The organism is Stenotrophomonas sp. (genome assembly GCF_032056425.1).
GTDB lineage: Bacteria > Pseudomonadota > Gammaproteobacteria > Xanthomonadales > Xanthomonadaceae > Stenotrophomonas.
Window position 1 is genome coordinate 1 of sequence record NZ_DAMBCN010000004.1, and the last position, 57,671, is coordinate 57,671.

Sequence of the window (57,671 nt, forward strand, 5' to 3'; positions counted from 1 at the left end):
TCGAGCTTGCTCGACTGCTTCTGCCAACAGCAGTCGAGCAAGCTCGACTCTACGAAAGGCGAGGAGCAGTCGAGCACGGCTCGACTCTACGAAAAGCGAAAAGCAGCCAAGCATGGCTTGGCTCTACAGTTCGGCGGTGCTCCCGCGCAGTCCGCTGAACACCGATTCGGCGGCAAAGCCCACCCCACCCAGCAGCACGCCGAAGTACACCATCGTGGCCACCACGAAGGCATAGCCGGCCGCCACTGCGGCGCCATCGCGCTGGATGAAGCCGATGGCAAACGACATCAGCGCCAGCGCGGGCAGCGTATTGCTGAACGGAATCGGCCCTGCCGGGGCCATCAGCAGCAGCGTGGCCACCACCAGCGCCAGATTGTTCACGCGCATCATCTTCTTCGACCGCACCATCACCGCCAGCCGCATCGGCTGCGACAGGCGTTCCATGCGCTGCACCCACTTCAGTGCACGCCCCAGGTTGGCACGCAGCTTGTCGGTGGCCACCTCGCGCTCGGCCAGGCGCTGCGGCACCCACAGCGGCCGGTCGCGTACGCGGCTCAGGCCAATCAGCAGAATGGACGCACCAAACACCGTGCTCAGGCCGGGAATGGATACCGGAATCAGGAAAATGGCCGACAGCAGGATCACGATCAGCATCAGCCCTTCATCGCCCAGCGCCTGCAGCAGGGTGCCCACGCGGATGTGCTGGCCCGGCAGGCCGTCAATCAGGTCTTCAATCTGCTGTGCCAGCGGGGCGGTGTCGGTGGCCTCGGGGGCGCGGTAGGTCATGCGTCTGGATCTCCAGGGTAGGGCGGTCATGGGGCCGTCCTGCGGTGGGGCGCACAGGCTTGCCGAGTATGGCGGCGATTGGCGGCGCACGCCTGAACCGCGCATGAGAACGGCAGCCACCGCCGGCCTGGCCTAAAATGGAGGGCCCCGCGCTGGAAATGAAACTGATGGACATGGGCCGCAGGCAATCGACCATCCAACTGGTCGCCATCGATATGGATGGCACTCTGCTGGACCCGGCGCACAAGCTCACCGCACGTGCCAAACAGGCCATTGCGCAGGCGCGCGCGCTCGGCGTGCATATCGTGCTGACCAGCGGCCGCCCGGTGTCCGGGCTGGCACCGTTCCTGCAGGAACTGGGCATCACCGGCAACGATGATTACTGCATTGCCTGCAACGGCGGCCTGGTGCAGCGCATCGGCACGCGCGAGACGGTGGTGGAATTCCCGCTCAGCTTCGACGACTTCCTGTACTGCGAACAGGTTTCGCGGCAGTTGGGTGTGCACTTCCAGGCGCTGGACGGCCACCGCCTGTACACCACCAACCAGGACATCAGCCGCTACACCGTCATCGATTCGCACCTGTCCCACGTGCCGCTGTCGTACCGCCGCGTGCAGGACATGGACCCCTCGATGTCCTTCATCAAGCTGATGATGATCGACGAACCCGACGTACTGGATGCAGCCATCACCCGCCTGCCGGCCGAACTGACCGAACGCTTCGCCGTGTTGAAGAGCGCGCCGTTCTTCCTGGAAGTGTTCGACCACCGCGCCGGCAAGGGGCCCAGCCTGCAGCGCCTGGCCGAGCACCTGGGCATCGACCGCGCCAACGTGATGGCCATTGGCGATCAGGAAAACGATCTGACCATGCTGAAGTTCGCCGGCACCAGCGTGGCCATGGGCAACGCCATCGACGCGGTGAAGGCCGTGGCACGCTATGAAACCGCGCCGAACACCGACGAAGGCGTGGCCCGCGCGATCGAGCGCTTCGTGCTGGCTTGAACAAATTGGGGTCAGAGCCCATTGCTGCGCAATGGGATCCGACCCCAACCCAGGCCCGGGGTCAGATCCCTTCCGCAGGAAGGGCTCTGACCCCGGACACAAAAAAGCATGCCAACCAAGGTTGGCATCTACCAGATCGCGGGGCCGGCAGTAGATCCACGCCATGCGTTGATGCTTTTCACGGCCGGGGTCGACCGGGGTCAGAGCCCTTTGCTCCGCAAAGGGATCCGACCCCTTACGCGTCGCCCCCAACCACGCGGCTATCCCCGCGTATATCGCCGCTGTACCACGGCGCAATGGCAACCGCGGGCGACCGGTGCAAGAATTTCGCTCGTCGGAATCACGTCCTCGAACCCCGCCGCAGATGATCGTCCTTCACTGCTGCTGACCGGCGCGCACTACGCCGGCACCCCCAACGCAATCGCACCGCCCGCCAGGTCGTCGCCCGCTGCGCCGCACCGTGCTGGGCGTGCGCCTGCGCCATTCTCCCAACGCAGCTGGATTTGCCCATGAACACGCCACCCACGCAGCGCCTTGCGCTGGCCATTGCCCTGTCCATTGTTTCGTCGGCGCACGTCATCGAAGCCCCCGACACCGCCCACGACACCCCGGTCACCCTCAATGCCCTGCAGGTGATCGCCACGCCCCGCGGTGCCGCCGTTGCACCGACCCAGGTGGTCGGCCCCAACCGCTACCTCATCACTGCCAGCGACCTTGATGCCATGGTCACCGGCAACAACGGCCTGGCCATGCTCAAGCAGGTGCCCGGTGCCAGCTACACCGCTACCGACGGCCTGGGCCTGGATATTTCCGCTACCAGCCTGTTCGTGCGCGGCTTCCGCATGAATGAAATGGGCATCACCTTCGAAGGCGTGCCACTGAACGACAGCGGTTTCCTCTCGCTTACCGGCACCAGTGTGGTGAACGTGGGCGTGCCCGATGGCATTGGCGCCATCACCGTCAGCCCCGGTGCCGCGCCGGTGCACGTGTTTTCCAGCAGCGCCAACGGCGGCAGCCTGGAATACCGCCTGCGCGATCTGCAGGACACCCCCAGCCTGCGGCTTAAGCAGGGAGTGGGCAGCAACCGCACGTTCGTTACCACGGTTTCCGCGCAGAGCGGGCAACTGGGCGAACACGGCCCCAAAGTACTGGTAGACCTGCAGCGCGTGTCGGCCGACAAGTACCAGGGCGCCGGCACGCAGGATTTCCTGCGCGGCAATCTGAGGGCTCAGCAGGACGTGGCTTGGGGTGACGTCACCCTGTTCGTGTCTGACAGCAAGGCCAAGGTCTGGGGCTACAACAACATTTCCTTCGACATGATCCGCAAGCTGGGCTGGAAGGCCGACAGCTTCTACCCGGATTACGCCTGGGCGTACTACGTGGCCTCGCCGGAGAACGCGGGAAAATCCTGCGGTGCCTATACCTGCGGTGAACTGTCCGAACTGATTCCCTACGACACCGGCCAGATCACCCGCGATCGCATTGCGTCCATCAACCACCGTTTCCAGATCACCCCGGCACTCAGTGGCAACGTGCAGCTGTACAACGCCAACAGCCACACCCAGGCCACCCTGACCGACCCCACGGTGCCTTCGCCCAATGGCGCGCCGTTCTCCGAACAGGTGCAGACCCCGCGGGTGAACCGTCTGGGTGGCATGGCCAATGTGCAGTTCGAAGCCGGCGCACACACCTTCACTGCCGGCGTCTGGCAGGAAAAGAGCAAGGCCGCGGCCCGCACCGATTGGTACCAGCAGCCGCTGCTGGGGCAGGGCGCACCGCTGAAGGCGACTGGGCCTTTCGATGTGTACGGCCCCGCATTCCAGACCGACAACGCCTCGCGCTGGGTCACGCGCTCGCGGCAACTCTACCTGCACGATGACATCGCGCTGCGCGACAACTTGAGGCTGGGCGTGGGATTCAAGGTCGTGGATTTCCGCACCGAAGGCGGTGGCCTGGGCGATGCGCCGGACCGCCCGGTGCACGGCGCGCTGCGCGCCAAGAGCAACTTCCTGCCGCACGTCTCGCTGTTCTGGAGTCCCAGCGACTCCACCGATGCCTTCATCGACATCGCTAACACCATGAACGGCTACCGCGTGGCCCAGCGCGGCAACATCGGCTACACCGCCTCGGCGTGGACCATCAGCGAGCAGGACGAATTTGACCGCGTGGCCGGCACCTTGCGACCGGAAAAGAACTGGAACTTCACCGTGGGCGCAACGCACCGTTTCGAGCGGCTGACGCTGACTGGCGATGTGTTCTACAGCGATATCCGCAACCGGTTGCTGTCTGCGGCGGTCGGCAGCCAGTTCGCGCAGATCAACACCGTGCGGCTGATGCCGAAGATGCACGTGATCGGCGCGGACCTGGGCATTACCGCGGATCTGGGCGAGCACCTGCAGTTCTACCAGGGCGTGGCGGTGGCCCGTTCGTACTACGACAGCGATTTCGTGGTGGGCGATACCGTGTATCCCATCAAGGGCAACGCGCAGCCCGGTTACCCGCAGGTCTCGCTGGTGAGCGATCTGTCCGCGCACTTTGGTGACTGGCGCGTGGGTGCTACCAGCACCTCGTACCTGCGCCAGCCTTTCACGTACCAGAACGATATCCGCGTGCCCACGTTCTGGCAGGTGAACACCTATGCCGCCTACACGCTGGGGCAGGGCAGCGTGCTGCCCGGTCTGGAACTGCGTGTGGATATCAGCAACCCGTTCAACCGCAACAACATCGGCACCGCCACCATCGCCGGCTCGTCATTCTCGGGTGATTACCAGACCCTGCAGCGCAGCGCCCCCCGGCAGGTGATGTTCAGCACGTCCATCGCGTTCTGACCGGACGGGGTCGGATCCCTCCGCGAATGCGGAGGGATCCGACCCCACGCGCAATGTTCCCGGCACCGAAAAATCATGCCAACCAAGGTTGGCATCTACCAGATTGCGGGGCCGGCAGTAGATCCACGCCATGCGTGGATGCCCTTCGCAACCGGGGTCAGAGCCCTTTGCTCCGCAAAGGGATCTGACCCCTCACGGGGTGAGGGCGGCACCCACGCAAGGTTCCCACAATGTTGCCGGCGCATGCTGTCGCCATGGCCCAGCCCGACCCCGTGTTCCTGCCCACCCGCCCGCGCGCCCACGGACGCCCGCGCCCGGTGCCCTATGCGGCCCCGCAGGTCGATCTGCAGACCGAGTACCAGTTCTGGCAGGCCTACGAACGCCTGGTGCGGCCCTTGCCCGGCGGCGGCCTGCGCCTGGCCTGGCTGGTGTTCCAGCAGGTCTACCGCGCCCGCCAGCGCCACCCCCACGACAGCCACGCCAGCGCCCTGGGCCGCGTGCTGTTCGGCAGCAACATGACCGCCGAACGCGCCGCCGAACTGCAGGACCTGTACGGCCTGGTCAGCCGCCGCCTGGCCGCCCTCGCGACCCGGGACGCAAACCGGGGTCAGATCCCTTTTCGCAGAAAAGGGCTCTGACCCCGCGCACCCACATCCACTCCCAACCCACACCGCGCCTCATCCGGAACCACCCCCCACCGCATGCGCAGAATCCGCGCCTGCACCCACGACGGCTCGACAGCCGCCTCCACGTCGCCCGGTGCAATTCCCAGCCAGCCCTGGAAATGCGAGTGCAGTCGCTCGATATCCGGCGCGCGCGACAGCGCGTCGGCAGGCAGCCGAACCCGCATCATCGGCGGGGTGCTCTGCACATCCATCACCCCCACGCCCTTGCAGCTGACCTGAAACGACGCAGTGCCACCGTGCTGGGTATGGAAGGCGAACCCCTGCCGTGCCTTGGCCATGGCAAGGCCGCGTGCATGGCCTTCCAGCAGCGAATAATCGAAGTCCTGCAAGGTGCGGTAGGTGTGCACCTGGTCCTCGGGCTCGGGTGGATCGGGCCATTGTTGCCACACTGCGGCCGCCAGCACGCCGCACACCGCCACCACGGCAATCAGGTACGCCTTCATTGCGGCCGCACTCTGTCCTGGATGAAGCTGTTCAACGCCAGCGCGGCCATCGCCAGACCTTCCATCACGCGGTCGCCCACGTACTGGTCCGGGTTGCCATTCTGGCGTGCGCGCTCGGCCGCCAGCAGCAGTTGCTGCACCACTCGTTGCCCGGCCAAGGCGCAGTCGGCGTCGCACAGGGCGATCTGCCGGCTGCGCAACGCGTGGCGTTCCGGCCACGGCTGGCCGTCAGCGGCAGCGCCGCCGTCCACGCTGTGCAGGATGGCCAGCAGGCTGGTGGGGTCCGGGGTGGGTTCGGCCGCTTCCTGGACGGGGCGCGGGGGAGGGCAGTGCGGTGTGGTCATGGCAGGCTCCGTGCAAGCAGGCAGAAGCCGCCACCGATAAGGGTGGCGGACGGTGCGTGGCTCGAAAACCGGGCTATTTGGAAAAACCGGCGGGTACACGACCCCCACGCACCGCCCGCCATAGCCGGCAGACGGATTGCCAGCCGGCACCACGTGCGGTGATGCCGGCTGACAAGCGTAAACAACTTCCAAATAGTTCGGGTTTTCGAGGCCCGGCCACCCGTTGTCGGTGGCGCTACCAGAGTTGCCTGATGCCCATGGGAATGCCAAGGGCTGCGGGGCAAACCCGCCAATGCCAGAGACGTTTTCAGAATTGTTGCATAGTGTGATCACGCGGTGAGGCGTTTGGGGCGCAAGGCTTTCGGCGATTCAGCGGCAGACTGATGCGCTTCACGGATTGAAGGTCGCGAGGATGGCAATTGCGACAGCCCATCTCGGGGAACTACAGGCGTCCAGTTCTATAGCGTCGGCGCCTTCTGCGCTCTCGAGCGTACGGAATGAGCAGGAATGGCTGCGGTACACCCACACAAAGGGCGTAGGCACCGAGGGCGTCTGCAAGCCCGTCGACAACTGCGTAGAGTGCCGCAGGAAACAGCGCGAAGAGCGCTATTCCCAGTTCAGTCCTTATCAAGTCGCCTTTCGTCATTTGCTTTCCAAGCCGATGTCCCGCCGAGTTCCATATCCGTGCCTAAGCGAAGCTAGCACGGCGATGTGACATCTGACCGTTCATTCGACTACTGGATCTGCGCACGTCGATCGCGGCCCGCAAAGGCCGTGCTAGATTCATGCGAGAGGGAATCGCGCGGGGCGTACTTTTATGGATGCATCGGTAGAGAAGTGCAGCGCTTCATCAAAAAGAAAATCTATGGTCAACCCGCGGGCCGCATCATGTCGCTGGCTACCGCTGATCGCTCCGGCGCTATTGCTGGCAGCGTGTTCAAGCGTCCCGACATCTTCACCACCAGTTCCTTTGAATAGTCGAGCGTCCGTTGAATCATCCTCGGACGCGTTCCAGCGGGATATCGAACGCCTGGCACAAACCCGCTTCCGCGATGTGGATGCACTCGAGACGCAGCTTCAAACACGCCTGGCGCCAACAACGCGACAGGGACTGCGAAATGAGCGGACCGCGCAAAGCGGAATGTTGGGCGGGCTTGAGTTGCGCAACATCTCACTGCGAAGCGCTGCAGACGATCCCGGACATGGGAACCTGAGCTTTGAGTTTGCACCGCCAAGCATGGTGCTTCGGGAGGTTGCCTGGGAGAGAGCGGTGATGCATCCCGCCCATCCTGATGCACCGGGTTCGCGTCCCTACTGGAGCGTGCAGTTCGGCGATGCCACCGTGGTCCTGGGACTCGACTCTGATAGCGCGACGCTGGTCTACGCTTCGATCAGTCAGCGCTGAAAAGCTCGCTGCCATGGCGAACCTGGGGACACTGCGGGCTCGGATTCCGCTCCACGCCTGCAGCGGAGATGCATCACGTGACAGTCGTGCTGCAAATTCTGCACTCCCCGCTGGGTGATCGCGATGCAGGCGGATTTCGAGATCGGCAGGGAGGACGATGGAATGGCGATCACGCGCCAGTCCGGTATGCCGAAAGCACACTTCCGCTTAGGAAGAAGCTTAGCCCGGCGATGACAGTTTCTAGAGGGCGGTGCCCCGGTGCGCGAAGAGAAAACTGTGACTATTCTTTGGCGCCCTGAGCGTAAGAAACGCTTCCATCGCTCTCGAAAAACTGCAGTTCTGGGTGACCTTGATAGGTCGTCATCATTGCCGCCGCGCCGTTCTGGTGAATCAGGAATAGAGAGGCACCCGCAGCTTCATTGGCGACTACCTTGAACACCTCGTTGGCATCTCCTGCACCGTCCAGCGTGAGAAGAGCCTCATCACCGCTATCGACGGCGAGATAGCCGCCTCGCTCATTTCCATCTGGGCCATTGAGGATGATCCCAGATGCCGGAGCCGCGCGCGGCCCGCGTTCGCCGCGCACCATGGGATCGCTGACCGGGGCGCCAATCTCCACGCGTGACACACCGGAGGCATCCCGGATCACCAAACCCCGGGCTTCCAGGACGCGAGAAGAATCGCGCGAGCTGTAAGTCGTGAACAGCGATAGCGCTGAGAGGCAAAGAGCGGTGATGGAAAGAATCGTGTTGATGTTGAATCCTTTCATGCAAATTCCTCCAAGTTGACCGCAGAGCATAGCGTCATTGAGTGCTTGGATCACTGACCACCCATGCCTCAAATCAGTCTTCTCCCGGAATGAGCGCCAACGCTTGAAGGCATCATGGTCCGCTTCTGGCCGAGAGCAGACGTCGATCGCGAGCGGCGCATTACGTCTGGGGGCGAACCATCTTGATCCGGACTTGTAGAGATGGCGTAGAGCCCCTCAATGTCGATCGTTGGCTACCGCAGTAGCACCAGGCGAGCCCCTAGTAAGTTCGTGCGTGGGACTGTAACAGCTGGATTTGACCGTAACCGGTCCGCGTTACGGTCAAATACCGATGTCGCAATCGCTTGTATGAACGACTTCCACGCCGATGATCGCTACCTACACGAGCAGCTGCCCGACGTGGTCGGTGAGCTCGAACACTGGCTAGTTCCACGGCGCGCTCCCGGCCCGGCTTCATAGCCAGCCTGTTTTACCTGGCCGAGATTGATCCTGCTTGGCCCCTAGTGCTTCTGGCCAACGTCCCGACGTAGTCGGAGCGGATGCCACCTCCTCTGCTGATAGGCCAGGTGTATGGAATGGCTGAAAACGCCGACCTGAGGGTAGTTCTCGTGCTCCTAGGGGGTGGCGCCCTGCACCGGCTCCTGGCTCCTCGAGTCTGGTGTGGATTTCGTCGTGCCTGGCAGCAGCTGTTCGCTCTGAGCTTCCTGACGAGGCGTCCGCGAGAGCGATTCGTCTCCACCGGTGTCCATGTCCGCTGGGGAGCAGTTGAGCCATCCGGCACAAGCAGCTCTGGTCGCCGCTCTGCTGCGGCCGACTTGGAGGAACGCGGCATCCCAGGGATCGTCCCGTTGGCTCCGCTCGACCTAGGGCGCGACGAAGGCTGCTGGGACAAAAGGCATGTGAGGCTGACGAAACCGGGCTGGAGCCCATGAGACGATAACGAAATCCATCGTTCGATTGGTCAGGCGGTCCAAAAGCGCTGAATGACTGACGCCGGCCGAAAGGGTACGAGTATGAAACTGAGCCTTGCGCCGTTGCAAGGACCAAATCTGTGATGTATGACCAATCATGACAGATTAGAACAACTACCATTCAGTCCTCGTTCAAGATCATGAACAAGCGTTGTCATGGATAGACGTCCTGTCGGCACTTACTTTGCGCCCGCCCCGTACATTCGACAGTTGGCAGATGAGAGCACATGGGGGGCCAACAACGTGGTTGTTGCAATGCCTGCTTCCCTCACTGAACGCTCGTTCAAACCGTTTTTGCCTGACGGTAACCTCGATCCGGATCTAATAGCGATCCTTTCCCTCCTCACAGCACGCGTTAATCGTACGCACCATGGAACTCTGAACAGCGGCCTGAATCTCCAGCCGTCACAGGGCGATCCTCCTCTGCTAGGACTTAAGCCGCTTTCAATAACTATGCGTGTTGACCCAATCGCTTTTATTGAAGGCCTTGCGCGCCAAGCAGGTATACCTTGCTTCCGAATCAGGTCTAGTCAAGCGTGGGTCGGGGGGAAGTCTCCTCTTGAATCATCTCTGGCCCTACCAAATCGGCACTATATTCCCGATCTATTGTCCGACTTTATTAAGGTGCTCTTTGCACAACAGTCGAGCGGTGATCCTGAGACCATCGAAGCACTTGCGTTTCAACTTCTGACAATTCATCCGCTTGCAGATGGCAATGGTCGTTTGACGAGGACGCTGATGATCCAAATCGCCCTACGCACGGGCTCTTTGTATCCGCTGTATTTCGCATGGCGGTTAATGTTTGACCGAGTACGCACAGCCGAGTTGTGGCGGGAGCTAGCGGCCACTGGCCGTCCGCAGCCAGATGCTACACATTTTCATAAATGGTGCTCGCATGCGCGAGATTTTGGCTGGTTAGCGCAAGAATTATTGTGTGGCGGCTTGGACAGAAGGGCTCTTAACGCACTTCTGGCATACGGCATGCCTACCGAGAGCGCGATTCTGCGTGCAAATTCTCGTATATCGGCGGGCTTATCAAAAAAAATTGCGGCGACTGCGTCGAGCGGGGATGCTTCTGAACTTGGAATTAGAGCCAGGGAGGCGATATCAAAAACGATTGAAGCACTTAAAGACGTGGTAATGGAATAAATCAAACAAAAATTTGGATAATGCCAGGACGGTAAAATGAAGCTCAAACGTATTTTTGGTGAGGAGATGGCGGTGGGCGCCAACCTCAAGGAGTCAATCAAGCATGTGCTGAAGATTTCAATGATTATGTCGGGCACTTTTTTTGCGGTGCAGCCTGGCATGGCGGATACAAGCAATCTTCCCACCGTGGATGCAGTTCCGCCAATAGAGTATGAGCCGCCAGAGCAGCCCGATTTGGGGGGTTACGACCCGGGTGGCGGTGGCGGTGGCGGCACACCAGGTAGCGATCAAACGCAGACATGTGCCCTGTTAATTGCCACGCGCCCCGCGGCGTGCCCCAATCCCATTCCGCTTCCTACCAATCCGCTATATGGCGATGATAGGGTGCCGGCTGGGCAGAAATCCTCAATGCGCATGGCGCACAATTTTGTCAACGGAAAAGCATATTGGGAAGGAACTCCGATCCAGATGGATTCCAATGCGATTTGGTTCTTGCAATCAGCCCTGCAAGATCAAGTAGATGCCTTTGCTAAAGGGGCCAGCCTGGTAGATACCAACGCGCGAATGCGAATTCACCTCGGACTGACCTGCGACATGCAAATCAGCGCATCAAGTAAATACAGAGTGGGCGGGGCGCTTACGAAGCCGGAGCAGTATTGTATTCAGATGCTCAAGGCTTTTGATGCAGAAGCGAACGATAACCAGAATTTCGTTTATTGGTTTATCGAGCACCAGCGCACCATCGGGGTTCCTCTTGAGAACTACGTTCCTTATGGCTTAGTATCTCTCGTAGATACGAGGAATTCGATTGGCGAGAAGTGGCGTTCCGTAACAGAGGATGCTGCATGCTCGAAGTGGTGGACTCAGGTCCAGACTAACACGTGCGGAGTTCAGTAATGAGTTCGAAGATAATTCTGGCTTTGGTGCTTTCGGGTGCGCTGGCGGGGTGCTCGCAAGACAGCGCACCATCAGATGGTGGTAGTTCCGCTGGTGCAGCTACCGCTGGTGTCAGCGAGCCGTCTGTTGGCCCGGAGTCATCTACTGCAGTGAGGCGCGATGTAGCACGCTCGGAGGCTACGGCAGATTCAACATCCATAGCCGAGAGGATGTGTAAAGATCAGTGCCGTGATGCAGGCCCGCTGGACGCAAGGTCGCAAGAGGAGGCTGAATGGCTGATCCATCATCGCTATCCTTCGAAGGCGGAGCTAGAAAAACTGCGTGCAGATACCACTGAGTCGCTGGAGCAGAAGGTTTCATTGGGCGATTCCACTGCTGCAGTGGTTCTGGGTAAGCGGATTGCCCTTGAGAAGAACTTTATGGATGGCCAGGTAATGCTCCGCAATCAGGTTCTGGCGGGGAATACTTATGCCCTGTATGCGATCTCTGAATCTTTCCGAGAATCGAAGGTTCCGAGTGTCGTGGATGGGGCTGCTTATCTGAGGCTGGCGCATTTCATGGGTGACTACTCGGCAGCCACTGAAATTGCAAAGATGGGTCTGAGTTCGGCTGAGTTGGACGCTGCTGATAGACGAGCAACCTTGCTGTACAAGGGATTTGTTGCTGACCAGGTGCCCGATCCTAGACCCCAAGGCTAATTACCCCATTGATCGATCCAGAAGGGCGCCTATTCGGCGCCCCTCTTTCCTGTCGAGCAAAATCATTAGCATGAAAATCAGCTCTTGTCTTCCCGCGTCGGCTGGGAGCGGTAAAGCCGCGGTTGCCGCCGCGTGCCACACACCCTAAACACGGCTCTGGGTGCGCGCTGTAGATGCAAAAAATCGCATTTACGGTATCTGCGCACTCATGCCTGAGTCAGCAGCAAGCTCCTTTCCTCCGGGCACGATTGGTGCCAGTAGGCGGAGCCGGCAGTTCCTCCGTCGATCAACGTTGAGGTAGCTTGCGTCGCGGAGTCTTAAGGGTGACGTGACCTGGCAGGCCCTACTTGTCTCTTCGTTGCGACGTCCGCTTCTGGCCGGAAGCGGACATTCGGAGAGGACGGAGGCGCTGATCGCTGGTGATGTCGGCGCCCGACGGCGGTTTCAACTGCATCGAACGCATGAATCCGCCACCCGAATCGGACGTCACGGACGACGATCTGCGACATTTTGTCGGCCAACCGGGCGATTCATCGGCAGCTTCTGTGGCTTGGTCGCAACCGGGTTGCCACGCCCCCGCGCGGATGGCAGCGTGCTGCAGCCGCCACGTCGACCTGGAGCCCCGCATGACCCCCGTTGCCCTGTATCAGCCGGATCCGGCCCGCGGCTGGCTGCCCTGGGCCTGGCTGACGCCGATCCTGATGATCCTGTTCAACGCGGTACCGGTGATGGCGCTGGACGGGTGGATGCAGTCGCAGCATTGGTCGACGCCGCGCGGCGATCCGATCGGCCTCACTGGCCTGCATGCGCTTCTTTGGATCGGCTTCGCGCCGACGCTGGCCGCCGTGCTCGTCTGGGTACGCTTCGTCGAAGGGCGCCCGCTGGCGAGTGTCGGGCTGACCGGTCCGGCGCCGCTGAAAACCTTTCTTCGCGGACTGGCCGTTGGATTCGGCACGATCACGCTGGTCGTAGGCGGGATCTGGATGGCTGGCGGCATGCAGGCGGCGGGCTTTGGGCAGGCCTGGCGGTCGCCCGTCAGTCTGCTGCACATCGGTCTGCTGCTATTGAGTTTCATATTCCAGGCGAGCGTGGAGGAAATCATCTTCCGCGGCTGGATGCTGTCGGCGGTGGCGCGCAAGGCCAATGTCGCAGTGGCAGTGCTGCTGGTGTCGCTCGTTTTCTGCTTCCTGCATTTCAGTCCGCACCAGCCGCTCCGGGTCACGCTCAGCATGTTCCTGTTCTCGCTGTTCGCCTGCGCCTGGGCGCTGCGGACCGGCAATATCTGGGGTGTGATGGGCTGGCACGCAGGGTGGAACGGGTTGCTCGCGACCGGCTTCGAGCTGCCCGTCACCGGCATCGAAGCGCACTTGCCAGCGCTGCTGGTGACGCTGCGCCCGCAAGGCCTCGACGCCCTCACCGGTGGCGCGGAAGGGCCAGAAGGCAGCTACTTGTGTAGCGTTTTCTTCGTCGCCGCGATCGCGTGGATCCTGTGGCGAACGGCGCGCGGAGCTCAGAACTTCTCGCCAACCAGAAGGTAACACCACAGCGCGGGCGGCAAGGCCCCGTACGGGCCCTTGCCGATCAGATGCGGGTTTGCGCCGTACCGGCGACGGCCAGGCAATGGAGCGTCTGCCACTTAGGTAAACCCACTACGTTGCTCGGCAGCACTCTGGAGTTGCGGCCGAGGACGCGCTGCAAGGTCAGGGTGACCCAATGCCTTCTGTCACGCGCGCGACGTCTTGATTAACTGTTTCTCGCACGACCGAGCCTGGGCCCCTGTCGTTGATCTGCCGACGACAGATTGCCGCCTGCAGCACCCGCTGATAGCTCTCCCGTTGCCGGGGTAGCTTTGCGCCAGGGGGTGGGAGGCTGCAGCGATACCAATCTGGGATGGCACCAGAGGCACCATTGCAAGCGCCGTCTAGCGGATGGGTTGACAGAGTAGAACGAGCGTTCTACCTTGGTGGCATGGACAGCACGTCGACCGACACCAGGCAGAAGATCCTCGCAACGGCCGAGGCCCTGATTTACCAGAACGGGATCCATGCCACCGGCATGGACCTTCTGGTGAGGACCTCGGGTGTAGCGCGGAAGAGCATCTATCGCCACTTTGAGAACAAGGACGAAGTGGCTGCTGCTGCGTTGAGCGCGCGCGATATCCGCTGGCTGGCCTGGTTCCAGGGGGAATGTGACAAAACCGATGGCCCCGAGGCGCGTATCCTGCGCATGTTCACCGTACTCAAGGCTTGGTTCGAGACGGAGGATTACCGCGGCTGTGCGTTCATCAACACGGCGGGCGAGGTCGGTAATCCTGAGGATCCGATTCGCAGGATTGCCAGGCATCACAAGCAGAAGCTGCTCAATTACACGCTTGAACTAACCGGGCAACTGGGAGTCGAGCAGCCGGATGCGCTGGCGCGCCAGCTGCTGGTTCTGATGGAAGGCGCCATCACCGTATCGCGCGTGCTGGGTGATTACGACGCCGCAGACAATGCGAGGGATGTCGCGCAGTTGTTGCTGAAACAGGCCGTCCGTTAGCGGCCTGACCTTTCCCGCAATCTGAAACCAACGATGTATCCACTTTGATTGGAGGCTTTGCCATGTCCAACGCTCAAGCTCGCCCACCGCTTCCCCCCTTCACCCTCGAATCGGCCATTGAGAAGGTACGTCTTGCCGAAGACGGTTGGAACTCCCGCGATGCCGACAAGGTGTCGCTTGCCTACTCGCTGGACACCAAGTGGCGGAATCGAGCCGAGTTTACCCATGGCCGGGAAGAAGCCCGGCAGTTCCTGGCCCGCAAGTGGAAGAAGGAGCTTGAGTACCGATTGATTAAGGAGCTGTGGGCGTTCACCGAGAACCGTATTGCTGTGCGCTATGCCTATGAATGGCGTGACGACTCGGGCAATTGGTATCGCTCTTATGGCAACGAGAACTGGGAATTTGCTGCCGATGGTCTGATGGAACGGCGCTTCTCCTGCATCAACGATATGCCAATCAAGGAAAGCGATCGAAAGTTCCATTGGCCGTTGGGGCGGCGTCCGGATGATCACCCGGGGCTGTCTGATCTGGGTATGTGAGCGCGCCCAGATCAGAGCGGAGCCGCGCCGGAGTGCGCGCCGGGGTGCGTGTTCTCACTTCGGCGCGGGCTCTGCGCAGCGCTCGCTCATCACGTTGCCATTAATGAAACTGCCTACGGCCGAAACAAAGCAGCTTGGCGCCACCAACGGCAGTAGATGCGCACCGCGGTCGATCGTGTGGAACGTCACAGGCCCCGACCTGCGGAGCAAGGCAGCGTGTTCTTGGGCACCGGCGTAGGCGGTATTCGGATCCAGCGTCCCATGCAGGATCAGTGTCCGTGGCAGGGTGGCAGGCGTCTTTCCGAACCAGGCATCACGTGGGTAACGCGGGACACTGCCACTGACGAGCAGGCCGGGAATGGGACTGACGAACAGCGCATTCTTGGCTTCTTCGTTCACGGTCTCCAGGCTGAGCTCAGGACGTGCGTTGTTTTCCGAGGCGGCGATCAGCATCACCAGCGGCAGGGCCGGTTGGTTGTTTCCTCCCTGTCCCAGCTGCGCCAGTGCGGCATTCCAGTCCTTCACCGTGGCGGCCATCGTGCTGGTATCGCCCTCGGAAAGGTCCTCCACGATCTTCGGCATTCGATCGCGCAGCGTAGGGAAGCTGAGCAGTGCGGCGAAGAACCGGCGCAGGTCACCACCCGGCACGTCCTTCTGCCAGGCCGCATCTTTCGCCGCCAGCAGCGCCCGATACTGCTGGAGGCTGCGTTCATCCATGCTCTGCCGGCCGACCTGGTCAACGAGGGCAGTGCGCCGGCTGAGGTCCCATTTTTCAGTGGTCTCCGGCGGCACCAGTCCGTCGAGGATGAGGCCATCCACATGAAGTTCATTGACCTGGAGCGAACGCAACGCCAGCTGGGTACCGTAGGAAACGCCATACAGCAACACCTGCCCGCTGCGATCCGCCTGTGACATAAGAATGCCAAGGTCCCGCGCAGCCTCGGTAATGGAAAAGCCCGACGTGCGCTGCAGGTTGGCGTACATGCTACCGATGCAGGGGCCCCACTCGGCACCTGCCAACCCTGTGCCCTGCGGGCTTTCAGGTGCTTCCTGGATAGGGCAGATCCGCGATGACCGACCCGTGCCCCGGTGGTCGGGGATCACAAGATCAAACCCGGGGAAAGCACGCTGGTAGGTCGGGATGAGGGGATACAGGGATGCCCCTGACTCGCCCGGGCCACCAGAGATCAGCCAGACCTCGCCTCGCCTGGGTAAGTCCGCGCTGGCCGGTATGCGCCGCAGGAACAGCGCTATCTGCTCGCCTGATGGATCGGCATGGCGAAGTGGAACGTCCACCGTTGCACACTGTGATGCGCGCAGGGTGGCTGACGCGCCATCCTCGCAAGGACGCACCTTGGGTGCAGATGCACTGGCAATTACCGGTGAGAACAGAAGCATTACCGCCCACAGCGCACTGCGATGCATCGGCCATCCCTTGGCTTGAAGGAGTGCCTACGATGAGGGCTGGATGGGGGCCGGGACGACTGCCGGAAGTAACTCAAGGCCGCCGCGGCTGTCCGTCTGTGGCCGGAAGAGGACATCAATTGGGTCGTAAGGTAATGAAGTACCACGCTTCAAACGCTGCCTGGGAACTTGGATTGGCCATTGCGATGCCCTAGGATTATTGGTTTGACACTCTTATAGAGTTGGACCGAGCTCGAAAGATCCACAAGGAAAGGGGGGGGGCGGCATGGCTCGAAATACGTCTGGAGCAGCTGGGCTGGTGGTGGTCGGATTTTTCTCATTACTTGTCGCAATGTGCAATGGGGGCGGGCAGCGCGACTCACAGCGCTCCTCAGTGGATCAGGCACCGGTCGCTCCTCCGGCTCAGACGGAAACCTCTCGTCCGGAGATGACAGAGACGCAGTTCGTGTCAACCAGTACGCTCAACCAACGGTCTTCTCCCAACGGACAGATCATCGGAAGGCTCGCCGGCGGCGACTCTGTTGTGGTGTATGAACGCAAAGGAGCGTGGGCACGAATATCGGCCCAGGGCGCCCCTGCCAAATGGGTCAGCTCGAAGCTACTTTGCAGCGGAAGCGGCTGCTACCGGCGTACTAATCGGCCCGTGTCCCCCTCGCGCGAAAAGTTCCGGCCCGCACGTACCGATTATTCTGATGGGAGCTGTCCGTGCTCTGGATCACGCGTCTGTATTGGTCCTCGCGGCGGACGCTACTGCATTACGTCTGGAGGAAACAAGCGCTACGGTGTTTGACCAAGCGGGCTGCCTACGTCTGCTTCTGGCCGAAAGCGGACACTGCCGATGCATCAGTCACCCAAGCCGGTTTGAATCTGCCCTCCAGGGGGTGCCGCTTGCTCAGGAGTGGTAGCGAGGGCAAAGTTATGTGGACACGTTGGATACTTGGGGCTTCGTAGTGACCACTCCATCGGAACAGAATCGGCTTTGGTCTGCGGCAACGCAATCGGCAATGGAGGCGAAGTTGGGCCGGAAGCTCACCACTGTGGAAAGCGACAAGATCTGGAATACAGGCTCATTTCATGGGCTTGAGATGATCGATATGGCGATTCATTACTCCCACTCTGTTGATGCTCTAGAAGCGTATCTCGCGGCATTGCCGGAATGCGATCCTTTGCCCGAGCGATATACCAGACGCTTTTGATCCGAATCAGCATATGAAATACGACTACAGAAGCCTGGCGAGAAAGGCAGTCTCAGCTTCAACGTTCCTCGGCCTGCTAACCGAGAACAATGCCCCATCTTTCAGCTCGGATGACATTCAAGCAAGCTTGATTGCTCCCATTCTGGGGGAGTTTTTGGAACACCTATACTCGCGTGGACTCGACAGTTCGCGATCGCTTAATGGGAACTGCATCCAGGTCCATGTTCAGTTGCAAACTCATCTGCAGCGTCGCGGCGTGGAGTCTCACCTGACAATCGGCAGCATGCACGGACAGGGATGGGACTATTGTTCAACATCTTTGCATGAGCTCTTGGCTGAGATGGCAGATCCCGATCCCGAGCGGGAAATCCGGGCTCATACTTGGCTGACTCTCAATGACGGATCAGTGCTGGATTGGACTGGCCAGGCTTGGTATGACACCCAAGCAAATGCAAACCATCCCGCTGAATCCTGCTTGGTCTATTTCCAGCAGGGCGTCCAGGACGAGACGCACTACTACCATCCCGTCCTTGTGGGGCGAGAGTATCTGATTCGGACCGGAAGCATTCGTCGCGTGCCCACCCGCTGACCGTTCGTTCAAGCCTGCGCCGTTGGCAGGCGTGGCCTGGATCAGGAGCAGCATCAGTCCGCTCCTGGCCGAAAGCAGACATCAGCACTGCCTCGGCGCTCGGTCCGGTGCTATTCTCCGCTTTCGACCCGAGGTGGACATATTATTTCTACAGAGCAGTGAATTTTTCAGCTAACATGAACCGCTGCCGAAGATGGAGTGATTGCGCGAACAGGACGGGATATTTGCTTCTGCCGTGCAAAGGTCGCTCGAAAGTCCTCCGTCTTGTTGCTGACTGTCGGCATTGCTACTTGGATCATAGCAGATCAAAAAAATAGGTCCGATTGCTTAAACTTTTCCAAGAAGTTCTATCAAGGATGACTATCGCTTATGGATGATCTTGATTTCGATTTCGGTAGCGCTGTGCCATGGTTCTCGCACGAGCAGGAGCAGCCGTATGTGCTGGTTAGGATGACAGCCCAGCAAGTGGCGCTTTTGGAGGCGGCAATGGCGGAGCCATTGCGTCGCTGCTACATAACCGATGGAGCGCTTCACGCCGCCGCGAACCGCCACGGGCTCGCGCTATCAGAGGTCCTTGCGAGCAAGCTTCCAGACGCCGGCTCGACTATGGCGGGAGATTTCGGCGAGGTGCTTGGTTACCTCTACCAGGCCACAATGGAGCACCCTGGCTACGCTATCGGCCCGAAGAAGTGGCGGCTTAAGCAAGACAGGACAAAGCCGGCCCCAAAGTCGGATGTCATTCACTTCATCATGCCCGAACGCCCCGCAGCCAGCGCCAATGACCAAGTGCTTTGCGCTGAGGTGAAGGTCAAGTCCACTACTGCATTCTCAGACCCTATTGGCTCTGCTATCAAAGACTGCGCAAAAGATCGCACCAGCAGGCTCGCCAGCACACTAGTTTGGCTCCGTGAGCGTGCCATGACTGAGGATCTTGGGGATGTCGACATTCCGCTTCTAAACCGCTTTATCAACGCGGTTGACTATCCGCCGGCTGCTCAGCGATACAGGGCGGTCGCCGTTATCTGCGAGAGCTTTGTCACTGCCGAACTCAGCAATGCACCCTCCACGGCCAGTGATGAGTTCACGCTCGTGGTGATCTCAGTACCCAATCTGCATGCCACCTACAACTCAGCTTTTGCTGCTGCGCGGGCTACGGTAAGTTGACATGCGAGCCTCCCTCCAGACTTGGATCAACGATGCAGACATGGCCCGGCACCTGGGTCAGCTCTCCGTAGTCGCACTGCCTATTGAGCTCGCTCAAATTGGGAATCGCCTTGCCGACTTTTACATCTCGCTTGTGGGCGAGTTGTTCGACGGAATTCACTCCAGGAATACTCCAAGCGACGACTGGGCGCAGCTAGGGAATGCCTTCCTCCAATTTTCGAAGGAAATTCCGGCGGAGCAGGTTGAAGCACTGGGGATCTCGAAGGATGAAGCGGCACTATTCGCCGCAGCATCGTTCTACTTTGGTAGCTATCCCGCATCGGCCTGCCTGGCGATGCGTCAGTCGACTCGACCCACTGATCCACGCAGCCCATGGGCTGCGTGTTATGACTTCCTCGCCCGCCCAGGCAGCTTGGGATCTCGGACTGCCATCGAGGCACGGGAGTACCTGCGCAGCGGTGACCTATCCGGTCTAAACGGCAATGTAAGATTGAGCGCCAATGAGGCAAAACGCGCGTTGGCGGACGGGCCGGATACTTGGGTGGCAATGACCCTGCTCAGTCAACTGATGGCTCGTTTTGAGGTGTCGAATGTCCGGGCTGTGCTGCCTGATGGGGTGAATGAATTTTGGACTCCTCTCGTCAATTCTTTCATCGATCGCAAGCCATCAAGCTGGGAGTTCTTTCCTTCCCAGATACAGGCAATCGAGAAGGGGCTGCTCGGAAACGCCGAAAGCTACTCCTTGCAGATGCCGACGGGAGCAGGCAAGACCACGCTATGCGAGACGTTGCTGTATTGGCACCTGAAGCGCAATCCCACACACGTCGCGATCATGATCGTGCCATATCGATCGCTTGCTTCTGAGCTTCGCCATTCTCTGGTGCGTCAGCTAAACAGCCTAGGGATCGCGGCGCGTTGTGCGTATGGCGGGACAATTCCTTCCGGAGACGAGGTGCATGGCCTCGACCACATCAACGCGCTTGTCGCGACGCCTGAGTCCTTGGCTGGAATTCTAAGCGCTGATCCCGCATTCGCCCAACGGATATCGCTGGTCATTTGCGATGAGGGGCACTTGCTGGACAGCTCCGGCAGAGGTATCGGTTTGGAGCTTTTACTGGCGCGGATGAAGGCGCGCCAAATCAATCCGATCCGCTTCGTGTTCATGTCTGCCATTGTCCCTAACATCGAAGAAATCAACGCATGGCTTGGCGGGGGCCAGGACACCGTCATCAAAAGCAACTATCGACCCGCGATCGCTGAGTTTTCCGTACTTCGATCGGTCGGTAGTGGAGTTGGAAAGTCTGTTCGTCTTGATATGCACCCGCATGCGGAGCAGCGGCAATATTCGATCCACGGCTTCTTGGACCGGAACACATTCCAGTACGTGAACTCCCAAACGGGGCGTACGAAGACCTATGGATTCTCTTCAACCAAGACCCTCGCTGTTGCTGCTGCCCGGAAGGTTCTGTCGATGGGAGCCACGGCGGTATTCGCTGCAAACAAGCGCGGCGATCAGGGTGCGATAGGTTTGGCTGAGGAGCTCATTAAGCAGCTGGATTGTCCATTGCCACTACCCAAGCCCATTGATCACGCGGATGTTGAGGCGCTGCGTAAGCGCGTCGACTACCTCGAAAGTGAATTTGGTGCAGACTGGATAGGTACTAGGTCGCTGAGCAATGGCGCTGTGCTGCACCACGGTGACATCCCTCAGGAGACGCGAGAGGTTTTGGAAGAGCTCCTGCGAGATCGGCGGGTCCAGCTAGTCATCTGTACCAGCACACTCGCGGAAGGGGTGAACCTACCTATCCGCTCGCTTGTTCTGTATTCGGTGCAGCGTCGCGTTGGAAGTGGGCGGCCTGAGAACATGCTCGCTCGTGACATCAAGAACTTGGTTGGTCGTGCCGGTCGTGCTGGTGCCAATACCAAAGGCTTGGTGATCTGCGCGAATCCGGATCAGTGGTGGCAAGTTCTTCCAGTCGCCACCGCAGGGCCTGGAGAGCCTGTCACGGGCTCGCTGCGCACCCTAATTGAGGATCTCGAAAACTACCTAAGCACCCAAAGCATCGCGCTCGACAATCAGTTCTTAGAGATCCAGCCTGCCAGTCACCCGCTCATTGATGGCGTGGATGCAACGCTCATAGAATTGATCTCGGAAGAGATCGGAGATGCCGAATTTCTAAGACTGGCTGCCGAACTGTCCAATCATACGTTTGCGGCCCATCAGCTACCTGCCAGTTCCACCGCTACATTGCGTATGGTGTTTGAGTTGAGAGCCCAACGCCTGATCGCGCTCAGGGCCGTCGGCAGGATCGCTTGGCTTCAAAGCACTGGTGCCAAGGTGCGCCATCTGGAGTTCGTCGAACAGGTATTACTACCGAGCAGGGAAGATTGGGCGGCTCCTGTCGATCCCGCCTCGGACGATCTCCTTTCTGCGATCCTAGAGTGGGCATGGCTGGACGCAGAGTTCAGGTCAGATACTCGTGTGGCATTTCGACTTGACGATGGTCAGATTCCTGAGTGGGTCAAGCTCAGGCTCTTTGAGATCATTCGACAATGGGTTCGTGGCGCAACCTTTTTGGAGATTGCGCGGTCAACGCAGATGGATATTGACGAAATTCTAGGGATCCACACTCGTGTGGTCGCGTACTCACTGCAGACCCTAGTTGAGCAAGGCATTTCACTTCTAGCCAGGATCTTGATGGAGCGCGGTATTGAGGTGAACGAGGGGGTGTCTGCATTTATAGAACATCTCAAGTTTGGCGCGCCTTCGCGCTCCGGGGTAGCGTTGGCAAGTGCTGGGGTGCGACATAGGAAAGCGTATGTGGCGCTGGGAAACGCTATTCAGGATGTGCCAAATCTTAGCCAATTTAGCGGCACTAAGGCAGTGGCGCGTCAGTCTCTTGAAAGTTATTCAGATGGTTGGCGCTCCGCGCTGGGCGAGTTGATCTACTCGAACACTCTGAAGGATGTCGGTAGCGCGGAGTGGGCGGATTGAAGTGACCTATTTGGTATTCTTGCAGTCTGATTGCGATGATGAGTCAATCGGAGAAGACTTGAGAAACGGCGATGAGATGAGCTTGGGCATCTTGGGAGAGAATGATTGCTCAGCCAGTCCAGCGCACATAGGAACGGATCAATTTTGCTGGAAGTACTGTCCGCTTCTGGCCGGAAGCGGACAGCTGCGGGGCATGGGATTAGGAAGATTTATCGGGAATAGGCAGCGCAGCTGCAGACAAAAAGCGGACCTACACGGAGAGACCGTCGGGCGGTACGCGCGCTCTCCTTATCTTGGGGAAGCTGAAGTCATAGGCTAGGCAATGCGTTGTATTTGATGTATTAGTCTGCGTGGGTTCTTGGATGAAGGGGGGAGTGTGATAATTAATGAGGCGGTCGAGAAATTTAGTGCCCAGCCTGAGGGTATTGCTCTCGGCATTTCTGCGTTGCAGTCCGTGGCGTTGGATGAAATCTGGCCTCAGGATGGTCTTGCGGTTGTAGTGCCCGCTAACCTGGTGCGACTCGTTTCTTTGATTCGAGGTGGAAGTCGTGAGCATGCTGAATTCCTGTTGCGCGTGGTTCATTACTTCAACTCTTCCTTCCGCTCGAACAAGGTGCGTGCTTCTGACTCAGAAGTGGTAGGCAGGTTGGTTGCATTCCTTAGTCATCTTGAGGGAGCCGGGCGTCTCGTAGTTTTGGGTGATGAGGTCGACGATGTGGAGGTTGCTGAGGCGTTCTCAGGTCTCTACCCGAGTGGTGCGTTCGAGATCGCGATGAGCCCTCTGCGCAACTTCGTTCGCGATTACTTGGTGAGAATTTATTCTTGGTCGAAGCGGACTGGTGGCGTCATCATTGAGCGTACGAGGCGTGTTTTCAACGATATGGGGCACCAAGTTGCCACATTGCAGTTGCCGGACCGTTTGGATCGTTATGTTGATATGAAATCGAAGTATGTAAAGTATGCTTTTTCATTCCCCGGAGGTAAGGCGGCAAAGTTCTTCCTAGGCGTCGCTGTTAGTGCGGTAGGACTGGTTAGCCCTGCCGCATCTATAGCAGGTCTAGTAATTGTTTTCGCTGACCCATGAATACGGATCAGTAGAAGGTGGGCTATGCCTGCGGGGAGATCACGCATTTACAAAGCGTGTGGCTGCAGGCTGAGTGATTCCGGTTGGGTGGGCTATTAGAGGCTAAGGTGGCTTCGGAAGGTTCACGCATAGGAGGTAAGCATGAAACGCACTCTCACCGGTAGTGATGGGGAGGCGAACGTTATTCTGGATGGCTGGGCGTGCTCCAAGGCAGCGACGGGCGCATGATAGAGATACCTGCAGGGGCTCGCGCCCTTCAGGGCTCGGACGGGCGCATGGTCGCAATCCGTAAGGGCTACCGTGGCGTTCAAACAGCAGATGGCCGCATGGTAGGCATCGCCCCCGGCAAGGGGGCGGTTCAAAATGCTCGGGGCCGCATGTGTGGAAAGTAGGGCGTCATCCAACGGTTCAGTCAAACCGACACCCCTTCGCGTCCCGCTTTAGCTCAGGCGCTGAAGTCCGCTTTTGGCCGGAAGCGGTCGTCGATTGCGAGTAGCGCGTATCAACTGTCATCGAAGGGGTGCAAGGCAATGTATTGGGAGACCTACCGTTCCCGGTCGAAGCTCTTCTTGTGCTCGGGCGTTCTGCCCAACTCAGCGGATCTCTCCCATGAGCGGGTTCTTGGCATATCAAGGAGCTGCTCCAGTGAATCAGCCGAACGGATTCTGTAGCCTTGCGCTGTGCTGGCGACGGCTAGCCACTGCGCTGGGGGTTCTCCGCTTCCCATCAGCTTCCTCATTACGCTGAGCCGCCTCAGATAGGATTCGAGGACCTTTGGTGCCACGCCAAGCGGAGACGTTTGTCTATCAAGCCCAGTGCAGTTAACCAGTAGATCCACCATCGCCGTTCCTCTGGTGGCCTGACCTTTGCTCGCTTCGGGGTCCCGCAAGAATGCGGAGTAGCGCATTGCACCAATCGTTACTTCATCTTGATCCTTCGCGCCGAAGCACAAGAAATGGGCCTTCTTGGCGATATCCTGCATCTGCTTATCCTCCAGGTAGCGCTGAAGGTTGGCCGGTGGCCACTTTCCGCGTTCTGAGCGTGCGGCCGGCCAGCTGCGCTTGAACTCCAACGCCACACACCAGTCCCCCCCCGCGATGAGATCGCCGAACGTGCCGTCGAGAGGGGTCTGCTGGAACAGGTTCACAGGCAAGGGTTTTCCAGTTCTACCGCTCTCGTAACCCAATGCGTAGATGAAGGCACCCAGGAGCTGGTTCTCGTAGGCGATGCCTGAACGTGCTGCCGCTTGAACGCTGGTACTCAATTGCTTCTCCCCTGATGACACGATTCGCGCGCTCGGTTCGACTGCTCGCACGGGGGGCGCTCGCGGGATTTGATGGCTTGATCAGTCCGAAGAGGGGGCGGCCGCATCCAGGCACCGCCCCTCCGACTTAGCTCAGCGCTTCGTCTTGGTGGGATCGACCAGTCGGTAGGTTGATCCGCGGGTCGGCGTCGGTGGCAGGGGTTCCCGGCGCACCACGGTGCGCTCGGCACCTTGCCCCCCGCGTGGGCCGATGATCTGGTACTGACCCGACGTCGGGGCGGGCTGACCCGGCTTGAGTCCACTGGGCTTGCTCATACTGGCCTCCTTGGGCGATATCGGTATTGCATGAGTGTTTGTTCGGTGGGCCGAACATGGCGGAGTGTGCCGTGCATATTCGTTACTGTCAAACATCTTGTTCGGTATAGTGCAACTTGCGATTGCACTGACCTTATGCACAAACATGAACAAAGCCCTTCAGACCAAGGTCAAAGATCTTCGGAAAAAGTCCGGCCTCACACTCGACGCCTTGGCGGTTGCGACTGGCATCAGTAAGAGCTATTTGTGGGAGATAGAGAATCGCAAGGAAGCTCCCAGTCCCTCAGCTGAGAAGCTGGGTGCGATCGCTGGCGTCTTTGGCGTTACTGTCGACTTCCTGCTTCACGAGGAGACCGGGAGCCCGGAGGAGAGGCACTTGGATGAAGCCTTCTTCCGCAACTACAGCAACCTTGAGCCGGAGGACAGGGAACGTGTCAGGAAGATCGTCGACAGCTTCAGAAAAGGATAGGTCCGCGGCGCTGACCCCGTCGAAGGCCGCTTACAGGCTTACGAATCTACTAAATGCCATCTCGCAGGCCCACGGCACGCCTAGATTTCCTATAGACGTGCAGAGTCTTGCGTTGGAGGCCGCGAACATCTTCAAGTGGGATGACCCCATCACCGAAGTGCGTGGGGAGGCGATCAACAACTTTGACGGCGCTCTGTTCCCGGATGACGGGCGCAAACGCTGGCTTCTTCTGTACAACAGTGCCCTAAGGTCACTGGGTAGGATCAAATTCACTCAGGCTCACGAACTAGGGCACTATTTATTACATCGCCAGGAACGCGAGTGCTTTCAGTGCACCGATGAAGATATGGTCGATCTCGACCTGGATGAACGGGATATTGAAGCCGAGGCGGACTATTTCGCGTCGACATTGTTGATGCCGCTAGACGACTTTCGTGCGCAGATGGGCACTGAGGCTAGTCTTGATGCCATAAGCGGTTGTGCCGATAGATACGGCGTATCCCTGACTGCAGCACTACTTCGCTGGATTGGTTACACGGACCACAGCGCTGTGGTAGTTATTCACCGCGATGGATACGTCCTGAAGTCCAAAGCAAGCCAGTCCGCGTTTCGTAGCGGTGCGTTCTTCCCGTCGCGGCGCAGGGTCATCGCAGTCCCAGGCGCTGTACTTGCGTCTAGTGACGTGCCGAAGAACACGGCAGGCGTTGAGACGGACGCAAAGCTCTGGTTTCCATACGTGGCAAGCGGAACCAGTCTTCGCGAAATGAAGGTCACTGCCGACCACTATGACTTCGCCATCTCACTCCTGGTTCTGCCACGAGGGACGTCTGCTTGGAAGCCACGCTGCTAAGACAAGGCATGATTCAGTATGATTCGCGGTCAAGCTGTTGTAGATGAGACGTCTCTTTTTGGCCGGTAGCGGCCGATAGGCCGACGTGGCAGCATCCGACCCAAAGCGGGCATATATAACCCTGCTTGCTGCAATCCCCGTGCCTACCCAGGGTCTGGCTATCCGCTGGCTTGTTAGCTGGACCCCGGCAACCTAAGATCGAGCTGTATCAAGTTCATCACCACGTTTGCAGAAGGGGGCGCAATGGCAATCTATCTGTTCGCGTATGACCTTGTTAACGAGTCCAAGGGATCGTTTGACTATCAACCACTCTGGAATGAGCTCAAGCGACTCGGCGCTCATAGGACCCAGTACTCACTCTGGCTTCTGAGCGCGAACAACACAGCAAAAGAGGTCGTTGAGCACTTAGCCAAGTTTGTGGATAGAGATGATCGCCTTTGGGCAACATCTGTTCGGAGTGGCCAGCACTGGTATACCAACGCGATGAGCGGAACAAACAACTGGCTTGGGAGCAATCCTCCCATTTAGTGGGGCGTAACAGTTCATTCAAGGCGAGGCTGCCTCTCGGCTCGGCGTAATTAAGTCATTAAGCCTTTGGAGTCCACATGTCCCTAGCTAATGGTGTTCAGCAGTACGTGAAGGCGTACGACAAGGCGGTAGAGATGTTCAATGTCTACCCTGACGCCGAAGCGCCAGAGCTTCTTGCACTCCAGAAGAGTCTCAGCGAAGAGTGCCTGAAACTTGTAGAGGTGACGGGGCTGGACTGGAATCAGTGCGGAAATCTCGGCAGGCATTTGACGTTCCTCAAGTACTACCTGGATCGGAATGACAAGGATGCGTGCCAAGGCGACATCCGTGACATCGTGTTCTGGGATTTGCCAACTGCACTTCGGAACCTCCCGGAGGTCATTGACGAGTATCAGCACTATGATCAGAAGCTAAAGGATGGCGTGGTTCCTCTGATCAATGGCACGCACTATGACTCGGCAATGCGTAAGATATTTGTCATTCTCACGGACAGACTCCGTCGCGCCTTCGGCGTTGCAGAAGAAATCGACGGCGACGAGCTTGTCAATCTCGTATTCGGCAGAGGCGGAAGAATTCCAGTGGCGCTTGATGAGCCGAAAAAGCAGGCAATGCGGAACTTGATCAGCGGGTTTTATGGCGTCTACCGCAACCGGATAGCTCACAACGACGTTGAACCCGGTCTAGCTCAGACCAGAGCTATCATGGAGATGGCTAACACTATTATTCTCGATATTGAGGCTATTGCTACTGCGTCGGTGGAGCAGGCCTAGGAATTCATCCAGTCGAACCCGCTTCGCGGGTCGGTTTATCTCAAACGTTGATGGCCGCTTTTGGCCGAAAGCGGACATACACCGCCTGGAGACCATCGGGCGATGCATAACCCGAGTTCCGTTTTCGCGATCTTCGACGACGAGCGCTACGCGTTCTACGAGCACAAGATCGTAGCCCGAGCCGGTACCAAGGGGGTCACCTTCTCATCCAGTTTGAAGTGGACAGAAAGGTGCAGCAAGCTGCCTCCGTTCTCCGGTCGGCACGTCATGCTGCTGCAACAGGTCGCGCGCGGCGCAACACCCACGCAACAGCTCGCCATAGCACCAGCCGACTGGTCGCGGCGATCAGCATCGGTACGCAAGCCACAAGCGCTGGCAGCACGGGACCGAAGACGAAGGTCATCCCCATGACGAACCCGAACAGGTACTCCGCCCGGTAGACCGGCAGCAGTACAGCAGCCACGAGCAGCGCCATCATTACCTGCGTTGCCGCCGCTTCACCGCTGGCTACGAAGGCCACCGACAGCGCGATACCTCCAAGCAGCGAGCCGAGGAAGCCGACAATGGCCGGAATGAGTGTCCCCGATCGCTCGCGTGTTCGACGATCAACGACCCAGCCTGCCAATGCACCCAGCATGGGCATCACCAGCAGCGCCCAAAGATTGGAGATTGCCGGCAGACTCGCATCATTGAGCAGATGGTGGCGCAGAATGCCGCCGTGAGTGTGCTCCCAACCCAGCTGCAGCGCAGCGGTGACCGTGCCAAGGATGACGGCGCAGAGCAACAGCCAGTGAGACTTTGGAATAGTCATCATCAAATCCCTATGACGAGCGTTGTGGCTATAGGATTCACAGCATAGGAACGGCGAAGGCGGCACACAATGTGGCTGGCGACACCATGACGAATGGCTGCAACGTCTGGGAAAGGCTCGTCGTGATGCGGCGCTGTGGGCGTGACGAATGCCAGCATGTAGCGCGGCCCAGTTGCAGCGGCTGGACGTGCCCGCCTGTCCGAACGCTGGCGGCTCGCCGTGGCGGGCTCGTTTCGCCCGTACCAATGTACGCTTGGAATCCACGGCAGTCCCTTTCCGGATTGTTCACTTCTGGTTTTCAGTTCCATCATGGAGGCACCATGGGTCGTGAAGTTGTCAGGGTTCCCCCTGGGTTTGAGCATCCGCTGGATGAAGAGGGAGACTACATCGCGGGCAGCCACCACGAGTTGCTATACAACGCAGATCCTGCCTCGCGTACGGCCTTTCAGATCTATGAGAATGTCAGCGAGGGCACTCCGGTAAGTCCCGTCTTTGAGACCGCTGAAACACTTGCCCAATGGCTGCGACAGGAGGGCTGGCAACAGGACGCCATTGATTCGTTACTCGAGGCGGGGCACGCACCATCCTTCTTCGTCCGGTCCTGACTTCCGCTTGTTGCCGCTTCTCGGCCTTCTCAGGTCGAGGAGTGGGCGCCTGGGGTTCATATATCCGTCTGCTCAGCGATCTCCAGAGCGTCATCAACTTCGATGCCCCGCGCGGAACGAACAACCCCATCACCCCAACGAAGCCGACGGCGCACACCCCATCACCCGCCGATAAGCCGCCGAAAATTTGCTCGCATTCGCATACCCCACCGACTGCGCCACCCGCATCACGCTCACCCCGCGCTCCAGCTCACCACGTGCCCAATGCATGCGCCGGTGTACCAGGAACTGGTACGGCGACATCCCCGCCGCCGCCTGCAGCCCACGGCTCAGCCGCGTGTCATCCATCCCCAACGCATCGGCCATCATCGGCACGGTCAGGCGCACGTCGCGCGCCGCATCGATGTACTCGGTCAGCCGCTTCATCTGCGCCGCCGACAACACTCGCGCCCCCGCAGAAAGCGCAGCGGGCCGCTGCGCCATCTGCACCAGCCGATCCAGCACCGCGTTGCCGCACGCATGCAGCAGTTCATCGGACAACACGCCCGAACGCGATGCCGCCCATAGCGCATGCAGCAGCGCGCTGACCGTGGCGTCGCGGTGCAGCGCGCCGGTCAGCGGCGCCAGGGTCGGCAGATTGACTGCCGTTGGGCCCAGCGCGGGCCAATCGATTGCCAGCCCCAGCACTTCCACCGCCGGGCTGCTGTAGGTACCGGTCTGCCCGGGCAGCACCACGTTGAACTGGCCGATGTGCCAATGCGCGTCCAGCGCGGCACCCCGTGGGCAGATCTGCTGCAGCCGACCGCCGCCCTTGATTACCAGCGCCAGGCGCAACTGGGTGGGGTGGCCCATCGCCCCGGCGCTGGCGGGGAAGTGGTGGTGGATGAAGGCCAGGTTGCCTGCACCGTTCGACCCGAGCACCGGCGTCGTGGCGGCCAGTTGCTGGGCCACCGTCACGTTGCTGCCGGAAATGGAGCGGTGCACAGGCATACGGAGTAGCGCTGTTATGAAATTGTTACATCATAACATTGATGGCCCCTGCGGCCGCTGTCTCCGTTCAAGAGGTTCCCGTGCGTTCCCCCACTCCCTTGGCCGCTGCAATCGCGACCCTTCTGCTTGCCCCATCGTTGCCCGCGCTCGCTCAGGATGCCGCCAGCCCCACCACGCTGGACGGGGTGCGGGTCACCGGCTCCAAGCGCGATACCCCGTACCTGAAGAGTGATCTTTCGGTCACCGTGCTCAACCGCGAGGCGCTGAAAGAGGCCGGCGTGGTCGAATTCCGCGATCTGGACAAGCTGGCCCCCAACGTGAAGTTCAACGCGATGGGTCAGTTGAGCGACATGTACATCTCCATCCGCGGCATCGAATCCAATCCGTTCCTGGTCAACCGCGCGTCGGTCTATATCGATGGCATTCCGTTCAAGGAACTCAGCAACGCGGTGCTGAACCAGGTGGAATCGGTGGAGGTGCTGCGCGGCCCGCAGGGCACGCTGTACGGTGCCAACAGTGAATCGGGCCTGGTGCTGGTCAAAACCAAAGGCCCGACCGATGCCATGGAAGGCGAGGTGAACCTGCGCAGCACCTGGTTCAGCAACGGCAATGGCAACAGCCTGGATGGCTTCGTCTCCGGGCCGCTGGGCGAGCGCGGGAACCTGTCCGGTTCGGTCGCCTTCATGGCGTCGGACGAGGGCAGCTTCCTGCGCAACCTCACGCCGTTCAATGGCACCGAAGGCAAGGTGCGCGAGCAGTACCTGCAGGGCAAGCTGCGCTGGCAGCCCAGCGATTTCGTTACCGTGAACGCGTTGGCCTACCACCTGCGCACGCGCGCGCCGGGCATGTTCGAGTACGAATACCTGCCGTTGGACGTCGGCCTGTACAACCGCACCTACGGCACGCGCCTCAACGGCGGGCGCCAGGCCGGTGACTTCACCTATATCAACGATGCGCCCAAGCGCACCGAGAAGGATGAGACGGTGGCGGGCCTGAGTGCGCAGTGGCAGTTGGAAGCCGGTACGTTCGATGTGGCCGCGTCCTACCGTACCCACGAGGACGTTTCGGCGGGCTACGACTTCGACATGACCGAGAGCGCAGCGCTGGCCGGGCGCACCTACGACAAGCAGGACGCCTGGAATGCCGAGGCGCGCTTCAGCTCGCCAGATGACCAGGCGTTGACCTGGATGGCCGGTGTTTCCACCTACAGCACCGACAAGGATTCGATCCTGGGCACCTTCGTCGGGCCAATCACCCGCAGCTTGAACAGCTACAACCTGGCACCCCGGCAGACCGCCAAGGGCCAGGACTACAGCGTGTTTGCCACGGCCAGCTACACCTTCCCCGCCGTGCCGAAGCTGACCGCCAGCCTGGGCCTGCGCCACGAACAGGCGCGCCGTTCCACCGAACAGCGTGCCGGTTCGCTGGACCTGGCCGAAGGTGGGCTGGTGCTGTACCGCGACGCCGCGCTGGAACACACCTTCCATGCCACCCTGCCGCGCGTGTCACTGCGCTACGACGCCACCGACAACCTCTCGTTCTACGCCGCCTCGGCCAAGGGCTATATCCCCGGCGGTTTCAATCTGGCTGCCGCGCAGAGCGACGTAGTGAATGACAAGGTGCTGCGCTACGAATCGGAAATGATGTGGAGCCACGAACTGGGCTTCAAGATGAACGTCGGCGGCGGCCGCGGCCATATCGGCGGCGCGCTGTTCCACATCACCTCGGACAACTGGCAGGAAATCCAGGTGGCCACCGATGCCAACGGGCGCCCGATCTCGTCGGACTACGTGGGATCGGATGCATCGATCCGCTCGCGCGGTGCCGAGCTGGAAGGCGCCTATGAGCTGGCACCCGGCTTCACCCTGACCGCCAATGTGGGCTACGTAGACGCGAAGTACACCAAGCTCTGGGCCACGGTGGACGAGAACCTGGCCGGCAACCGGGTGAAGCTGACGCCGCATTACACCGGCTATCTGGCGGCGCGCTACCAGCATCCGTCCGGCGTCTTCGGGCGAGTGGAATCGGCGTTTGCCGGCTCCAGCGCGCTGGATGAGCGTAACCGTGCCTACCAGCCCGCGGTGGCCATCATCGGGCTGCAGCTGGGCTACGAAAACGGCCCGTGGACCGGCCGCCTGTTCGTGCAGAACCTGACCAACAAGCGGCGGGTGAACGGGTTGATCTTCGACAACCTGGCCTTCGGGCGCGACGGCAACTACTACGGGCCGATTGATAGCCCGCGCATTGTGGGTGCCGAAGTGAGCATGCGCTTCTAGTGTCCAGCAGAAAGGGGCGGTGCGCCGTAGAACGTGCACCGCCCCATTGCCCATCGAATCAATGTTTCAGCGCGCTGGTGGCGCGCGCCAACCGCGCGTGGCCACCGCATCGAGCACGCCGACCAGCAGCAGCGTAGCGCCCACCAAGGGGAACAGCAGCCCGCCGATGCACAGCAGCGCGAACACGACGGCCACGCTGCGGCCCTGCCGGGGCAGGGGCGGAACACCCAGGCCACCCTGCGGCCGGCGTTTCCACGACATCACCGCGCCGCTGGCACACAGCACCACGATGGCCAGGCAGGCGGCCAGCAGGAACAGGCGGTTGGCCGTGCCGTATTCCTGCCCCAGGTGCACGTTGATGCCCCATTCCAGGCTTCTTCCAAGCAGGCCGTAGTCGGCGTAGGTCATGTCCAGCAGTACCTTGCCGCTGTACTGGTCCAGGTGCACCACGCGCTGCTGGTCCAGCGCCTCGGGGTAGACCGACGCGGTATACACGCCCATGGCCCCACGCGGCAGGCTGATGCTGTAACCCGGGGCCAGACCCAGGCTGGCGAAGCTGTGCACCGCAGCATCGATACCGATGGCGCCGGCCTGCGGTGCCAGATCCCCCCGCATGCTTCCGCCATGGCCTTCATGACCTTCATGGTTGGACGCGGCAGCGTGCTGGGCGGGCGCACGTGCAGACAGCGGCAGTTGGGCCTGCTGCATCGACCAGGTGGGGGTGGTGGTGTCAGCCAGGCGCTGGTGCGACATCGGCACATCCACGCGCACGCCCGAGGGATAGCCGTAGTCGTGTCCATTGGCCCAGGCATTGACCTGGTTGCCCCAGACCACTGACCACGGCATGCCGGTCACGGCCAGGAACAGCAGCACCAGCCCCACCCAGACGCCGGTGACCGCATGCAGGTCGCGCCAGAACAGGCGCTGGCCCGGCCGCCCGCGCACCGTGGTCATGCCGCCCTTCTGGCCACGTGGCCACCACAGGTATACGCCGGTGACCACCAGCAGGATCGCCCAGCCCGCGGCAATCTCGATCAGCGCGCTGGCGTAGCGGCCCAGCAGGTCCAGGCTGTGCAGGCGCCGCACGACGCCGGAAAACGTGCCTTTTTCCGGCAGGTGGCCGAGCACCCGTGCCGTGCCGGGGTCCACGTAGTACACCTGGCGGCGCCCATCCTTTTCGATCACGCCGATTTCCACGCTGCCGTCGGCGCGCTCTGGCATGGTGTAGCGGAAGACATCGCCTGCGGTTGCGGCCTGCACGGCGGCGATGTTCGCGCTGGGTAGCATGGCGGCTGTACCGGTGGGTTCCACCACCTTCAGACCTGCATGTACCCAGCGGTCGATGGGCTTCTGATAAAGGTAGACGGCACCGGTCAATGCCAACCACGCGATGAAGGGCAGGACGAACAGCCCGGCGTAGAAATGCCATCGCCATACGGCGCGGTAGAAGCGCAGGGGCTCGACGACAGGCGCTGTGCTGCTGGATTGCATCTCAGAGCTCCCGGGTCCAGGTCAGGTAGAGCGCGCGGCCATCGCCGGGCGAATAGCCCGACGATCCGCTGTCATACCAGGCGTACAGATAGGCGCGATCGGCCGCGTTTTTCAACTGCAGCATCAGCCGGTTGCGCGGGTTCATCCGGTAGGCGGCACTCACATTGAGCAGGGCATAGCCGCCGTAGCGGCCCAGGGTGTTGGTGCGTTCCACGTAGTAGTCGCCCTGGCCATTGCCCCAGGCACTGAAGGTCCAGTCCGGCACGGGGCTGAATTCCACACCTGCGCTGGCCAGCCAGTTCGGCACGTTCTCGATCTGCCGACCCCGCGTGGCCGGTGCGCTCGGATCGGGAACCTCGATCGTGGCCTTCTGCCGCGAATACGATGCCCATGCGCGCCAGCGTGCATCGGGTTGCCAGGTGGCCTGCAGGTCCCAGCCATGGCGCCGGGTCTTGCCCACGTTGCCCACCTCGTTGCTGCCGACCGTACCGTTCACGCCCAGGATCGTGGCCACTTCATCCGACGCGGTCTGCTCCCAGACGGCAATGCGCGTCTGCAGGCCCGCCGCCGGGGACCATTTCAGCCCGGCTTCCCAGCCCTCGTTGATCGACGGCGCAAGATTCTGCGCCTGCGTGCGGTAGGCACCATTGCCACTGCCGATCTGGAAATTACGCCCCCAGTTGGCATAGGCCACCACGGCGTCGGTGATGGAGTAGGAGGCACTGAACTTTGGCTGCTTGATCAGCCCGTAGTGGTAGACCGGTGCCGTGGTGCCCGAGGACACATCGCTGAAGTCACCGTAGATGCGATCCACGCGGTAGGCCGGTACCAGTTTCAGCCGGTCGATCGGCCGGATCACCGCCTGTACGTAGGCACCGCGCGTCTCCAGGTTGAAATCCCAGTTACGCAGGGTGGCCTGGCGCTGGCGCTGCACGGTGCGGAAGCGCTGGGCGATGTTGTCCTGCCACTGGCCGTCCACACCGGCATCGACCACCAGTTCGGCCAATGCGGTATCCGGCCGCCAGCTGGCATTGAACATCAGCCCGCGCTGGCGTTCATCGTTGAAGCGTTCCTGCTGCGCACCGCCTTCGGTGAAGGTGACCCAGCGCTGGTTGCGGTAGTCATTCTGGTAGGCCTTGGCGGTCCCGTGCCAGTCGCTGCCGATACGCCCGTCCACGTGCAGTGCAGTCTGCCGCGTCTGGCGTTCGCTGCGGTCATCCCTGGCGTAGTCGGGGGATTGCCTTGGATCGGCCTGCAGTTGCGGGTAGCTCAGGTAGCCCGCTTCCAAGGCCGCGTTCTTGTAGTAGCGCATGGTCAGGCCGCCGCGCCAGGCGCCGTCGGGGTCGGTGTAGAACCACTTGCCGGCGAAGCTGCGCTGGGTGGCATCGGCATGGTCGCGCTCGCCCGCGGACTGGCGCCAGCCGATGAAGTAGTTCTGCGACCACGGCCCGTGCTCGAAGCCTTTCGCCAGCTGCAGGTCCTGCGTACCGAAGCTGCCTGCGGTCATGCTCAGTTGGCCGTCGTTGCCGCCCTGGCGGGTGACCACGTTGACGTCGCCGGCGATGGCGTTCAGGCCGTAGCGCGCGTCGTTGGTGCCGCGCACGATCTCCATGGCAGTGATATCCAGCGGCCAGACCGCATCCAGGTAGGGCATGCCCCCGGCGTTGTCGTTGCTGGGAATGCCGTCGATCAGCAGCTTCACCGCATTGATGCGGCCTTCGCCGTTGAAGCCGCGGAATGAAAAACGCCCCGCATCGGTACCCATCTTGAATTGGGTCACCTGCACGCCGGGGGCGTTCATCAGCAGCTCCCAGCTGTGTTCAACGCGCTGCGACTGCAGCACGTCGCCGCCGATGACGTCGACCGAGCTGAAAATGGCGCGGGCGCTGCGGTCCCAGGCGTCGGTGGCCGTGGCCTGGACGGTGCCCAGGGTGAGTGCGGTACCGTCCTGCGCGGAAGCGGCGGATGGCAACAGGCACAGGCAGCCCAGCGCAATGGCCAGGCTGAGCGACAGGGGAGTGCGGGTAGGGTTCTGGGTCATGGTCACAGCACGCGGCACCACCGGCCAGCAGACCGGTAGTGCAGAAATCAGGAAACGCCGCTACGCCCGCGCAGCCAGGCGCAGGCGTTGAGAGCATTGGCAGGTATGCCGCGCGTCAGGCGCGGATGATCAGGCCCGCTGCGGTGGCCCGCGGGCGCCCAGATGACCGGCGGCGACGCTGGCGCCCCACTGCAGCACCCAGGTGCGTGCGAACTGCGGCGGTCGCCAGCCGATCAGCGCGATCAGCATCGCGACCAGCAGGCTGACCATGCGCGCGGCAATCAGGCAGTAGTCGCAGTCCACGCCCATGTCATGGTTGGCGTGGGGGGCGCTCTTGCTTGCCGTAGGGCCGGCATGCGCGGTCATGGCCACAGCGCTTTCGCTGCCGTGGTGGTGCGCGCCGCTGGGGTGTTCATGTGGCGCCGGGCCGACCTGTTCAGCCGCGTGCAGAGCGTGCACGCGCGGTGCTTCTGGACTGTGGGCGATCCACCGGCTCAGCAGTGGCGCAGCCACGATGAGCAGCATGGCGATGGCCGCCATCAGAGTCAGGCTGCGGTGGAAGGGAACGGCGCGCACGCCGGCATTGTAGGCCAAGGCTGGACGCTGGACCGGCGGCCGGTAACGGGGTGCGACACGCGGTCGCACCCGCTGGATTTGCCTTCAACGAATACCCGCAAGCTCCTCACGCACGATCTGCGCGCCGGCACTCAGCGCCCGCAGCTTGCCGCGCGCCACCTCACGCGGCAGTGGCGCCATGCCGCAGTTGGTGCAGGGGTACAGCTTGTCGGCATCCACGAACTGCAGCGCCTTGCGCAGGGTGTTGGCCACTTCTTCCGGCGTTTCCACCGTGCTGGACGCCACATCGATCGCGCCCACCATCACCTTCTTGCCGCGCACCAGTTCAATCAGGTCGATCGGCACATGCGAGTTGTGGCATTCCAGCGAGATCAGATCGATGCTGGATTTCTGCAGCTTGGGGAAGGATTCTTCGTACTGCCGCCATTCCGAACCCAGCGTCTGCTTCCAATCGGTATTGGCCTTGATGCCGTAGCCGTAGCAGATGTGCACGGCGGTCTGGCACTTCAGCTCCTCGATGGCACGCTCTAGGGTCGCAACGCCCCAGTCGTTCACTTCATCGAAGAACACGTTGAAGGCCGGTTCGTCGAACTGGATGATGTCCACGCCGGCCGCTTCCAGTTCCTTCGCTTCCTCGTTGAGGATCTTCGCGAATTCCCAGGCCAGCTTCTCGCGGCTCTTGTAGTGCGCGTCGTACAGCGTGTCGATCATGGTCATCGGGCCGGGCAGGGCCCACTTGATCGGCTGTGCGGTCTGCCGGCGCAGGAACTTCGCATCTTCCACGAACACAGCCTTCGGCCGGCTGACCGCGCCCACCACGGTGGGAACGCTGGCGTCGTAGCGGTTGCGGATGCGCACGGTTTCGCGCTTGTCGAAATCCACGCCTTCCAGGTGTTCGATGAAGGTGGTGACGAAGTGCTGCCGGGTCTGCTCGCCGTCGCTCACGATATCGATGCCGGCGTGCTGCTGTTCCTGCAGGGACAGGCGCAGCGCGTCCTGCTTGCCCTCGGTCAGCGCGTCATCCTGCAGTTTCCAGGGCGACCAGAGCTTTTCAGGCTCGGCAAGCCACGACGGCTTGGGCAGGCTTCCGGCGGTGGAGGTCGGCAGTAGTTTCTTCATCGGTATCGGGGTCTTGTGTCCTGGGGAGGGGAGTCGATTCAGCTGCGATCAGCGTGCAGCCCACTGCTCAAGCACGCTGCGGTAGGGCTTGATGAAGTGTTCTTCGGTGAAGCGGCCCTGCTTCACCGCCAGTTGGCTGCGCTCTTCGCGGTCGTAGACGATGCGGGTGGACGAATAGTCCTGGTGCTTCAGGCTGGGCTGGTAGACCTTGCCGGCCACCGAATTGGCGTTGTAGATCTCCGGGCGGTAGATCTTCTGAAAGGCCTCCATCACGCTGATGGTGCCGATCAGTTCGAGGTTCGAGTAATCGCCCAGCAGGTCGCCCTGGAAATAGAACGCCAGCGGCGCAACGCTGCCCGGCGGCATGAAATAGCGCACCTGCAGGCCCATCTTGTCGAAGTACTGGTCGGTGGGCGAGAACTCACCCTGGCGGTATTCCACGCCCAGGATGGGGTGGTGGTTCTCGGTGCGGTGGTAGGTCTTGCTGCTGGACACGCTGATGCAGATCACCGGCGCCTTGCTGAACTGCGCGCGGTAGGCGTCGGACTGCAGGAAGTGCTTGAACAGCTTGCCGTGCAGATCGCCGAAGTCTTCGGGAATGGCAAAGCGGTCCTTGCCTTCGTTGCTGGCCGGCAGCACCACGCTGAAATCGTAGTCACGCACGTACGAGGAGAAATTGTTGCCGACGATGCCTTCGGTGCGCACACCGGTGTGCGTATCCACCAGGGTGGGGCGCAGCACTTCGATCAGCGGGAACGGGTCGCTGCCATCGCGGCCGTCGATGTGCATTTCCACCGAAATGATGTCCAGCTCCACCACGTAGCGATCGGCGTTGGGGTTGTCCCAGTGCGCCAGGTCGTTGCAGCGGTTGTTGATCATGGCCAGCGTGTTGCGCAGGTTCTGCTGCCGCGCCGCGCCGCGTGCCAGGTTGGCGAAGTTGGTGGTGATGCGGGTGCCGTCGGCCGGCTGGTAATCCTCGTTGAACGGGATGCGCGTGATGCTGAAGGTAAAGGTGTCTGTGCTCATGGGCGGCATTCCGGTTCAGAGGGCTTCAAGGGTGGCGGCGGGCTGCGGCGCGGGGCGGTGGGACAGCGCCAGCAGCGGCAGGGCACGCTGCACGGCCAGTTCGGCGCGCTGCAGCAGGGCCGGGTCGTATACGCGGCCGTCGGCGAAGTCCTTGTCGGTGGCGTACACCCCCAGCGGCAGGGTGCGGGCCTGGAAGAAGCTGAAAAGCGGCCGCAACTGGTGGTCGATCATCAGCGCGTGGCGCTCGCTGCCGCCGGTGGCGGCCAGCAGGATGGGGGTATCGACCAGCGCGTCCTGCTGGATGAAATCGAAGAAGTGCTTGAACAGACCGGTGTACGAGCCGCGGTAGACCGGCGTGGCCACCACCAGCACGTCGGCCTGTTCAACCGCAGCCAGCGCCTGTTCGGCGCTGTCGGGCAACTGCGAACGCCACAGCGCCCCAGCCAGTTGCGGGGCCAGTTCGCCCAGCTCGATCAGCTGGGGCTGGCTGGGCAGGTGGTCGCCCAGCAGGTCCAGCAGGTGTTCGCACAGGGTGGCCGCCCGCGAGGGGCGCTGCAGGCCGCCGGACACGGCGACGATTCGGAGGGGGCGGTGGGGAGAAAGCATGACCCGATGCTAGTCAGGGCGTTCCATGACGTAAAATGGTTTTACTTCACACATCCATGAGCGGGGCTCATAGACATGCTGGAACGCATCCACCTCAGCATCGTCCAGCAGGTTGAACTGCAGGGCTCGCTCACCGCCGCCGCCGGCGTGCTGAACCTGACCCAGTCGGCGCTGAGCCACAGCATGAAGAAGCTGGAACAGCAGCTGGGCACCGATGTCTGGCTGCGCGAAGGCCGCAACCTGCGCCTGACCCAGGCCGGCCAGTACCTGCTGGCCGTGGCCAACCGCGTGCTGCCCCAGCTGGACCTGGCCGAAGAGCGGCTGGGCCAGTTCGCCCAGGGCGAGCGCGGCTCACTGCGCATCGGCATGGAATGCCACCCCTGCTACCAGTGGTTGCTGAAGATCGTGTCGCCCTACCTGGCCGCCTGGCCCGATGTGGACGTGGACGTAAAGCAGAAGTTCCAGTTCGGCGGCATCGGGGCGCTGTTCGGCTACGAGATTGATCTGCTGGTCACCCCCGACCCGCTGCTGAAGCCGGGCCTGACCTTCGTTCCCGTGTTCGATTACGAGCAGGTGCTGGTGGTGGCCAGCAACCATCCGCTGGCCAAGGTGGACCATGTAAAGCCGCGCCAGCTGACCCAGGAAGTGCTGATCAGCTACCCGGTGCCGTTCGAGCGGCTGGATATCTACAACCAGTTCCTGCTGCCGGCCGGGGTGACCCCGCGCCGCCACAAGGCGATTGAAACCACCGACATCATGATGCAGATGGTGGCCAGCGGCCGCGGCGTGGCGGCCATGCCGCGCTGGCTGGTGGAAGAGTACGCCGCACGCATGGACGTGGTGCCGGTGCGGCTGGGTGCGAAGGGCATTCCCAAGCAGATCTACCTGGGCGCGCGCGAATCGGATACCGCCATCGATTATCTGCGGGCCTTCGTGGACCTGGCACGCGGCAGTTCGGCGGTCGCGCGCGCGCACGGGGCTGGCTGATGTCCATGGAAAGCGGGGCGAGGGCGCGCGCCTTCCTGGATGCGTGTTCGTGGGAAGTGAGCGCGAAGGCCGTGCAGGCCCTGCGCGCCGAGGCCGCACGTATCGCGCCGGGCACCACCATCTCCATTCCCTATCTGGCCAGCGAAGACGACGCGGCGCGGCTGGCCGCGGCACGGGCCATCCGCGAGCTGGGCTTCCAGCCGATGCCGCACCTGTCGGCACGGCGCATCGGCAGCCAGGCCGCGCTGGAACACTTCATCCAGCGGGCAGTGGGCGAGGCCGGCGTGGAGCGCTGCCTGGTGATTGCCGGCGATCTGGCGGAGCCCGTCGGTCCGTTCGCCGACAGCACGGCGATCATCGAGACCGGTCTACTGGAACGCGCCGGCATCAAAGTGGTGGCCGTGGGCGGGCACCCGGAAACCCACCCGGTCATGACCGCCGCGCAGCGCTGGCAGGTGCTGGAGCACAAGTGCCAGCGCATTGAAGCGCGCGGCATGGCGCCGTGGATCATCACCCAGTTCGCCTTCGATGCCGAAATAGTGCTGGCCTGGTTGAATGCACTGCGCGCACGCGGCATTGCGCACCCCGTGCTGGTCGGCATTCCCGGGCCGGCCAGCGTGACCCGGCTGGTGCGCTATGCGGCCATGTGCGGGGTCGGCGCGAGCACGGCCATGCTGGCCCGCTACGGTATTTCCCTGGGCCGCCTGCTGGGTTCGGCAGGGCCGGACCGGTTCGTGGACAAGCTGCTGGCCGGAATGGGCGACGACCCTGGTCCGGTCAGCCCGCACCTGTTTCCCTTCGGCGGCATCGCGCCGTCGCTGGACTGGGTGCAGCAGTACCGGCGCAACGCCCGGTCAGGGTAAGCGGCTGACACCTGTCACTTGTGGCGGTTTCGTGCAGGACCATAATCGAGGCGTCAGATAACCGCAGCACGCCCTCACCCTGCCGACAAGGAATTCCCCGCAATGATCATGCAGATTCTCTCGCACACCCCGCTCTGGGTCTGGGCGCTGCTGGCCTTCCTGGTGTACCGCGGCATCGCCGCCATGAAGCCGGGTGAAAGCTCGCTGGTGCGGCTGGCGATCGTGCCGGCCTTGTTCCTTGTCTGGGGCGCATGGTCCATCAGCCATCGCTACGGTGGCTCGCTGCAGGCCTGGGGTGAATGGCTGGTCGGCATCGCCGCCGGCGCGGCCCTTGGCTGGCTGCTGCTGCGCCGTGCGACGCTGGCGCTGAACCCGGCCACCGGCAAGCTGCGCCGCAGCCCGGACTACAGCCTGCTGCCGCTGCTGCTGGTCACTTTCCTGGTGAAGTACGGGTTTGAAGTGGCGTTCGCGGTGTCGCCCGCGCTGGCGGGCCATGCCGGGTTCACTGCGGCGTATCTACTGACCTCGGGTGGGTTTGCCGGCATTTTCCTGGGCAAGTTCTGCCGGTACGTGGTGGCGGTGCGGCGCGGTGCGGGTGGTGGCGCGCTTGGTGTGGCGGGTTGATTCAAATACGGGATGGGAGGCTGCGCACGCTGCCAGCCTCAGCATGGGAAGCAGATAGCGAATGAAATTGTTCCAGCGTCGGCTGATCTACGTGCGCGTCTACCAGGATCACTTCATTGCGCGCGCCGTTGGTGCGGAGATCACCATTCGCCGCCAGTGCCACGCCCTTGGCAACCGGCGTGGTCCAGTCCGCGACTTCGCCCCCATCCGCTCCAAGCTCAAAAAGATCGTCTCGGAACTCACCGTTGGGTTCTCATTCGTCAGGCCGTGGGCGCTGCTGCATTTTGATCCCATCCAATACCCGGTCACGAAAGAGAAACTGGCGCAGTTCCAACGGGTCGCCATGCGAAGCGGTGTCAGCATTTGTTTCTTGTCCACGTGGGAACAGCCGCATGAGGACAAAGATTTGATGGAAATACTCGCGTAGGTGCCGAGGGACGTGAGCGATTTGGGCGTATACGGTCTACGCCCTCGCGTTTCCCCGATCCAGTTGCCGGTAACCGATGGCCTCGGCCAGATGCGCGGTCCGGATGATGTCGCTGCCGGCCAGATCGGCAATGGTGCGCGCGACACGCAGAATGCGGTGCATCGCCCGCGCTGATAGCTGCAGCCGTTCGATGGCTTGTTCCAGCAGATCCTGGTCGGCCTCGCTCAACCGCGTGCAGGTGCGCAGCGTGGCGGGCGGCAGATGGGCATTCAGCCCGCCGCGCTCCCGCTGCTTGGCGTGTGCTGATTCCACCCGTGCGCGTACCGTCGCGCTGGGTTCGCCCAGTGGCGTGCTCTCGCGCAGTTCCACCGCATCCAGCCGTGACACGCTGATATGCAGGTCGATGCGATCCAGCAGCGGGCCCGACACCCGCGCGCGGTAGCGGGTGATGCGTTCATCGCTGCACAGGCAGCGATTGCTGCGGTCGCCGGCCCAACCGCACGGGCAGGGGTTCATCGCGGCTACCAACTGGAATCGCGCGGGGTACTGCACGCTGCGCGCCGCACGCGCGATGCGGATATGGCCTGATTCCAAGGGCTCGCGCAGGGTTTCCAGCGCGCTGCGGTTCCACTCGGGCAGTTCGTCCAGAAAGAGCACGCCGTGATGGGCCAGGGAGATCTCGCCGGGGCAGGGCGGATTGCCGCTGTCATTCCCACCAATTAGCGAGAATCCCCCCTGCAAAAAGGCCCGGTTAGAGCCCTTCACCAAAGCATATCTAGTCTAGGCTCAACATTAAAGGATGCGAACGAAAACACTAATTAACACGACTGGATTGCACACAACAGCTAATGAAAAGACTCGTTTCCAGCGCCCCTGTCCGGAAGTTGAAAAATAGCCGACGGGCCCTGACCGGGAAGGTCAATTTGGAAGCTGGCGGGGTAGCCGGCTTTGAGTCGTCGCTCGAGCGCGATCTCCTTATCGTCCTTGACGCCAACCCGCAGGTCCTGCGGGTTCAAGAGCAGCCGTTCACCCTGACCCACGTTCATGGCGGCCGAGTGCGCCGGTACACCCCTGACGTGCTGGCAGAGTTCGATCGGGACGAGATCCCGACCGTTGTCTATGAGGTCAAACCCCATGAGGTCCTCAAGGAGGATTGGCAGGAACTACGGCCTCGTTTCAAGGCCGCTGTCGCCTACTGCCGCAGGAGGGACTGGCAGTTCAAGATCGTGACGGAGCGTCATATCCGCACGCCCTACCTCCAGAATGCCAAGTTCCTTCGCCGCTATCGGGCCATGGACACGCTGTACGTCAGGCAGGCCCAGCTGCGCTACACCGCAAGCGCGCTTGGTCCTACTACACCCGAAGCCTTGCTCGCCGCCGCCTACTGGCCGGAGGAGGAGCGGGCACTGGCCATCCCTGCGCTGTGGCAAATGGTCGCCCGGGGTGACTTCGACATTGATCTGAACAAGCCGCTCAGCATGCGCATGCCGATGCAGCTGAGGGAATAACCCATGTCTGAATCCAACTTCTTGAGCATCGCGCCCGGAGCTGAGGTGATGGTTGGCCAGCGCCGCTATCGCATCACTCGATCACTTGACCTCTACAGCGTCCTGGCCGAGGACGTTGAGACACAGGCGCCCACACGGCTGCGAATCGAGACGATGTCGCGGGTGATCGAGGCAGCAGCGGACGATGGCACGCCAAACTACTCCGTGCACCACTACTCAGACGAGGTTTGGGCGGTGGCTCAACGTCGGTTCGAGGCCATCAAACCTCTGATCGAGATGCCCTACCGCAGCAAGGACGATGTCAGCCGGGCAGCTTTGGCCGCGGGTGTGAACACAGCGACGCTCTATAAGTGGCTGTCCTTGTACTTGGATCACCAGCATGTCGCAGCGCTGGTGCCCCGGAAGCCTGGTCGAAACAAAGGCGATCGCTATCTTCATGCGGACCAAGAGTTGGTCATCGCTTCGGTCATTGAGGATTTCTACCTGACCAAGCAGCGTCGCTCCCCCGGGGAGGTAGTTGCCGAGGTGCTCCAGCGTTGCCGGGTCGCCAGCATCAACGCGCCGCACGAGAACACCATTCGCAAGAGGCTAGCGGAGGTAAGGCCTGCGACAGCGCTGCGCTCCCGCGGCCAGAAGGACAAGGCCCGCAACAAGTATGAGCCGATTCGGGGCTCCTTCCCGGGCGCCGACTTCCCGATGGCGGTCGTCCAGATCGACCATACTCCGCTTGATGTGATCGTCGTCGATGAGGTGTACCGCAAGCCTCTCGGTCGACCCTTCCTCACGCTGGCCATCGACGTCTTCAGCAGGTCGGTTGTCGGACTCTATGTGACCTTGGATGCGCCCTCGGCCACCTCGGTGGCCATGTGTGTATCGCATGCGATCAACACCAAGAGTGAGTATCTGCGAGAGCTTGGCGTTGAGGGAGACTGGCCGGTTTGGGGTCAGATCGGCACGCTGCACGCGGACAATGCACGCGAGTTCAAGTGCAAAGCAGTTGACCGCGGCTGCCAGGCAAACCACATCGACATGCAGTGGCGACCAGTGAAGAAGCCCAACTACGGTGGGCACATCGAGCGTTACATGGGCACGGTGGCCACGGAGATGAAGAAGGTACCGGGCACTACCTTCTCCAATGTTCAGGAGAAGGATACCTACGACTCTGAGAAGGAAGCAGCCCTGACTCTGAGGGACGTGGAGCGGTACCTTGTCGAGTTCATCGTCAACAACTACCACCAGCGTACCCACAGTCAGCTGCAGGGCTCTTCGCCCATGCGCATTTGGCAGCAAGGCATCCTCGGTGGTGATAAGCCTGGCATTGGCCGGATGCTTCCGTCCAATCCGGATCGCATTCGCTTGGATTTTCTGCCTTACTTCAGCAGCACCGTCCAGCGCTACGGCGTTCGCGTTGACTACGTCTACTACTACGACCCTGTCCTGGACCCGTACATCGGCGCCACGGATCCGGAATTTCCCAAGCGCCACCAGAAGTTCACCTTCGCAAGAGACCCTCGCAACGTCAGCGTGATCTACTTCCTGGATCCGGCGGTGGGTGACTACATCGCTATCCCATACCGCAACCTGGGCCATCCAGCGGTTTCTGTTGGCGAACTGCGTGAAGCGCAGCGTGCCATTCGTGCCGAAGGCAAGGCGGCAGTGGACGAAGATCGCATCTTCGACAGCATCCGCAGGAATCGGCAGTTGGTGGATGAGTCGGTGTCCAAGACAAAGGCGGCCCGGCGGCAGCACGCCAAGCGCCCCAAGCCGAACAGCAGCGTGCCTACGACCACCCAAGCTCCTACGGCGCCACCGGCGTCGAAGATCCCTGTGGCGGCAGCGAAGGATCGAAGCATCTTCTCCCAGGTTCTTGAAGTACTCGAGGTAGGAGAGATCAACTAATGAACGCATTTCCGCATCTGATGGACAGCATCGCTGTCCACATGGATAGCAGCATCGAGAAGCGCATTGAAATCTGTAGGGCAGACCGATGGATCGGCTATGAGAAGGCCAAGTCCATCTTGGACTCCTTGGATCAGCTGGTCATGTACCCGACCACCCAGCGCCCACCTTGCCGTGTGATCGTGGCACGAGCGGACAACGGCAAGACCGCGCTGCTCCGACAGTTTCAGCTCAGGCACAAGTCGGTGGAGAAGGAGAACGGAACGCTCTGCTCGCCAGTTGTTCGCATGGCCATGCCCGTGCCGGCAGACCTGTCGCAAGTCTGGTCAGAGATTCTGACGCGGTGTGCGGTGACCCATCGCCGGTCTGATCCGGCGCATACCAAGTACCAGATGGTACTGGCCGTGATGCGGCTGCGCATGGTCCGGGTCCTGGCCATCGATGAATTCAATGATGTGACGCTCGCACGGAAGGGGGCAGCCGACATCCTCGCCGGCCTGCGCAAGCTCAGTAATGACTTGAACATCAGCATTGTGGCGGCGGGTACCACCGCTGCCGTGAATGCGCTCTCCTTCGACGCGCAGATGAAGTCGCGCTTTCAGACCGTGGCTATGCCGAGGTGGGAGCTGGACATCCCTTACCTCAATTTTCTCAACACATATGAGTGTCTGCTGCCGCTGGCCAAGCGTTCCGGCCTGGCCACTGAGGAGCTGTCCACGGCGCTTTTCGCCCTGGGTGAGGAGACCATTGGCGGGACCGTACGTCTTTTGAAGGAGGCGGCGATTCTGGCTATTACCGACGGTAGTGAGCAGATCACCGTCAACCTGATTCAGGCGGTAAAAGAAGCTCGGCCACAGGAAGATGCTCTGGCGAATGTCTAATGCATACCAACTGGCCACCTCCGGTTCCCGGTGAGCTGCTTACCAGCTACCTGGCGCGGCAAGCCATCTCGAATGGGGTCTCGCCTCATACGCTGATGCAACTCGCTTCGCCGGGGATGGCCGTATGGAACCGTGATGTAGACGTCAGCGCCTCATGTTGTCTGATTGATCATCTGGCGGTGGCGTCCGGGCAACCAACCCCGGTGATCGCAGAACTGACCCTGAGCCAGTGGGAAGAGGTTACCCGTCGGCAGCCTGAACCAGTACATGGCGTCTACCACTGGATAGGGAGCATTGGCGTGTATCACCGCAGGCGTTTGCGGCCCGGTCTGGCGTTCTGCCCGGCCTGCTTGGCCGAGGGCGGCGGCTTCCTGAGGCAGTGGCGGCTTTCCTTCTGGACGGTATGCCCAATCCACCAGACGCTGATGCTGGATGGATGCCCCCACTGTGGCGCTCCGGCCCAGCCGCAGCGCCAGGGCTTTGACATATCGGTCTGCTGGAACTGCTTCGCAAACCTCGCTACTGCAAGGGCTCTGCCTGCGGAAGCGACGGCCGCTCAGTCTCTTCTCTTCAATGCCCTGGTGGGACCGTGTGACTGGTTCCTGCCGTGCAACTTTCGCTGCAGCGGCAAAGATCTACTCTGGGGTGTCGATGCTTTGCTTTCCGGGTTTGGGACCGCGCGTTCGCCTGCTTGCTCGTCCAGGGCGCGTGTGGAGTTCAGGCCAGTGGCAGCCCGGCACGCGGACATGCAATTGGTTGATTCATTAGTCAGTGACACGGACGCGCTGGAGGACAGGGCAAGTCGCTACCACCTAACGCAGCGCTGCTTTCGTCAGGACATGCCGCCATGGCTAGCGGCTGTCGTTGACCGGCTGCCCTCGGGCCGCCGGAACAAGGGGTGCAGCGTGATCCGGCAAGAGATGCGAATGGTGGGCGACGCAGAGCGGAAGAGACAGGTTGGGTGGCGCGAAATGAGGGCCGCTTTGTTATTCAAGATGATTGGAAAGGCGCAATGAGTACCGATAAGTTAGGACGCCGTAGCTGCGATGGTTGCAGCCGGCACATCACCAAGGCCCAGCGAATCCACGAAGGGAAGGAGTACTGCGGAACGTGCTACAAGCGCGAGTTCAAGCGGGCGCAATGTCCTGCCTGCGATGGCACAGTGGTGCATCATCGGTCTGAGTCGAAGGCACCTCAGTGCCCGCGATGCGATCGTTCCGAGCGACGCTGTAACCGATGCAATCGCCTAGCACCTGAAGCAAGGCAGGTGACGCTGGTGGTTCCAGCTCCGGACGGAGAGAGCATTACCGAGTGCGTTGTTGCCTGTCTGTCATGCTATCCGTATTTCACCGAAGCCGTACCTTGTGACATCTGCGATGAGCCGAGCCAACGACTGAGCGGTGCCAGCCACCTCGAGCCGGGGCAGAAGGCCTGTCCGCGTTGTATCAATAAGCCAACGCACGTGACCTGCTCCAGATGCCGACGCTACCGAAAGTTGGTGCAAACTACTGACGATGGCCGCAAGCTCTGCGGTCGCTGCAGCACTGATGAGCCGGCCACTCATGACTGCCCGGAGTGTGGGGCTACGGTCAATGGGGCCGGTTCTGCGCGCTGCGATGGATGCAGCATCAAGTCCAGGGTGCGCCGGGAAATTGAGCAGCAGTTGCCAATCTTCCAGCGATCGTGGGTCGCCGATCTGTACCGGCAGTACGGAGAGTGGCTGTTGGCCAAGAGCGTGCCCACTGGCGCTTTACCGAAGAAGGCTGGAAAGGCCGTAGGATTCTTCCTGGCAATTGACGGTGATGCCCTGGTTCGTCAGCCACTGATCGCTGCGGATCTTCTCCGCATCTTCGATACCAAGGCGCTCCGGGCAAACCTCAATGCCACAGACTTTGTCTGCGAGCACTACGGCCTATCCATCGACAAGGACGCACGCAACGAAGCTCGTGATCTGGCCCTCATCGAGGCTCGCCTGTCCGCTGCCGACAGTAGGCCTTGGGGACCGTTCCTTCGCGAGTACAGGGTGTGGCTGACTGGGAAGCAGACCCGGACGGTTTCGCAGTACCTGGGGGTTGCCGAGGCCTTCTGTGAAAGTGCGCAACTGGAGGGCCCATTCAGCCAAGAGCAACTGCTTGGCTATCTAGCGAAGGTTCCGGGAGCTCGGGCGACCATCAGTGTTTGGGTCACTTTCGTGCAAAAGTGCTACGACTGGCAAGTGACCATGCCCCCTCGAACTCCCAAGGCGCCCAACCTCAAGCGCGGGGCGGTCAAACTGGTGGATTTGCTGGCGCGAGTCGGCAGCCTTCCGGAGGCGAACGACCAGGATCTTGCCGACATCCTGTGCCTGGTTTATCAGTTTGAGCCAGCTGAATTACGGCGAATGATAAGGGCCGTCACGCCAGATGGGGACATCATGACTAGGGATGGGCTCCTTCGAGTGCAGGCGGAAATGAAGGGCATCGTCTTGGAGTGGTCCAGACGCCAGTCTTGGTAGGAGCATCTGGATTCTTGGAGTACCTCAGGCCAGCCCGGGCCTGAGGTACTGAGGTCGGGCGGGACGCGACTGCGATAGCTGAACTACCGTGGAAGCCGCTTCCTTGTGCTGGCTCAGTTGCAGGATGGTGTGCGCCGCGCCTCTTACTGCACCGTACCAGTAGGCTCACACCTCAGGCGTACCAGTAGGCTCACGCGATGGACAGCGATCAGCCAAGGGAGCAAGGTGAGCGAGTACGCAGACGGCAGAGGCAGCATATGAAGCCGACCATTCTTGCACTGGACCTTGAGGGCACGCTCATCTCCAATGCGATCAGTCAGATTCCCAGGCCTGGGCTTTACCAGTTTCTGGAGCACATCCAAGCACAGTTTGATCAGTTGATGATGTACACAACTGTTCCCGAAGAGCGCTTTCGCAGCATTGCGACGCTGTTGGTACGCGAAGGTAGCGCACCCAGCTGGTTCGCAGGGCTGCACTACATCTGCTGGTCAGGTAAGACGAAGGACCTGCTTCTAGCCTCGCCTAGACTAGGTGAGGCTCTACTGCTTGATGATCACAAGCCCTATGTGCATCCCGGGCAAGAGCATCTTTGGGTGCCGATTCCGCTGTTTGGCTCTCCCTACCCGCCGAGCGACGATGGTCTGAATATCGCTCTCAGACGTTTGCTTGTCCGCATTGGTGGTGCTGACTGCAACCAACAGACGGCACCTCGGTCCGGAGAGCTGTAGCCATGCGCATCCTGATCCTCTCTGACCTTCATCTAGAGCTGTGGCGCGAGGCACCGAAGCAAGCGAAGGAGCTCATGGCTGCAGTGCAGCCTGATGTCGATGTAAGTCGGCCAGACGTGGTAGTACTTGCTGGCGACATCGACGTGGGTGATCGCGCTGTCGCCTGGGCCGATCGGACGTTCCCGAATCTTCCTGTGATCTACGTGCACGGAAATCACGAGGCCTACGGACAGAAGCTGGATACGCTAAAAGGGCGGCTGGCTGAGGCGTGCTCCGCCACCGGTCACATTCACTTCCTGGACAAGGGGGAGCTGGTGATCGGCAATGTCCGGTTCCTCGGAGCAACCCTGTGGACCGACTTCCAGTTGCTCAGTCCCGATAGCATCCAAGAGGCTATGCAAGCGGCTGCGATAGGGATAAACGACTACCGCAAGATCAGGCTTGCCAAAGCGGGGTATCGGAAGATCAAGCCTCTGGATGTCGCCCAGTGTCATTGGGAGGACCGGATCTGGTTGCAGGACCGCCTGGCAGAACCTTTCAGCGGGTCGACAGTAGTGGTCACGCACATGGGGCCGACTTTGCAATCGACCCCTGATAGGTACAAGGGCCATGTACTGTCGGCAGCCTTCGCCTCGAACCTGGATGGTCTGGTCTCCAGATCCGATCTATGGGTCCATGGTCACATTCATGATTCGATGGACTACGTGGTAGGCAAGGCCAGAGTGATCTGCAATCCGCTTGGCTACCCCCAACGTCACTCTGACGGTCTGTGGTTTCGAGAGAATCCCACTTACGATCCAAACCTGATAGTTGAGATAGACACGTCAACTCCCAGCGATCGGGTACTGCTCGATGCAGTGGCTCAGCGAGAGGCTCTGGCTGCGCAATGGCCCAGCGCCGCCCAGGTCAGCACCAGGCTGCGCTCACAGTCCGGCAGCGAAAAAGACGCAAGTCATTTGCGCCGAGAAGGGCACCTGTTGGGAGTGTACGTCACCGATCCCATGCCAAGCTATCGCTATCCGACTTGGCAGTTCCGCCATGATGGTCAGCCAGTTGAACACCTGACCGAGATCCTACGCGTTCTGCGCGATCTTGGCCCTTTTCTGCGAGAGCCTGACGGACTGCGACGTACGACGGGTTGGGGCGAGGTGGAATGGTTTCTGTCACCTCATGCCTTACTCGATGGCGCTACGCCAGCCGATGTCTTGTGCGTCGACCCGGCCCTTGTAATGCGTGCTGCCTGCGTCGAATTTGAGAGCCAGCTCTGAGGGCGCCACCTACGGTCAGGTCGGCAGCGCACCTGCAGCCGCACAACAGCAACAGTTCACAGTTACGATCAGTTGTTCATGGAGAGCTCGTAGTGTCACTTGCAGGGCGGTACAAGCTCATCGCCATATGTCTGACCTTGTAACGGGGTCCAGCCGCACCTGAGCGGTCATGAACTTGGCTTGATGCAAAGGCAAAGCCGGGACGGTCATTGTCGTCAGCGATTGTGAGCTCTTCATATGAGTCCGCGGCGCTAGTAAGGTGCTGGCGCCAGGCCTCAAGTCGATCCGCGCACTTGGAAACCTGCACGTAAATCAGTAGGCCGCCATGGTTGTTCCCTGGCGTTGCCTTGCTGTATCGGTTCAGAAGCTGCTGGAATCCGTCGTGGATGTAAGAGGCACCGTTCCACCTCTTTGCTTCTCCAAGCCAGGAATACCGCTGATCGGCGGAGGTGACAGTGATGTCGCAGTGTCCACCAGAGTCCGTCTCCGTCGTGGCCAAGAAAGACTTCTGCTTTAACTGCCGCACCAACGCACGCGAAATGAACTCTTCTTCCTGCTTCATGAAGTCAGCTGCATCTGTCTCCATAAAATTCGTAGCAGTGTCGATCTCCCTATAGAGATCGTTGATGAATTGCTCGTAGGATCGAGGGTATTGGATACGCAGATGATCCGCCAGATAGCCTGCGCCCAAGAGCTTTTCAAGATCAGAAAGCGAACTCACGAACGACGCTCCAGTAATTCCCTTGATCGATGACTGGGTACATAAATTACCGAAATTAGATCCTTGAAATTCGGTACGCGCCTGCCTGTTCGTGGGTCGAGAAAAAACTCATTCTCAAGGGCGTCTCGCATATCTGTAGGCTCGACCGGAAGCGGGTCGGATAGATCAGCATCATCGTCTTCCGGCCAATACTCAAATCGACGCTCCAGCAGCGCATCTGGGCCAATGCTAAGTGCGTCCAGCGCAAACGCAGCGTGGTGAGATTCTTCTTGCCCTTTCAGTCCGAGATGGCTGAGGACATCGCCAATCCTAAATGAATCAAGATTTGACCCCATCGACTCCATGTTCCCAACTACGAAATCGAAGACGCGCTGTGCAGTAACGTCGTTCGGGAGAATATCCCGTGATCGCTCCAATAGACCTCTGATGTCGGGCGAGTTCATTGCAAGCCCTTCTACAGGTGCTTCTCAAGTCTGCGAATGCATCGACGTACGGCGGCTTCTTCAAACGTACCCGTCAGCAGCGCGTGTTCCAGTGTCGCGCTTGGGCCTTTCCCGAGCTGGCGCATGCTTCCAGGCAGCATGAGTTCCTCGGGCACACCGTTGGGGGCCTGCCATCGCACCGCAACCCGGAACGGGGATAGGTGGCCATTGACCGCCGTCTTGCCACCTACATGGAAGAGCTCGTTACGCAGATCTTTCTGGTGAGCGCGCATCTTTTCATGCTTTGCAGACCCGGTGAGGGTCGTGAATCCCAGCTCTACGACAATGCCTTCAGCGACGTCATCGTAGAGCTCCCTTATCGCTGGGAAAAGATTCACGGCACCGCTCAAGGGCGTAATCCCTGCGGAAGTAAGGATGGCGTTCAAGCTGGCTTGCAGCTGCAGGAGGGATTCCGAAGCGCGCACGCCTTGATGGTCTTCGACCCGCAGCTCTATGAGGCCGGTTACGGTATCAATGCAGACAACCTCATATGTCTGCACATGACGACGCTTAACCAGCACGAACTCGTCAATGTCGGTCCACCCGATCTTGCTCAGAGCGACGGGATCCACTGACTGTGCGCTCCGCTCTTCACGATCTTCAATAAGACGTCGGCCGTTGAAGATTGCTGTAACCATGCCGCTGGTAGGCAAGAACTCAACCAGGAAGAGCTCGTCAGTCAGCGGCTTGAGAGCGGCCTGAGGAAGCGGATATGGGTAGAGGGCTAAGTATGGGGACGTAGGGATAGTGGTCTTGCCAAGCGCGGTTGCGATCGCAGTCGCCCTCGCGGGGGCAACTCGGAATAGCGTTACAGCCCTGTTTCCTGCGGTAATCGTGTTCCTTAGGAGCTTTCCCAAAGCCACGTTAAACGCCAAGGCGGCGCCTGGGTTAATCTTTATGGCTTCGGTAAGATTCTCTTCAAACTTGTGCCAAGTATTTGCTCTTGGAAGGCCCAACTTGGCTCCGAACGTCACTACCGTCGACAAGGTGAGACGTGCTCGAACCGCTTCCAAAAGTTGAATGTCTAAGCCCTGAGCCATTACGGGGATTCCTTTCTTCCGATCAGTAAAGTTTACGTTGCCTTTGGCGGCAGGGAAAGATGGGCCGGTACTTAGCGCCGGGCGTTGGTCGGAGTCAGCTCATGAGTCGGCCTACAGGCCCCGCGCAGCGGGGGCCCTGAGTACTCGACCAAGTGATGAACTCCTGGCCCCCCCAAGGTCGGCCTCGGGTGTTCCGATGACAGAACTGCTGACTCAAAACAACATGTCGCCCCGAGAAACGGTCGACGTCGAGTTGTCCGCGATAGGGCATCGAGCCGCCTCTGGGAACAGCTCATCCCGGGATCTTCTCGTCAGCGGAAAATCTACTGAAGAAGGTGATCAGTGGGCCGGCGCTCCAAACGCCGGACTTGGTCTTGGCTGGCTTGGTCGTAGTCTTGGGATCCGCTGAGGCCCCGGCTGCTGTTCCGTCAGAGCTAGTGGTCTTTGCCGAGGAAGCATCTACTTGGGTCAGCTTGGCATCATCCTGCTTAGCTTCGCCCGCTGGTGTCTCGCCCTTCTTCGCCTTGTTCTTCTTGCTGGCATCCTTCTCAAAGTAGTGAGGATGGCAATAGCATTCGATGCCCTTGGAATGGAAGTGTCGCGACATCGAAATACCACTTGCTTGCCGGATGATCTGTAGTGCCTCTGTGATCTCCCTGCGAGCGACTCCGCCGCGGTGCAAGACGAATGCAGAGGAATAGTTTTCAGTCCCCCGCATTTCAATCTCGAACCAGAAGCCCTTCTGGCCATTGGGGAGGTCGACCTCCAGCACCAGAGCAGAGCGTTCCTGGGCAGTGAAGGGATCGCTTCCAGAAACAAGGTAGGGCCAGCAGCGTGTTGACCAGTTCGCAACGTAAGGGCCAACCGTCGCGTTCTTTCGGAGCGCTTCATGCTGGTGCTCGGTCAAGAAGTTCCAGCACTTGAACGCAGCGACATGCACCAGCTGGCAAAGGACTACTGGTCCAATTACAGCAAAGTCGCGGATGTGACCCTTCGTGCGCAACATCTCCATTGCTGTGATGAGCCCTTCGTGGATATCGGATGCGGGCCGCTTCTCCTTACGAGCGCGCAGGTGGCTGACGGACTCTTCATCGCCATTGGGCTTTCCGTGTGAGCCCTCATTCGTTGGTGGATCATTTGGTGCCGGCCGAGCGCCGGTACGAGTGGTGCTCTTGTCCTTGGCCAGGTCATGGGTTGGGTGGGGTGGATCGACCTCAAATGACAGTGCAGGGACATCAAAGCCCTCTCGTTTCGTGGAGCCTGCACGTGTGTCAACGTTCGGCATGCCACTGGGGCGCTTCCTCTGCTCCCGGGGCTTGGGCTTCCAGGTCTTCTGCCCATCGGTCACCTGGACCTGTGCACCGTCGGTGTTGTCGTTGATCAGGATCTTGCCTACCGGTGGCATTCCTTCAGGCATGTTCACGCTATGGATTGCACGCACCAGCAGGATCTTTCCTTGGAAGGAATCTCCCTTTCGCCGTCGTAGGGCGTAGCCGGAGACCACTGCGCGGTACGGCCCTCTGCCTGGCTGCAAGGGAAGCCTGGCGTTGGTGTACCAACGCGGGTCCTGTGAAGGATCAAGGTCGACCCTCTCCGTAGCCTTCTGCATCGGGATGGCAAGACGATTCGCTTGAATTCTCCCGTACTCGTCAAAATAGAGAAGTGCGATCAGCGTGGCGTCGTCCTTAGACATGCCCAGTTCCAGCACTAGGTTCCAAGCGCCGGTTTCTTCATCAGCCCCTGTCTTGTTGCCGGCAAAGTCTTGCGAGTAGACCGCTTCGGAAGCAACGGTGTCCCACGGCCCCATGCTGAAGATGTCGGCGACCTTGTTGGTGAATCCGTAGAAGGCACGGTAGACCGCCATGCGTGGAATGACGAACTCCACGTGCTTGGTCGGATCTGAGCTGCTGGTGTTTCTGACGACCAGGAACTCACTTCTGGCGCGGTACCGCGGATCAAGGTCCAGCTGGCGCTTTGACAGAACTTTGATGGGGTAGCGATTGCTGTCACGACCGATCTCAGTGTGAGCATGCACTTCTTGCAAGCGGCCCGTGCTGTGATGCGTGGTATAGAGCGCAGAAGACTCGCCGTCTGCCAGCGCGTTCCCGGTACGCAACTGCATTGCCGGCAGGGAGCCGACGTACTTGCTGCGCTTGAAGACATCGCCAACGGCATACACAGACACGGCGCCAACAAAGATCGTGGTGATGAATGCCTCGCCGTCACGCATGCCGAACAGCTCGGCGATCTGCCGAAGTGAGAGCTTCTCAGGCGCCCCTATCCCCAAGGGGATAGGCACCAGCTGGCACTCAACAGCGGTCGAGTCGGTGCCCTTGTGCGGCTTGGCATAGCCATCCATGTGAAGGATGAACCAATTACGGTCGTCGTCAGGGAAGTCGGTGAATTCGGTCATGCCATCGCTAAGGGGAGTTCGTCATCTTCCTTAGCGGCACTGGGCCTCTTTAATTGAGCCGCCGCGTCCTGCCCCTGATCCTCCAGGCAGGACCAAGGGAGGTGGTCCTCGACTGGCGTCACCGATGCCTACAGGGCCTTCACATTGTTGAATGTGGGCAATGACGGGGATGATTTCAAGTCGATGATGGCCTTACAGCATTACGAACAGGGCTCCACGGCCTGTGGAGACGACCCATGATTACTTGCAGGTAATTGTTGGGGTGGTTACACTGGCCCCAACATACCCGCCACGCCTCTGACGCGATCCGTCGCGACACGCGCAAATAGGCGGGTTTTTTTTGCCCGGTGTTTGGTGTCAGGATGACTCAGTACCTCAAGCCCCCGCTGTCGATAGATGCACAGCTAGAGCAGCTCCAGCAACGTGGGCTGTTCATCGGCGATGAGGCCAGCGCCAATCGCTACCTGGAACGGGTGGGCTACTACCGCCTGATGGGCTATCTCCACACTCAACGAGTGCCTGGCAGTGACCAGTTCCGTGAGAACGCGACCTTTGAGGACGCGATCAGCCTCTACGAGTTCGATAGGGGACTGAGAGATCTGGTGATGGAAGCAGTCGGCCACATTGAGGTGGCCATACGGACCCTGCTCACTTATCACTTTGCGCACGCTTTCGGCCCATTTGGCCACTTGGAGGCGCGCAACTTCTCTTTCCGAGGCTCTGACCATCAGGACTGGCTGGAGGGTGTTCTCAATGAAGTGTCTCGTTCCAGAGAGACTTTCATCGACCACTACAAGAAGAGGTACTCTTCGCCAGCATTTCCCAAGGTGCCGATCTGGATGACCACCGAGGTCATGTCTCTTGGATCGCTCTCTCGCTTTTACGCAGCTCTGCAGAGCAAAGAACAGAAGGCCATTTCGGGGGCTCTCTTGATCGCTCCCCCTGTTCTGGCGAACTGGCTCCATGTCACAAGCGTGGCGCGAAATGTAGTTGCTCACCACAGCAGGCTGTGGAACAAGGAACTGGGTGTTGCGGTTAAGCGACCCAAAGCAGCAGGTTGGTGTGAGCGCGCGGCTCCGTATGCGCCAACTCGCTCGTTCTTCCTGCTGCTTGTCCTTCGCAGGCTTATGGGAGCTACAACCGCAGACTCCATAAGTTGGCATGCGCGTGTGAACGCTCACCTGGTTGGCGGCCTAACGAATGAAGCTCGGGTAAGGAGTTTTGGGGCTGCGGAAGGGTGGCAGGATCACCTTCACTGGCGGGCGTAACCGCCCCGTTCGTGTCTCACTTGTCAGCACTTGTCGAAGTTCCGAAGGACTTGACCAGTCGCGACAACTGCATGATTGGTGCATGCACCATCGATGCCTGGCATTGCGGCACAGGCCAAGCACGCGTCGCTGAATAGGCCTCACATGCTGCGCAACGCGTGCGAGTACAGTCGATGGTCCAATGGAGAGTCGAGAGCCGACATGCCGATCCGGGCCGTCGTATATGTCAGTGAGGCATGCACGAAAATTGCGTCCCCGACTGCGGAATCTCGTGCGGTGCTGGACGTGCTTGTCGAAGACGCCAAGCGGTTCAATCGATCTGCCGGCGTAACTGGTGTTTTGATGTTCGACGGGGAGCGGTTCCTGCAGTACATGGAGGGGCCTATGGATGGCCTGTCAGTGGCGTATTCCCGCGTGCTGGGGGCCTCCAGCCACCATGGCCTGGTCGAACTGCAGCAGGGCCGTGTCGGACAACGTCGCCTTCCATACTGGCCGATGCGCTGGCTCTCACTGGAACCGCACGACCTTCGGCAACTGGCTCTGAGCGACTGGACAAGGTTCAACCAGCGGGGTGACGCTCAGGCGTTGAACGGTACGGCCATGGATCGGCTGACTCAGCTGGTTGAGCCGCACACTCGAGTCGCCTGAGGAGCCTTGGTGCCAGCGTCGCATTTGGTGAGATGGCGATGCGTATGCTCGCTGCATGGCAACCCAGACGCCCCCGCCGAAAGTGTCCCGTATCCATGCCCAGGATGGGTGGATCAACCTCGCCGATCGCTGGAGCCTGATGTGGAGAGGCCGGCAGGTAGCATCAATTCATAGCA

General features: G+C 60.7%; 49 protein-coding genes and 1 pseudogene. 31 read left to right on the top strand and 19 right to left on the bottom strand.

What is annotated here, in order from left to right:
* Positions 1-123 precede the first annotated feature (123 nt).
* On the bottom strand, positions 124-786 hold the full coding sequence (locus RTY46_RS04270) for an exopolysaccharide biosynthesis protein (protein ID WP_312706813.1): 663 nt from the start codon (positions 784-786) through the stop codon (positions 124-126).
* A 167-nt stretch (positions 787-953) separates the two neighbouring features.
* Here RTY46_RS04270 and yidA point away from each other — a divergent pair, with 167 nt between their 5' ends.
* From yidA to RTY46_RS04285, 3 genes are all read left to right on the top strand, one after another.
* Positions 954-1,787: a sugar-phosphatase gene (gene yidA / locus RTY46_RS04275; RefSeq protein WP_312707043.1), complete on the top strand. Its 834-nt coding sequence runs from the start codon at positions 954-956 to the stop codon at positions 1,785-1,787.
* A 509-nt stretch (positions 1,788-2,296) separates the two neighbouring features.
* Positions 2,297-4,615, top strand: a complete 2,319-nt coding sequence (locus RTY46_RS04280; RefSeq protein WP_312706814.1) for a TonB-dependent receptor — start codon at positions 2,297-2,299, stop codon at positions 4,613-4,615.
* A 230-nt stretch (positions 4,616-4,845) separates the two neighbouring features.
* Positions 4,846-5,253 (top strand): hypothetical protein, encoded by a 408-nt coding sequence (locus RTY46_RS04285; protein WP_312706815.1) that lies wholly within the window; start codon positions 4,846-4,848, stop codon positions 5,251-5,253.
* Here RTY46_RS04285 and RTY46_RS04290 read toward each other — a convergent pair.
* Both RTY46_RS04290 and RTY46_RS04295 read right to left on the bottom strand, forming a co-directional pair.
* Positions 5,223-5,744, bottom strand: coding sequence for a cold-shock protein (locus RTY46_RS04290; protein WP_312706816.1), 522 nt, complete (start codon positions 5,742-5,744; stop codon positions 5,223-5,225). The two genes, RTY46_RS04285 and RTY46_RS04290, sit on opposite strands and share 31 nt — an antisense overlap.
* Entirely contained in the window at positions 5,741-6,088 is a 348-nt protein-coding gene (locus tag RTY46_RS04295; RefSeq protein ID WP_312706817.1) for a hypothetical protein, read from the bottom strand. Before RTY46_RS04295 ends, RTY46_RS04290 begins: the two co-directional genes overlap by 4 nt.
* Positions 6,089-6,925: 837 nt before the next feature.
* Between RTY46_RS04295 and RTY46_RS04300 the strand changes: the two genes are divergently transcribed.
* Complete coding sequence (locus RTY46_RS04300; RefSeq protein ID WP_312706818.1) at positions 6,926-7,066, top strand: hypothetical protein; 141 nt, start codon at positions 6,926-6,928, stop codon at positions 7,064-7,066.
* 707 nt (positions 7,067-7,773) lie between these two features.
* Here RTY46_RS04300 and RTY46_RS04305 read toward each other — a convergent pair.
* Positions 7,774-8,262, bottom strand: coding sequence for a hypothetical protein (locus RTY46_RS04305; protein WP_312706819.1), 489 nt, complete (start codon positions 8,260-8,262; stop codon positions 7,774-7,776).
* A 1,127-nt stretch (positions 8,263-9,389) separates the two neighbouring features.
* Here RTY46_RS04305 and RTY46_RS04310 point away from each other — a divergent pair.
* From RTY46_RS04310 to RTY46_RS04335, 6 genes are all read left to right on the top strand, one after another.
* Positions 9,390-10,382: a Fic family protein gene (locus RTY46_RS04310; RefSeq protein WP_312706820.1), complete on the top strand. Its 993-nt coding sequence runs from the start codon at positions 9,390-9,392 to the stop codon at positions 10,380-10,382.
* A gap of 36 nt (positions 10,383-10,418) precedes the next feature.
* On the top strand, positions 10,419-11,279 hold the full coding sequence (locus RTY46_RS04315) for a hypothetical protein (protein WP_312706821.1): 861 nt from the start codon (positions 10,419-10,421) through the stop codon (positions 11,277-11,279).
* Complete coding sequence (locus RTY46_RS04320; protein ID WP_312706822.1) at positions 11,279-11,977, top strand: hypothetical protein; 699 nt, start codon at positions 11,279-11,281, stop codon at positions 11,975-11,977. Before RTY46_RS04315 ends, RTY46_RS04320 begins: the two co-directional genes overlap by 1 nt.
* A 626-nt stretch (positions 11,978-12,603) precedes the next feature.
* Entirely contained in the window at positions 12,604-13,515 is a 912-nt protein-coding gene (locus tag RTY46_RS04325; RefSeq protein WP_312706823.1) for a type II CAAX endopeptidase family protein, read from the top strand.
* 430 nt (positions 13,516-13,945) lie between these two features.
* Entirely contained in the window at positions 13,946-14,515 is a 570-nt protein-coding gene (locus RTY46_RS04330; RefSeq protein WP_312706824.1) for a TetR family transcriptional regulator, read from the top strand.
* A 62-nt stretch (positions 14,516-14,577) separates the two neighbouring features.
* Complete coding sequence (locus RTY46_RS04335; RefSeq protein WP_312706825.1) at positions 14,578-15,054, top strand: nuclear transport factor 2 family protein; 477 nt, start codon at positions 14,578-14,580, stop codon at positions 15,052-15,054.
* A 54-nt stretch (positions 15,055-15,108) separates the two neighbouring features.
* On the opposite strand, the gene RTY46_RS04340 is transcribed toward RTY46_RS04335, so the two are convergent.
* Positions 15,109-16,479 (bottom strand): alpha/beta hydrolase, encoded by a 1,371-nt coding sequence (locus RTY46_RS04340; protein WP_312706826.1) that lies wholly within the window; start codon positions 16,477-16,479, stop codon positions 15,109-15,111.
* Positions 16,480-17,688: 1,209 nt separating this feature from the next.
* Here RTY46_RS04340 and RTY46_RS04345 point away from each other — a divergent pair.
* The 4 genes from RTY46_RS04345 to RTY46_RS04360 all read left to right on the top strand — a co-directional run bounded on the left by RTY46_RS04345 (position 17,689) and on the right by RTY46_RS04360 (position 23,507).
* Complete coding sequence (locus RTY46_RS04345; protein WP_312706827.1) at positions 17,689-18,264, top strand: hypothetical protein; 576 nt, start codon at positions 17,689-17,691, stop codon at positions 18,262-18,264.
* A gap of 369 nt (positions 18,265-18,633) precedes the next feature.
* On the top strand, positions 18,634-19,428 hold the full coding sequence (locus RTY46_RS04350; RefSeq protein WP_312706828.1) for a Hachiman antiphage defense system protein HamA: 795 nt from the start codon (positions 18,634-18,636) through the stop codon (positions 19,426-19,428).
* Position 19,429: 1 nt separating this feature from the next.
* Positions 19,430-22,423, top strand: a complete 2,994-nt coding sequence (locus RTY46_RS04355) for a DEAD/DEAH box helicase (RefSeq protein ID WP_312706830.1) — start codon at positions 19,430-19,432, stop codon at positions 22,421-22,423.
* A 376-nt stretch (positions 22,424-22,799) separates the two neighbouring features.
* Positions 22,800-23,507, top strand: coding sequence for a hypothetical protein (locus RTY46_RS04360; RefSeq protein WP_312706832.1), 708 nt, complete (start codon positions 22,800-22,802; stop codon positions 23,505-23,507).
* A 544-nt stretch (positions 23,508-24,051) separates the two neighbouring features.
* Here RTY46_RS04360 and RTY46_RS04365 read toward each other — a convergent pair.
* Positions 24,052-24,771 (bottom strand): hypothetical protein, encoded by a 720-nt coding sequence (locus RTY46_RS04365; RefSeq protein ID WP_312706834.1) that lies wholly within the window; start codon positions 24,769-24,771, stop codon positions 24,052-24,054.
* Positions 24,772-25,231: 460 nt separating this feature from the next.
* On the opposite strand from RTY46_RS04365, the gene RTY46_RS04370 reads away from it, so the two are divergent.
* From RTY46_RS04370 to RTY46_RS04380, 3 genes are all read left to right on the top strand, one after another.
* On the top strand, positions 25,232-25,555 hold the full coding sequence (locus tag RTY46_RS04370) for a helix-turn-helix transcriptional regulator (RefSeq protein WP_312706836.1): 324 nt from the start codon (positions 25,232-25,234) through the stop codon (positions 25,553-25,555).
* 97 nt (positions 25,556-25,652) lie between these two features.
* Positions 25,653-26,405, top strand: coding sequence for an ImmA/IrrE family metallo-endopeptidase (locus RTY46_RS04375; protein WP_312706838.1), 753 nt, complete (start codon positions 25,653-25,655; stop codon positions 26,403-26,405).
* Between the two features lie 605 nt (positions 26,406-27,010).
* Positions 27,011-27,703 (top strand): TIGR02391 family protein, encoded by a 693-nt coding sequence (locus RTY46_RS04380; RefSeq protein ID WP_312706839.1) that lies wholly within the window; start codon positions 27,011-27,013, stop codon positions 27,701-27,703.
* Between the two features lie 265 nt (positions 27,704-27,968).
* Here RTY46_RS04380 and RTY46_RS04385 read toward each other — a convergent pair whose 3' ends face one another.
* Positions 27,969-28,514 (bottom strand): hypothetical protein, encoded by a 546-nt coding sequence (locus RTY46_RS04385; protein WP_312706841.1) that lies wholly within the window; start codon positions 28,512-28,514, stop codon positions 27,969-27,971.
* Positions 28,515-28,834: 320 nt separating this feature from the next.
* Between RTY46_RS04385 and RTY46_RS04390 the strand changes: the two genes are divergently transcribed.
* Positions 28,835-29,119, top strand: a complete 285-nt coding sequence (locus RTY46_RS04390) for a hypothetical protein (protein ID WP_312706842.1) — start codon at positions 28,835-28,837, stop codon at positions 29,117-29,119.
* A gap of 129 nt (positions 29,120-29,248) precedes the next feature.
* On the opposite strand, the gene RTY46_RS04395 is transcribed toward RTY46_RS04390, so the two are convergent.
* Positions 29,249-30,109, bottom strand: a complete 861-nt coding sequence (locus RTY46_RS04395; RefSeq protein ID WP_312706843.1) for an AraC family transcriptional regulator — start codon at positions 30,107-30,109, stop codon at positions 29,249-29,251.
* Positions 30,110-30,246: 137 nt separating this feature from the next.
* Between RTY46_RS04395 and RTY46_RS04400 the strand changes: the two genes are divergently transcribed.
* Positions 30,247-32,385, top strand: a complete 2,139-nt coding sequence (locus tag RTY46_RS04400; RefSeq protein ID WP_312706844.1) for a TonB-dependent receptor — start codon at positions 30,247-30,249, stop codon at positions 32,383-32,385.
* 66 nt (positions 32,386-32,451) lie between these two features.
* On the opposite strand, the gene RTY46_RS04405 is transcribed toward RTY46_RS04400, so the two are convergent.
* From RTY46_RS04405 to msuE, 6 genes are all read right to left on the bottom strand, one after another.
* Positions 32,452-33,876 carry a PepSY domain-containing protein gene (locus tag RTY46_RS04405; protein WP_312706845.1) on the bottom strand — a complete coding sequence of 475 codons (1,425 nt, stop codon included), beginning with the start codon at positions 33,874-33,876 and terminating at the stop codon, positions 32,452-32,454.
* A 1-nt stretch (position 33,877) separates the two neighbouring features.
* Positions 33,878-35,917 (bottom strand): TonB-dependent receptor, encoded by a 2,040-nt coding sequence (locus RTY46_RS04410; protein ID WP_312706846.1) that lies wholly within the window; start codon positions 35,915-35,917, stop codon positions 33,878-33,880.
* A gap of 129 nt (positions 35,918-36,046) precedes the next feature.
* Complete coding sequence (locus RTY46_RS04415; RefSeq protein WP_312706847.1) at positions 36,047-36,511, bottom strand: DUF2946 family protein; 465 nt, start codon at positions 36,509-36,511, stop codon at positions 36,047-36,049.
* Positions 36,512-36,577: 66 nt separating this feature from the next.
* Entirely contained in the window at positions 36,578-37,612 is a 1,035-nt protein-coding gene (locus RTY46_RS04420) for a methionine synthase (RefSeq protein WP_312706848.1), read from the bottom strand.
* A gap of 48 nt (positions 37,613-37,660) precedes the next feature.
* Positions 37,661-38,638, bottom strand: coding sequence for a DUF1852 domain-containing protein (locus RTY46_RS04425; RefSeq protein WP_312706849.1), 978 nt, complete (start codon positions 38,636-38,638; stop codon positions 37,661-37,663).
* 15 nt (positions 38,639-38,653) lie between these two features.
* Positions 38,654-39,244, bottom strand: a complete 591-nt coding sequence (gene msuE, locus RTY46_RS04430; protein ID WP_312706850.1) for an FMN reductase — start codon at positions 39,242-39,244, stop codon at positions 38,654-38,656.
* A 75-nt stretch (positions 39,245-39,319) separates the two neighbouring features.
* Between msuE and RTY46_RS04435 the strand changes: the two genes are divergently transcribed.
* The 4 genes from RTY46_RS04435 (at position 39,320) to RTY46_RS04450 (ending at position 42,145) form a co-directional block, all read left to right on the top strand.
* Positions 39,320-40,231: a LysR family transcriptional regulator gene (locus RTY46_RS04435; protein ID WP_312706852.1), complete on the top strand. Its 912-nt coding sequence runs from the start codon at positions 39,320-39,322 to the stop codon at positions 40,229-40,231.
* Positions 40,231-41,094 carry a methylenetetrahydrofolate reductase gene (locus RTY46_RS04440; protein WP_312706854.1) on the top strand — a complete coding sequence of 288 codons (864 nt, stop codon included), beginning with the start codon at positions 40,231-40,233 and terminating at the stop codon, positions 41,092-41,094. Before RTY46_RS04435 ends, RTY46_RS04440 begins: the two co-directional genes overlap by 1 nt.
* A 102-nt stretch (positions 41,095-41,196) precedes the next feature.
* On the top strand, positions 41,197-41,718 hold the full coding sequence (locus RTY46_RS04445; protein WP_164276222.1) for a DUF6622 family protein: 522 nt from the start codon (positions 41,197-41,199) through the stop codon (positions 41,716-41,718).
* Between the two features lie 61 nt (positions 41,719-41,779).
* Entirely contained in the window at positions 41,780-42,145 is a 366-nt protein-coding gene (locus RTY46_RS04450; protein WP_312706856.1) for a hypothetical protein, read from the top strand.
* 36 nt (positions 42,146-42,181) lie between these two features.
* Here RTY46_RS04450 and RTY46_RS04455 read toward each other — a convergent pair.
* Positions 42,182-42,871: pseudogene (locus RTY46_RS04455) on the bottom strand (ATP-binding protein); the annotation flags it as partial.
* Positions 42,872-42,993: 122 nt separating this feature from the next.
* Here RTY46_RS04455 and RTY46_RS04460 point away from each other — a divergent pair.
* The 6 genes from RTY46_RS04460 to RTY46_RS04485 all read left to right on the top strand — a co-directional run bounded on the left by RTY46_RS04460 (position 42,994) and on the right by RTY46_RS04485 (position 50,923).
* A complete protein-coding gene (locus tag RTY46_RS04460; RefSeq protein ID WP_312706858.1) occupies positions 42,994-43,653 on the top strand; it encodes a TnsA endonuclease N-terminal domain-containing protein in 660 nt (219 codons plus the stop codon).
* A 3-nt stretch (positions 43,654-43,656) separates the two neighbouring features.
* Positions 43,657-45,552, top strand: a complete 1,896-nt coding sequence (locus RTY46_RS04465; protein ID WP_312706859.1) for a Mu transposase C-terminal domain-containing protein — start codon at positions 43,657-43,659, stop codon at positions 45,550-45,552.
* Positions 45,552-46,433, top strand: coding sequence for a TniB family NTP-binding protein (locus tag RTY46_RS04470; protein WP_312706860.1), 882 nt, complete (start codon positions 45,552-45,554; stop codon positions 46,431-46,433). The genes RTY46_RS04465 and RTY46_RS04470 overlap by 1 nt, the downstream gene beginning before the upstream one ends.
* Positions 46,434-48,072: 1,639 nt before the next feature.
* Positions 48,073-48,927: a hypothetical protein gene (locus RTY46_RS04475; protein WP_312706861.1), complete on the top strand. Its 855-nt coding sequence runs from the start codon at positions 48,073-48,075 to the stop codon at positions 48,925-48,927.
* A 257-nt stretch (positions 48,928-49,184) separates the two neighbouring features.
* Complete coding sequence (locus tag RTY46_RS04480) at positions 49,185-49,655, top strand: NIF family HAD-type phosphatase (protein WP_312706862.1); 471 nt, start codon at positions 49,185-49,187, stop codon at positions 49,653-49,655.
* Between the two features lie 2 nt (positions 49,656-49,657).
* Complete coding sequence (locus tag RTY46_RS04485) at positions 49,658-50,923, top strand: metallophosphoesterase (RefSeq protein WP_312706863.1); 1,266 nt, start codon at positions 49,658-49,660, stop codon at positions 50,921-50,923.
* A 76-nt stretch (positions 50,924-50,999) separates the two neighbouring features.
* Here the strand turns inward: RTY46_RS04485 and RTY46_RS04490 are convergent, their stop codons facing one another.
* From RTY46_RS04490 to RTY46_RS04505, 4 genes are all read right to left on the bottom strand, one after another.
* Positions 51,000-51,644 (bottom strand): hypothetical protein, encoded by a 645-nt coding sequence (locus RTY46_RS04490; protein WP_312706864.1) that lies wholly within the window; start codon positions 51,642-51,644, stop codon positions 51,000-51,002.
* Positions 51,641-52,087, bottom strand: coding sequence for a hypothetical protein (locus tag RTY46_RS04495; protein WP_312706865.1), 447 nt, complete (start codon positions 52,085-52,087; stop codon positions 51,641-51,643). Before RTY46_RS04495 ends, RTY46_RS04490 begins: the two co-directional genes overlap by 4 nt.
* 11 nt (positions 52,088-52,098) lie before the next feature.
* Positions 52,099-53,166, bottom strand: coding sequence for a hypothetical protein (locus RTY46_RS04500; RefSeq protein WP_312706866.1), 1,068 nt, complete (start codon positions 53,164-53,166; stop codon positions 52,099-52,101).
* 292 nt (positions 53,167-53,458) lie between these two features.
* Positions 53,459-55,579, bottom strand: coding sequence for a hypothetical protein (locus tag RTY46_RS04505; RefSeq protein WP_312706867.1), 2,121 nt, complete (start codon positions 55,577-55,579; stop codon positions 53,459-53,461).
* A 362-nt stretch (positions 55,580-55,941) separates the two neighbouring features.
* Here RTY46_RS04505 and RTY46_RS04510 point away from each other — a divergent pair, with 362 nt between their 5' ends.
* Both RTY46_RS04510 and RTY46_RS04515 read left to right on the top strand, forming a co-directional pair.
* Positions 55,942-56,847, top strand: coding sequence for an Abi family protein (locus RTY46_RS04510; protein WP_312706868.1), 906 nt, complete (start codon positions 55,942-55,944; stop codon positions 56,845-56,847).
* A gap of 201 nt (positions 56,848-57,048) precedes the next feature.
* The gene (locus tag RTY46_RS04515; protein ID WP_312707044.1) at positions 57,049-57,495 is read left to right on the top strand and encodes a BLUF domain-containing protein; all 447 of its coding nucleotides are present in this window, start codon (positions 57,049-57,051) and stop codon (positions 57,493-57,495) included.
* Positions 57,496-57,671: the final 176 nt, after the last annotated feature.

Excerpts from the sequence above, each read along its gene's own strand:
- RTY46_RS04270 (WP_312706813.1), bottom strand. The coding sequence starts at position 786 with ATGACCTACCGCGCCCCCGAGGCCACCGACACCGCCCCGCTGGCACAG.
- yidA (WP_312707043.1), top strand. The coding sequence starts at position 954 with ATGGACATGGGCCGCAGGCAATCGACCATCCAACTGGTCGCCATCGAT.
- RTY46_RS04280 (WP_312706814.1), top strand. The coding sequence starts at position 2,297 with ATGAACACGCCACCCACGCAGCGCCTTGCGCTGGCCATTGCCCTGTCC.
- RTY46_RS04285 (WP_312706815.1), top strand. The coding sequence starts at position 4,846 with ATGTTGCCGGCGCATGCTGTCGCCATGGCCCAGCCCGACCCCGTGTTC.
- RTY46_RS04290 (WP_312706816.1), bottom strand. The coding sequence starts at position 5,744 with ATGAAGGCGTACCTGATTGCCGTGGTGGCGGTGTGCGGCGTGCTGGCG.
- RTY46_RS04295 (WP_312706817.1), bottom strand. The coding sequence starts at position 6,088 with ATGACCACACCGCACTGCCCTCCCCCGCGCCCCGTCCAGGAAGCGGCC.
- RTY46_RS04305 (WP_312706819.1), bottom strand. The coding sequence starts at position 8,262 with ATGAAAGGATTCAACATCAACACGATTCTTTCCATCACCGCTCTTTGC.
- RTY46_RS04310 (WP_312706820.1), top strand. The coding sequence starts at position 9,390 with ATGGATAGACGTCCTGTCGGCACTTACTTTGCGCCCGCCCCGTACATT.
- RTY46_RS04315 (WP_312706821.1), top strand. The coding sequence starts at position 10,419 with ATGAAGCTCAAACGTATTTTTGGTGAGGAGATGGCGGTGGGCGCCAAC.
- RTY46_RS04320 (WP_312706822.1), top strand. The coding sequence starts at position 11,279 with ATGAGTTCGAAGATAATTCTGGCTTTGGTGCTTTCGGGTGCGCTGGCG.
- RTY46_RS04325 (WP_312706823.1), top strand. The coding sequence starts at position 12,604 with ATGACCCCCGTTGCCCTGTATCAGCCGGATCCGGCCCGCGGCTGGCTG.
- RTY46_RS04330 (WP_312706824.1), top strand. The coding sequence starts at position 13,946 with ATGGACAGCACGTCGACCGACACCAGGCAGAAGATCCTCGCAACGGCC.
- RTY46_RS04335 (WP_312706825.1), top strand. The coding sequence starts at position 14,578 with ATGTCCAACGCTCAAGCTCGCCCACCGCTTCCCCCCTTCACCCTCGAA.
- RTY46_RS04340 (WP_312706826.1), bottom strand. The coding sequence starts at position 16,479 with ATGCATCGCAGTGCGCTGTGGGCGGTAATGCTTCTGTTCTCACCGGTA.
- RTY46_RS04345 (WP_312706827.1), top strand. The coding sequence starts at position 17,689 with ATGAAATACGACTACAGAAGCCTGGCGAGAAAGGCAGTCTCAGCTTCA.
- RTY46_RS04350 (WP_312706828.1), top strand. The coding sequence starts at position 18,634 with ATGGATGATCTTGATTTCGATTTCGGTAGCGCTGTGCCATGGTTCTCG.
- RTY46_RS04355 (WP_312706830.1), top strand. The coding sequence starts at position 19,430 with ATGCGAGCCTCCCTCCAGACTTGGATCAACGATGCAGACATGGCCCGG.
- RTY46_RS04370 (WP_312706836.1), top strand. The coding sequence starts at position 25,232 with ATGAACAAAGCCCTTCAGACCAAGGTCAAAGATCTTCGGAAAAAGTCC.
- RTY46_RS04380 (WP_312706839.1), top strand. The coding sequence starts at position 27,011 with ATGTCCCTAGCTAATGGTGTTCAGCAGTACGTGAAGGCGTACGACAAG.
- RTY46_RS04385 (WP_312706841.1), bottom strand. The coding sequence starts at position 28,514 with ATGACTATTCCAAAGTCTCACTGGCTGTTGCTCTGCGCCGTCATCCTT.
- RTY46_RS04390 (WP_312706842.1), top strand. The coding sequence starts at position 28,835 with ATGGGTCGTGAAGTTGTCAGGGTTCCCCCTGGGTTTGAGCATCCGCTG.
- RTY46_RS04395 (WP_312706843.1), bottom strand. The coding sequence starts at position 30,109 with ATGCCTGTGCACCGCTCCATTTCCGGCAGCAACGTGACGGTGGCCCAG.
- RTY46_RS04405 (WP_312706845.1), bottom strand. The coding sequence starts at position 33,876 with ATGCAATCCAGCAGCACAGCGCCTGTCGTCGAGCCCCTGCGCTTCTAC.
- RTY46_RS04410 (WP_312706846.1), bottom strand. The coding sequence starts at position 35,917 with ATGACCCAGAACCCTACCCGCACTCCCCTGTCGCTCAGCCTGGCCATT.
- RTY46_RS04420 (WP_312706848.1), bottom strand. The coding sequence starts at position 37,612 with ATGAAGAAACTACTGCCGACCTCCACCGCCGGAAGCCTGCCCAAGCCG.
- RTY46_RS04425 (WP_312706849.1), bottom strand. The coding sequence starts at position 38,638 with ATGAGCACAGACACCTTTACCTTCAGCATCACGCGCATCCCGTTCAAC.
- msuE (WP_312706850.1), bottom strand. The coding sequence starts at position 39,244 with ATGCTTTCTCCCCACCGCCCCCTCCGAATCGTCGCCGTGTCCGGCGGC.
- RTY46_RS04435 (WP_312706852.1), top strand. The coding sequence starts at position 39,320 with ATGCTGGAACGCATCCACCTCAGCATCGTCCAGCAGGTTGAACTGCAG.
- RTY46_RS04440 (WP_312706854.1), top strand. The coding sequence starts at position 40,231 with ATGTCCATGGAAAGCGGGGCGAGGGCGCGCGCCTTCCTGGATGCGTGT.
- RTY46_RS04445 (WP_164276222.1), top strand. The coding sequence starts at position 41,197 with ATGATCATGCAGATTCTCTCGCACACCCCGCTCTGGGTCTGGGCGCTG.
- RTY46_RS04450 (WP_312706856.1), top strand. The coding sequence starts at position 41,780 with ATGAAATTGTTCCAGCGTCGGCTGATCTACGTGCGCGTCTACCAGGAT.
- RTY46_RS04460 (WP_312706858.1), top strand. The coding sequence starts at position 42,994 with ATGAAAAGACTCGTTTCCAGCGCCCCTGTCCGGAAGTTGAAAAATAGC.
- RTY46_RS04465 (WP_312706859.1), top strand. The coding sequence starts at position 43,657 with ATGTCTGAATCCAACTTCTTGAGCATCGCGCCCGGAGCTGAGGTGATG.
- RTY46_RS04470 (WP_312706860.1), top strand. The coding sequence starts at position 45,552 with ATGAACGCATTTCCGCATCTGATGGACAGCATCGCTGTCCACATGGAT.
- RTY46_RS04480 (WP_312706862.1), top strand. The coding sequence starts at position 49,185 with ATGAAGCCGACCATTCTTGCACTGGACCTTGAGGGCACGCTCATCTCC.
- RTY46_RS04485 (WP_312706863.1), top strand. The coding sequence starts at position 49,658 with ATGCGCATCCTGATCCTCTCTGACCTTCATCTAGAGCTGTGGCGCGAG.
- RTY46_RS04495 (WP_312706865.1), bottom strand. The coding sequence starts at position 52,087 with ATGAACTCGCCCGACATCAGAGGTCTATTGGAGCGATCACGGGATATT.
- RTY46_RS04500 (WP_312706866.1), bottom strand. The coding sequence starts at position 53,166 with ATGGCTCAGGGCTTAGACATTCAACTTTTGGAAGCGGTTCGAGCACGT.
- RTY46_RS04505 (WP_312706867.1), bottom strand. The coding sequence starts at position 55,579 with ATGACCGAATTCACCGACTTCCCTGACGACGACCGTAATTGGTTCATC.
- RTY46_RS04510 (WP_312706868.1), top strand. The coding sequence starts at position 55,942 with ATGACTCAGTACCTCAAGCCCCCGCTGTCGATAGATGCACAGCTAGAG.
- RTY46_RS04515 (WP_312707044.1), top strand. The coding sequence starts at position 57,049 with ATGCCGATCCGGGCCGTCGTATATGTCAGTGAGGCATGCACGAAAATT.